Annotated in this window: 45 protein-coding genes and 6 tRNA genes (1 of these 51 running past the window's edge); 47 read left to right on the top strand and 4 right to left on the bottom strand. The window is 58.3% G+C overall.

Annotation, left to right across the window (positions count from 1 at the left end; translation table 11 throughout):
* Positions 1-253 precede the first annotated feature (253 nt).
* The 3 genes from coaE to uvrB are packed head-to-tail and all read left to right on the top strand — an operon-like array spanning position 254 to position 3,761.
* Positions 254-895 (top strand): dephospho-CoA kinase, encoded by a 642-nt coding sequence (gene coaE / locus AAAX36_RS00005; protein WP_117770493.1) that lies wholly within the window; start codon positions 254-256, stop codon positions 893-895.
* Positions 888-1,469, top strand: coding sequence for a lytic transglycosylase domain-containing protein (locus AAAX36_RS00010; protein WP_022093787.1), 582 nt, complete (start codon positions 888-890; stop codon positions 1,467-1,469). Before coaE ends, AAAX36_RS00010 begins: the two co-directional genes overlap by 8 nt.
* A gap of 51 nt (positions 1,470-1,520) precedes the next feature.
* Positions 1,521-3,761, top strand: a complete 2,241-nt coding sequence (gene uvrB / locus AAAX36_RS00015; RefSeq protein ID WP_349073629.1) for an excinuclease ABC subunit UvrB — start codon at positions 1,521-1,523, stop codon at positions 3,759-3,761.
* 65 nt (positions 3,762-3,826) lie between these two features.
* Here uvrB and AAAX36_RS00020 read toward each other — a convergent pair whose 3' ends face one another.
* The 4 genes from AAAX36_RS00020 to AAAX36_RS00035 all read right to left on the bottom strand — a co-directional run bounded on the left by AAAX36_RS00020 (position 3,827) and on the right by AAAX36_RS00035 (position 9,949).
* Positions 3,827-5,467, bottom strand: coding sequence for an FAD-dependent protein (locus AAAX36_RS00020; RefSeq protein ID WP_215674620.1), 1,641 nt, complete (start codon positions 5,465-5,467; stop codon positions 3,827-3,829).
* 80 nt (positions 5,468-5,547) lie between these two features.
* On the bottom strand, positions 5,548-6,819 hold the full coding sequence (locus AAAX36_RS00025; protein ID WP_215674618.1) for an NAD(P)/FAD-dependent oxidoreductase: 1,272 nt from the start codon (positions 6,817-6,819) through the stop codon (positions 5,548-5,550).
* Positions 6,820-7,650 (bottom strand): Mrp/NBP35 family ATP-binding protein, encoded by an 831-nt coding sequence (locus AAAX36_RS00030; protein ID WP_271730892.1) that lies wholly within the window; start codon positions 7,648-7,650, stop codon positions 6,820-6,822.
* A gap of 145 nt (positions 7,651-7,795) precedes the next feature.
* A complete protein-coding gene (locus AAAX36_RS00035) occupies positions 7,796-9,949 on the bottom strand; it encodes an LTA synthase family protein (RefSeq protein WP_349073630.1) in 2,154 nt (717 codons plus the stop codon).
* A 193-nt stretch (positions 9,950-10,142) separates the two neighbouring features.
* Here AAAX36_RS00035 and uvrA point away from each other — a divergent pair, with 193 nt between their 5' ends.
* The 44 genes from uvrA to folE form a co-directional block, all read left to right on the top strand.
* On the top strand, positions 10,143-13,022 hold the full coding sequence (uvrA, locus tag AAAX36_RS00040) for an excinuclease ABC subunit UvrA (protein WP_349073631.1): 2,880 nt from the start codon (positions 10,143-10,145) through the stop codon (positions 13,020-13,022).
* Between the two features lie 132 nt (positions 13,023-13,154).
* Positions 13,155-13,655, top strand: a complete 501-nt coding sequence (gene ybaK, locus AAAX36_RS00045; RefSeq protein ID WP_349073632.1) for a Cys-tRNA(Pro) deacylase — start codon at positions 13,155-13,157, stop codon at positions 13,653-13,655.
* A gap of 105 nt (positions 13,656-13,760) precedes the next feature.
* Positions 13,761-15,341, top strand: coding sequence for a murein biosynthesis integral membrane protein MurJ (gene murJ, locus AAAX36_RS00050; protein WP_117759563.1), 1,581 nt, complete (start codon positions 13,761-13,763; stop codon positions 15,339-15,341).
* Positions 15,342-15,347: 6 nt separating this feature from the next.
* Positions 15,348-17,288 carry an excinuclease ABC subunit UvrC gene (gene uvrC / locus AAAX36_RS00055; RefSeq protein WP_349073633.1) on the top strand — a complete coding sequence of 647 codons (1,941 nt, stop codon included), beginning with the start codon at positions 15,348-15,350 and terminating at the stop codon, positions 17,286-17,288.
* Between the two features lie 364 nt (positions 17,289-17,652).
* The gene (locus AAAX36_RS00060; RefSeq protein WP_117564876.1) at positions 17,653-19,266 is read left to right on the top strand and encodes an ABC transporter substrate-binding protein; all 1,614 of its coding nucleotides are present in this window, start codon (positions 17,653-17,655) and stop codon (positions 19,264-19,266) included.
* A 157-nt stretch (positions 19,267-19,423) separates the two neighbouring features.
* Positions 19,424-20,380 carry an ABC transporter permease gene (locus tag AAAX36_RS00065; RefSeq protein WP_035138896.1) on the top strand — a complete coding sequence of 319 codons (957 nt, stop codon included), beginning with the start codon at positions 19,424-19,426 and terminating at the stop codon, positions 20,378-20,380.
* A gap of 3 nt (positions 20,381-20,383) precedes the next feature.
* Positions 20,384-22,399 carry a dipeptide/oligopeptide/nickel ABC transporter permease/ATP-binding protein gene (locus tag AAAX36_RS00070; RefSeq protein ID WP_035138893.1) on the top strand — a complete coding sequence of 672 codons (2,016 nt, stop codon included), beginning with the start codon at positions 20,384-20,386 and terminating at the stop codon, positions 22,397-22,399.
* On the top strand, positions 22,400-23,227 hold the full coding sequence (locus AAAX36_RS00075) for an ABC transporter ATP-binding protein (protein ID WP_006236159.1): 828 nt from the start codon (positions 22,400-22,402) through the stop codon (positions 23,225-23,227).
* Positions 23,228-23,307: 80 nt separating this feature from the next.
* A complete protein-coding gene (locus AAAX36_RS00080) occupies positions 23,308-24,285 on the top strand; it encodes an acetylxylan esterase (RefSeq protein WP_195520700.1) in 978 nt (325 codons plus the stop codon).
* Positions 24,278-25,129: an acetylxylan esterase gene (locus tag AAAX36_RS00085; protein WP_195622264.1), complete on the top strand. Its 852-nt coding sequence runs from the start codon at positions 24,278-24,280 to the stop codon at positions 25,127-25,129. The genes AAAX36_RS00080 and AAAX36_RS00085 overlap by 8 nt, the downstream gene beginning before the upstream one ends.
* A 68-nt stretch (positions 25,130-25,197) precedes the next feature.
* Entirely contained in the window at positions 25,198-26,118 is a 921-nt protein-coding gene (locus tag AAAX36_RS00090) for a dihydrodipicolinate synthase family protein (RefSeq protein WP_195520698.1), read from the top strand.
* Between the two features lie 96 nt (positions 26,119-26,214).
* Positions 26,215-27,180, top strand: coding sequence for an ROK family protein (locus AAAX36_RS00095; RefSeq protein ID WP_022094876.1), 966 nt, complete (start codon positions 26,215-26,217; stop codon positions 27,178-27,180).
* A gap of 141 nt (positions 27,181-27,321) precedes the next feature.
* Positions 27,322-28,008 (top strand): N-acetylmannosamine-6-phosphate 2-epimerase, encoded by a 687-nt coding sequence (locus AAAX36_RS00100; RefSeq protein ID WP_349073634.1) that lies wholly within the window; start codon positions 27,322-27,324, stop codon positions 28,006-28,008.
* Positions 28,009-28,109: 101 nt separating this feature from the next.
* Positions 28,110-29,030: an RNase adapter RapZ gene (gene rapZ, locus AAAX36_RS00105; protein WP_349073635.1), complete on the top strand. Its 921-nt coding sequence runs from the start codon at positions 28,110-28,112 to the stop codon at positions 29,028-29,030.
* Between the two features lie 6 nt (positions 29,031-29,036).
* The gene (gene whiA / locus AAAX36_RS00110; protein WP_195503714.1) at positions 29,037-29,966 is read left to right on the top strand and encodes a DNA-binding protein WhiA; all 930 of its coding nucleotides are present in this window, start codon (positions 29,037-29,039) and stop codon (positions 29,964-29,966) included.
* 193 nt (positions 29,967-30,159) lie between these two features.
* Positions 30,160-31,185, top strand: a complete 1,026-nt coding sequence (gap, locus tag AAAX36_RS00115; RefSeq protein ID WP_055286941.1) for a type I glyceraldehyde-3-phosphate dehydrogenase — start codon at positions 30,160-30,162, stop codon at positions 31,183-31,185.
* Positions 31,186-31,325: 140 nt separating this feature from the next.
* Entirely contained in the window at positions 31,326-32,516 is a 1,191-nt protein-coding gene (locus AAAX36_RS00120) for a phosphoglycerate kinase (RefSeq protein WP_349073636.1), read from the top strand.
* The gene (tpiA, locus tag AAAX36_RS00125) at positions 32,509-33,276 is read left to right on the top strand and encodes a triose-phosphate isomerase (protein WP_035138884.1); all 768 of its coding nucleotides are present in this window, start codon (positions 32,509-32,511) and stop codon (positions 33,274-33,276) included. Before AAAX36_RS00120 ends, tpiA begins: the two co-directional genes overlap by 8 nt.
* Before the next feature lie 5 nt (positions 33,277-33,281).
* Positions 33,282-34,835, top strand: a complete 1,554-nt coding sequence (gene gpmI, locus AAAX36_RS00130; RefSeq protein WP_035138883.1) for a 2,3-bisphosphoglycerate-independent phosphoglycerate mutase — start codon at positions 33,282-33,284, stop codon at positions 34,833-34,835.
* Positions 34,836-34,999: 164 nt separating this feature from the next.
* The gene (gene secG, locus AAAX36_RS00135) at positions 35,000-35,254 is read left to right on the top strand and encodes a preprotein translocase subunit SecG (protein ID WP_006236144.1); all 255 of its coding nucleotides are present in this window, start codon (positions 35,000-35,002) and stop codon (positions 35,252-35,254) included.
* Between the two features lie 291 nt (positions 35,255-35,545).
* Positions 35,546-37,222 carry an ABC transporter substrate-binding protein gene (locus AAAX36_RS00140; RefSeq protein ID WP_035138882.1) on the top strand — a complete coding sequence of 559 codons (1,677 nt, stop codon included), beginning with the start codon at positions 35,546-35,548 and terminating at the stop codon, positions 37,220-37,222.
* Between the two features lie 156 nt (positions 37,223-37,378).
* Positions 37,379-38,416 (top strand): ABC transporter permease, encoded by a 1,038-nt coding sequence (locus tag AAAX36_RS00145; protein WP_117877270.1) that lies wholly within the window; start codon positions 37,379-37,381, stop codon positions 38,414-38,416.
* A 14-nt stretch (positions 38,417-38,430) separates the two neighbouring features.
* Positions 38,431-39,366, top strand: coding sequence for an ABC transporter permease (locus AAAX36_RS00150; protein WP_022094886.1), 936 nt, complete (start codon positions 38,431-38,433; stop codon positions 39,364-39,366).
* A gap of 2 nt (positions 39,367-39,368) precedes the next feature.
* On the top strand, positions 39,369-40,460 hold the full coding sequence (locus tag AAAX36_RS00155) for an ABC transporter ATP-binding protein (RefSeq protein ID WP_022094887.1): 1,092 nt from the start codon (positions 39,369-39,371) through the stop codon (positions 40,458-40,460).
* Positions 40,460-41,488: a dipeptide ABC transporter ATP-binding protein gene (locus AAAX36_RS00160; protein WP_349073637.1), complete on the top strand. Its 1,029-nt coding sequence runs from the start codon at positions 40,460-40,462 to the stop codon at positions 41,486-41,488. The genes AAAX36_RS00155 and AAAX36_RS00160 overlap by 1 nt, the downstream gene beginning before the upstream one ends.
* 591 nt (positions 41,489-42,079) lie before the next feature.
* Positions 42,080-42,169: transfer RNA gene (locus AAAX36_RS00165), tRNA-Leu, on the top strand.
* 59 nt (positions 42,170-42,228) lie between these two features.
* Positions 42,229-44,574, top strand: a complete 2,346-nt coding sequence (locus tag AAAX36_RS00170) for a SpoIIE family protein phosphatase (RefSeq protein ID WP_349073638.1) — start codon at positions 42,229-42,231, stop codon at positions 44,572-44,574.
* A gap of 81 nt (positions 44,575-44,655) precedes the next feature.
* A complete protein-coding gene (locus tag AAAX36_RS00175; RefSeq protein WP_349073639.1) occupies positions 44,656-45,402 on the top strand; it encodes an anti-sigma factor antagonist in 747 nt (248 codons plus the stop codon).
* 105 nt (positions 45,403-45,507) lie between these two features.
* Positions 45,508-45,583, top strand: a tRNA-Gly gene (locus tag AAAX36_RS00180).
* A 35-nt stretch (positions 45,584-45,618) separates the two neighbouring features.
* A tRNA-Cys gene (locus AAAX36_RS00185) sits at positions 45,619-45,692 on the top strand.
* Between the two features lie 42 nt (positions 45,693-45,734).
* Positions 45,735-45,810 (top strand) — tRNA-Gly (locus tag AAAX36_RS00190).
* 130 nt (positions 45,811-45,940) lie between these two features.
* Positions 45,941-46,016, top strand: a tRNA-Gly gene (locus AAAX36_RS00195).
* A gap of 3 nt (positions 46,017-46,019) precedes the next feature.
* A tRNA-Val gene (locus tag AAAX36_RS00200) sits at positions 46,020-46,094 on the top strand.
* 147 nt (positions 46,095-46,241) lie between these two features.
* On the top strand, positions 46,242-46,880 hold the full coding sequence (locus tag AAAX36_RS00205; protein ID WP_349073640.1) for a 4'-phosphopantetheinyl transferase superfamily protein: 639 nt from the start codon (positions 46,242-46,244) through the stop codon (positions 46,878-46,880).
* A 28-nt stretch (positions 46,881-46,908) separates the two neighbouring features.
* Positions 46,909-47,526, top strand: a complete 618-nt coding sequence (locus AAAX36_RS00210) for a TetR-like C-terminal domain-containing protein (protein WP_349073641.1) — start codon at positions 46,909-46,911, stop codon at positions 47,524-47,526.
* Positions 47,527-47,847: 321 nt separating this feature from the next.
* Positions 47,848-49,134, top strand: a complete 1,287-nt coding sequence (locus AAAX36_RS00215; RefSeq protein WP_349073642.1) for a thiolase family protein — start codon at positions 47,848-47,850, stop codon at positions 49,132-49,134.
* A gap of 38 nt (positions 49,135-49,172) precedes the next feature.
* A complete protein-coding gene (locus tag AAAX36_RS00220; protein WP_117583871.1) occupies positions 49,173-49,595 on the top strand; it encodes a hypothetical protein in 423 nt (140 codons plus the stop codon).
* Between the two features lie 103 nt (positions 49,596-49,698).
* The gene (locus tag AAAX36_RS00225) at positions 49,699-49,932 is read left to right on the top strand and encodes an acyl carrier protein (RefSeq protein WP_055251381.1); all 234 of its coding nucleotides are present in this window, start codon (positions 49,699-49,701) and stop codon (positions 49,930-49,932) included.
* A gap of 5 nt (positions 49,933-49,937) precedes the next feature.
* Positions 49,938-50,945: a phosphate acyltransferase gene (locus AAAX36_RS00230; RefSeq protein ID WP_349073643.1), complete on the top strand. Its 1,008-nt coding sequence runs from the start codon at positions 49,938-49,940 to the stop codon at positions 50,943-50,945.
* A gap of 3 nt (positions 50,946-50,948) precedes the next feature.
* Positions 50,949-52,061 carry a butyrate kinase gene (gene buk / locus AAAX36_RS00235; RefSeq protein ID WP_349073644.1) on the top strand — a complete coding sequence of 371 codons (1,113 nt, stop codon included), beginning with the start codon at positions 50,949-50,951 and terminating at the stop codon, positions 52,059-52,061.
* A 73-nt stretch (positions 52,062-52,134) separates the two neighbouring features.
* Positions 52,135-53,334, top strand: coding sequence for an MFS transporter (locus AAAX36_RS00240; protein ID WP_349073645.1), 1,200 nt, complete (start codon positions 52,135-52,137; stop codon positions 53,332-53,334).
* Positions 53,335-54,008: 674 nt separating this feature from the next.
* Positions 54,009-56,231 carry an anaerobic ribonucleoside-triphosphate reductase gene (gene nrdD / locus AAAX36_RS00245; protein WP_195239173.1) on the top strand — a complete coding sequence of 741 codons (2,223 nt, stop codon included), beginning with the start codon at positions 54,009-54,011 and terminating at the stop codon, positions 56,229-56,231.
* Positions 56,232-56,658: 427 nt separating this feature from the next.
* The gene (nrdG, locus tag AAAX36_RS00250) at positions 56,659-57,240 is read left to right on the top strand and encodes an anaerobic ribonucleoside-triphosphate reductase activating protein (RefSeq protein WP_349073646.1); all 582 of its coding nucleotides are present in this window, start codon (positions 56,659-56,661) and stop codon (positions 57,238-57,240) included.
* 66 nt (positions 57,241-57,306) lie between these two features.
* On the top strand, positions 57,307-57,671 hold the 5' portion of the coding sequence (gene folE / locus AAAX36_RS00255; protein ID WP_349073647.1) for a GTP cyclohydrolase I FolE. The gene runs 193 nt beyond the window's last position; the window shows 365 of its 558 coding nt (coding positions 1-365); its start codon is at positions 57,307-57,309; the stop codon falls past the right edge of the window.

The raw sequence follows: 57,671 nt of genomic DNA on the forward strand, positions 1-57,671 counted from the left end.
CTAAGCCCCATCGCGCCGAGAGTACTGCGGGGTCAGCCCGTGGGAGGCCAGGGCGCCGCTGACCGGTGGACGGCACCGAGCCGTCATCGAACTTGGAAGGGGGAGGCCTCGCGGCCTCCCCCTTTTTGCGTTGTATACACGTTGTACTTTGGGACCTAGCTCCCCCGTATGTGCTCTTACTGTTTGGCTGTATTTTGAGTCCATCTAGTGTATTTGAGCGATAATTACTCGCATTGGCGTTAGGGAGGGCTTGATGTTTACCGTATTTGTCTTGGGCAATATTGCTTCGGGTAAGTCGACTGCCTGCCGCTATTTCGAATCTCGTGGCGCTATGCTTATCGATCTGGATGAGCTTGCAAAATCGCTGTATGTGCCGGGCTCTGATATCGTCAATACACTCGCGGATGAATTCGGTTGGGACATTTTGGATGAGGAAGGCGGCATTCGCCGCGGCATCCTCGCTTCTCGAGCTTTCGCTTCTCCTGATTCGGTCGCACGGCTCAATGACATCGTGCATCCCATTCTGATTGAACAGCTTTCGCTTAGGATTCTCGATCCGGTTTGTTGTACTGTTTCATCTCCCCGTTATCCTTTTGCGGTGGTCGAGGTTTCTGCTCCGACTGGTTTTGAGGATGCATTTGGCTTGGCTGATGAAATTTTGGTCATCAGCGCCCCTTTGTCAGTTCGTCGCGAGCGCGCTATTCAACGTGGCATGGAGCCATCTGATTTCGATGCCCGTTCTGCTTGCCAGCCCGAAGAGTCTGTGCTGTGCAATCTCGCTACAACTGTGATTGACAATGCGGCAGACGATAACTCGCTCTTTGAACAACTGGACGCATGGCTTTCGCGCCATGGGTTCGGGGATGTAGTGGATAAGGAGGAGGCCGATGCCTAAGACACGTTTCCTTACGTGGTATCGCCTTATACCGCTGGCTGCCGTTTTTGCCTTCGGCCTTATCTCATTCGTTTACTCGTATGCTCCTGCCGCTTTCTTTAAGCCGCTGTATCCGATTGACTACGAGGCGTATGTAAAGCAATCCAGTATTTCGCATAATCTGGATCCGTATCTGGTGTGCGCTGTCATTAAGTCTGAATCGAATTGGGATCCCGAGGCCGAGTCGAATCAGGGTGCTCAGGGATTGATGCAGCTGATGCCCGAGACTGCCCAGGATATGATCGCCAAGGGCCTTGTCGACGGTGGCGAGTATTCGGCCGACAACCTTAACGATCCGGCTACGAATATCGAGTTTGGCTGTGCGTATCTCTCGTATCTTCTAGCGTATTTTAACGGGTCGACTGACAGTGCCATTGCCGCCTATAACGCCGGCATGGGCAATGTCGACGGATGGGCGCAGCAGAGTACGTCGCTTCATAATGCAATCACCTTTCCCGAGACGCAGGCGTATCTGATTCGTGTCAATAATGCCTGGGTTCGCTACAAGACCCTCTATCCCGATCGGTTCGTATAGGACTATGCCTGCCGCCTGCGTATACTGCAGATATATGAGTTAGGAGTATCCATGGCGGAATTTGAAGTAGAACGCGTTGGTGGTGAACTTAAGCGCTTTGGCGTTGAAGGCTCTGACGTGCCGTTTAAGGTCGTGTCTCCCTATGAGCCTGCCGGTTCCCAGCCTAAGGCCATTGAGTCGCTTGTGCAGGGCGTGAGGGACGGAGACCGCCATCAGGTTTTGCTGGGCGTGACTGGTTCGGGCAAGACCTTCACGATGGCAAAGACTATTGAGGCCCTGGGAAAGCCGACGCTGGTCATGGCTCCGAATAAAACGCTCGCCGCTCAGCTTGCGAGCGAGCTCAAAGAGTTCTTTCCCAACAACGCTGTGGTCTACTTCGTCTCGTACTACGACTACTATCAGCCCGAGGCGTATGTGCCGCAAAGCGATACATATATCGAGAAAGACTCCTCGATTAACGAAGAGGTTGAGATGCTGCGACATCAGGCGACCGCATCGCTACTCTCTCGACGTGATGTGATCGTTGTCGCATCGGTCTCGTGTATCTATGGCATTGGCTCTCCTGAGGACTATGCGGGTCTGGCTCCAAACGTCGACAAGAAGGTGCCGCTCGAGCGCGATGACTTTATCCATGCACTTATCGACATTCAATATGATCGCAATGACTATGACCTGGCACGCGGCACGTTCCGCGTGCGCGGCGATGTTGTCGACGTGTATCCGCCTTATGCCGAGCATCCGTTGCGGTTTGAGTTCTTTGGCGACGAGGTCGAGCTGATTGCCGAGATCGATGAGGTCACCGGTGAGATGCTTCGTGAGTACGAGGCCATCCCCGTATGGCCGGCATCGCACTACGTGACCGAGAAGCCGAAGGTCAAGGCGGCTCTGAAATCGATCAGCGAAGAGTGCGAGAAGCGCGTGGCGGAGCTCAAGGCGACCGACAAGTTGCTCGAGGCGCAGCGTCTGCAGCAGCGCACCGATTATGATCTTGAGATGCTCGAGACGATGGGCTTTTGCAACGGCATCGAGAACTACTCGCGTCATCTGGACGGTCGCAAGCCGGGTGAGCCGCCGTTTACCCTAATCGATTACTTTCCCAAGGATATGCTCTGCATCATCGATGAGAGCCATGTGACGGTGCCGCAGATTCGCGGCATGCACGAAGGTGACCGCTCGCGTAAGGTGACGCTGGTGGAACACGGTTTTCGCCTGCCCTCGGCGCTCGATAACCGCCCGCTTCGTTTCGATGAGTTTGAGGCAAGGATACCCCAGTTTATCTATGTTTCGGCCACGCCGGGCGATTACGAGCTGCGGGTGAGCCAAAACGACGTGGAGCAGATTATTCGTCCGACCGGTCTGCTCGATCCCAAGATCGATGTGCGTCCGGTTCGCGGTCAGATTGACGATCTTGAGGACGAGATTCGCGAGCGCGTTGCCCGCAAGGAGCGCGTGCTGGTGACCACGTTGACCAAGCGCATGGCCGAGGACCTGACCGACCATCTGCTTGATGCGGGCATTAAGGTCAATTACATGCATTCTGATACGGCGACAATGGACCGTGTCGAGATCCTGCGAACGCTGCGCGAGGGCAAGATCGATGTTCTCGTTGGCATCAACCTGCTTCGCGAGGGCTTGGATCTTCCCGAGGTCTCACTGGTGGCAATTCTCGATGCCGATAAGGAAGGCTTCTTGCGCAACCGCCGTTCGCTGATTCAGACGATTGGCCGCGCGGCCCGTAACGCCGATGGCGAAGTCATCATGTATGCGGACGTTGTGACCGATTCGATGAAAGAGGCCATCGAGGAGACGCAGCGCCGTCGCGAGATTCAGATGGCATATAACGAAGGGCATGGCATTGTGCCCAAGACAGTGCGCAAGGCCATCAACGACATCTCAAGTTTTATTGCCGAGGCCGAAAAAACCGTGGGTTCCAAGGGGCGCTCGAAGGGCGATTCTCTTGGTCATGGCGCATTCTATACGCCCGATGAGTCGGGCGAGGGCGGCGTGCCGGAAACGGTGGCGCCCGAGCAGACACTTGCGGAGCAGTTGGAAGAACTGCCGCATGACGAGCTTGTGCGGATCGTCGAAACCATGGAAGAGGATATGCGCAACGCTTCTGCCGCCATGGACTTTGAGGAGGCGGCGCGCCTGCGCGATGCCGTCGTTCAGATTCGGGCGATGCTCGAGGGCGCGTCTGAGGACGAGACGATCGAGCGCTTACGTTCGCAGGCCCGCAAGGGTTCCACGTTCGCATCGGGCAGAAAACGCCAGGGTGCACGGTTTAAGAAATAGCGAACAGGCCCCGAGTTCCCTGTGGAGCTCGGGGCCTGTGTCTTTTGCGCGCTGGAATTCGTGCGTTAGAGGTCCGCGATCAGGGCTTCGGCACAACGGATGCCGTCGGTGGCCGCGCTCATGATGCCGCCAGCATATCCAGCTCCCTCACCACAAGGGTAGAGGCCCGGGGTCGACACGGCATGGCACGTTCGGTCTCGGGTGACAGTGACAGGTGAGCTCGAACGAGTCTCCACGCCGGTAAGAACGGCATCGGGACGGTCGTAGCCTCGTAGCTTTTTTCCGAGTAGGGGAAGTCCCAGGCGGAGCGACTCGACGATATGCTGCGGCAGGGCTTCGTCAATTGCCGTCCAGGTCACACCGAGCGGATAGGTGGGCTTTACCTTTCCGGGCGCCTTGCTGGCGCGTCCTGCGAGGAAATCTCCGACGAGTTGTGCCGGTGCGTTCCAGTTGGAACCGCCCAGGCGATAGGCGGCCGCCTCGCAGGCACGCTGGAGCTCGATGCCGGCGAGCGGGTCATCGTTGGGAAGGTCCTCAGGCGTGACGTTAACGAGCAAGGCGGCATTTGCGTTGCGTCCGTCGCGGGCATTGAGGCTAGCGCCGTTGACGCACAGGTGGCCCTGCTCGGAAGAGGCGGCGACAACCTGTCCGCCGGGGCACATGCAAAACGAGAACACGCTGCGGCCGTTGGGAAGATGGGCGACGAGCTTGTAGGGGGCTGCTCCGAGGGCAGGATGTCCCGCCAAGGCTCCATATTGGGCTCGGTCGATGTCGCGCTGCGGATGCTCGATGCGAACGCCCATGGCAAAGGTCTTTTGTGCGAGGGCCACGTTGTGGTCCTTAAGGAGCTCAAAAATATCGCGAGCAGAATGCCCGCAGGCGAGGATGAGGTGCTTTGTCTCAATTGGCTCGTAAGCGGCGTCTTGGGACGATTGGACATCGATACCGGTGATGGCACCAGACGCGTCGATGCGAATGTCGACGAGCTTTGTTCGATAACGGACGACACCTCCGAGCTGCTCGATGCGCTGGGATATAGCGGTGACAACCGTGGGAAGGATGTCGGAGCCAATGTGCGGCTTGGCATCCCACAGAATATCGCGGGGCGCGCCCGCCTCGACGAAGGTTTCGAGGATAAGGCGATGGGCGGGATTTTTGGTTCCCGTATTGAGCTTGCCGTCCGAGAAGGTCCCCGCGCCGCCTAGGCCAAACTGGATATTGCTCTCGGGGTCGAGGATGCGCTCCTTTAGAAAGAGATCGATCGCATGCGAGCGGCGAAATGCTGGGTCGCCGCGCTCGATGAGCAAGGGCTTAAGACCCGCTTCGGCAAGGGTGAGTGCAGCGAAAAGGCCAGCGCATCCGGCGCCGACAACGACAGGGCGTTCTTGAGGTGCGTCGGAGACGGGGGAGGGGAATGAGGGCCCATCGTCCTCTATCGCGCGTACGCGCGAGCGGTCACGCTCGGCGACGCTGTCGACCGCTTCTCGCTCGAGGTGGGGACTAGTCAGCTCAACACGAAAGCTCAGGATAAAATGGACGTCTCGTTTTTTGCGAGCGTCGATTGACTTGCGGTGGAGCTCGATGGACTTGATCTCGGAGTCCTTGCAACGTAGGACGCGCTTGGCGACTCGCTTGCCAACAATGAGGCAGGCATTTTCATCGCCGGCTTCATCGAGCGACGCGTTGACTTGGGTGATTTCGATCATCGAGGTCTCCTTAGAGGCAAGAAAGAGGCCGTCCGGTATCCCAGACGGCCCGAATGCGTTTTTGATTATAGACTGCGCGGCTACAGGCTGCTTGCAGCGCGAATGCCCGAGAGCCAGGCCCACGCAAGGTTAAAGCCTCCGCAATCGGCGTCGATGTCGAGCGCTTCGCCGCAGACGTAAAGCGGGGCGTCGACAGCGCTGCGCGCGCGTAGACTGGGTATTGAGATGCTCTCGACAGATACGCCACCACGCGTGACCTGCGCCGAGCGCTCCTCGGCTGTTCCCTCGACGAGCAACTTAAAGTGTTTGAGGATTGAGACCAGGTGGATGACATCGTTGGAGCCTGGATGGCACTGCTCGAACGTCGTGCAGACGACGCGGGAGAGTTGCGGGGCAAGCATGCCGTCGAGCCAACGGGGATCGCGGGGCGAAAAGCCGCCGAGTAGCTCAACGCGCCGGTTGAGCATATCGAGCAGCTCGTCTTTGGAGAGGTCGGGGAAAACGTCGAGCAGGATCGTATCGCCGCGCTGGATACGACGGGAGAGGTTGAAGACAGCGACGCCCGAGATACCGAAGGTTCGAAACAGGACTTCACCGTCTTCGTGCCAGAGCTCATTATGATTGCGGGCGAGCGTCAAGCGGGCGCGGACGCGCAGGCCATCCAACGTCTTGAGTGCCGCCCGATCGCCGACGACCGTTGCCGATACGGGGCAGAGGATGGGGCGCAGCGAAGTGAGGGGGAGGCGAAACGTATCGGCGATACCGGTGGGGTTGCCGCCCGTGGCGATAATTACGGCATGTGCCTGCAGGGCCTCGTTCTTGCGAGGGACATCGGCGAGCGCTTTCCGAAGCGAGCGGAGCTCCGATTTTCGGTCGTCGTGCTTTTTTGCCTTGAGTGCCCGCGCTGGACGGTCTATTTGGAGTGCCCAACCTTCGGAAGCTTTGTGCGCCGAGGCAACGTTGGCTCCGCAGATTAAGGTGATACCCAGGCGATCGCAGACGTTGAGAAGCGCGTCACGCACCGATTCGGCACGAAGGGAGCGTGGGTACAGCCGGCCGTCCTCAGAGGTTGTCGTGATGCCCAGCGAGGAGAAGAAACCCATAAGCTCTTGTTCGGGCTGGGGGCCCATAACGGATTCAACGAATGCGGGGTGGTTATACCGCTGTGGATCAATCGATTCGTTGGAGAGGTTGCAGCGGCCGTTGCCGGTCGCAAGGAGTTTAAGGCCGCAGGCGACATCGCGCTCAACGATGCAGACGCTTTTGCCAGCGCGTGCGGCCGTAATGGCGGCGGCGAGGCCTGAAGCCCCGCCGCCGATTACCAGGACGTCATAGAAGGCGCTCGTGTTCACTTAGGCCTCGTCGGTCTCGTGCGGGGTAATAATCTCGACGGCAGAGACGGCCTTGGGCAGCATGCCATCGGGCAGCGCGGTCTCGACCTCGCCCTTATCGCAGGCCTCGGCGAGTGACGGATTGATGGGAAGCTGGCCCAAGATTTCGAGGTTGTAGCGCTCGGCGACTTCGGGGAGCTTGCTCTTACCAAAGACCTCGATCTTCTTGCCGCAGTCGGGGCACTCGATATAGCTCATGTTCTCGACGATGCCCAGAATGGGGACGTTCATCTTCTCGGCCATGTTGACCGCCTTGGCGACGATCATCGAGACCAGATCCTGCGGGCTCGTGACGATGACGATGCCGTCGACGGGCAGCGACTGGAAGACGGTGAGCGCGACGTCGCCTGTTCCCGGAGGCATGTCGACCAGCAGGTAGTCGATGGGGCCCCACGAGGTCTCGCTCCAGAACTGCCTAATGGCGCCTGCGATGACCGGACCGCGCCAAAGGACGGGGTCGGTCTCGTTTTGGAGCAGAAGGTTGGAGCTCATGACCTTGACGCCGTGCTCGGAGATTTCGGGCAGCATAAGGTTGCCAAGGGCATGGACGTGGCGTCCGCTCATACCGAACATCTTGGGGATAGAGGGACCGGTGATGTCGGCATCGAGGACGCCGACCTTGTGGCCGTGACGGGCAAGCTCGGTGGCGATGGCACCGGTGACAAACGACTTGCCGACACCGCCCTTGCCGGAAAGCACGGCGATGACGCGTTTGACCTCGGACAGCGTGTTCTCCTCAAATTGCGACGGCGACGTTTGTCCGCCGGCGGCCTGTGCGTGCTCGCAACCCATGTATGACTCCTTTGTATATGTTGGGGCCGGGGCCCCGTGATGTGACACGAGCGTCATTGTACCCTCGTTTGCGAGCGGGAGTCATTTGCGATGCATTTGGGCCGAGCGTGCTTGCAATACGATGGGTCCAAGCGAATGGGCGGGCTTACTGAACTTTGCTGGCGAACTCGAGATATTGTATGCGCTGCAGCTTGTCGATCGTCGAGGCGTATGGGCTGTCTTCAGATTCCAAGTCGTAGCGCAGCCCGTCGGCACCAAGGTAGCCGGAGACATTGATAGTGGGCACATCTGACCTTGTTGCAAGCAGAGCCTTTTGATAGTCGGTGAGCGGGGCGCCGATCTTATTAAGGGTAATGGCTGCAATCTCGTTTGCCCCGACGGTGTCGTAGACGTTGAGCTCGGTATTGCCGGCGATTTCATAGTTAGCCCAGACAAAATATGTCGACTGATAGATACGGAAAGCGTGGCTTGCCGTATCTTCCTGAGGGTACAGCTCGTCGTTGAGAGCCGTTGCGGCGCTCGGCTGATGGTCGCCAAAAAAGACAAGGACAACCGGTCTGCCGATATTGCGGAGCTCGTTGATAAAGTACTCGAGGTCCCGGTCGGATGCGTTGATGCAGGTAAGATAGGTGTTGAGTGCGCTATTGGCGCCCTCGCTGGCTCCCTCGACCCAATAGTTTGTCAGCTCCTCGGCGGGAACGGTGCCATAGTCGTAGCCGCCGTGATTTTGCATCGTGACGTCAAAGATGAACTGCGGGGCTTCGTCGGTTCTAAGCAGGTCGAGTATCTTGTCGTAGGTGGCGTAGTCGCATACGCCGGAATGGTAACAGGGCGCACCTTCGAAATCGCCGATTGAAAGAAAGTCTCCAAAGCCCAGCTGCTGATAGATTTTATCTCGATGGTAGTTGACGGGGTTTTGCGGGTGCATAGCGGTAGCGGTATACCCAAGCTCCTTAAGGTCCTTTGCCAGGCTGTTGACGCCATTCATCTGATACAGCTGATAGGGGATTTTGCCTAATCCGACAAAGGCCGTTGTCGCTCCGGTCAAAAATTCGAATTCGGAGTTCGCCGTTCCGCCACCGGCGACCGAAGCGAGCATGGTGCCGCGAACAAGTGTGTCGGGAAGCGAGTTGTAGAATGCGGGGCCGGTGTACCCGGCCGCCTGGAGCTGCTCAAAGCACGAAAGATCGCTAAAACTCTCGTTCATGACGGCAACAATCGTCGGCTTGATTTCATTGAACTGGGCAACGGCCGCCGCGCGCTGCTCGCTCGAGCCATACGTGTTGTCGTAGGCGGCGGCGAGCTCCTGCTCGATGCTCTGCGCCTCATCGGGCGTATAGTCTTCGGGCCTCTCAATAGGCAACTCGTTGACCATTTCGGTGAACGAAGTGATAAAACCCTGAGACGCATACGTGGTGATGGGCTGCCAACGGTCAAATCCAAAATCCAGCGCCTGCTCCAAGTCGATGCTGGAAAAGCCCGAGAGCCCCACAACGGTCACTAGCAGAAAAGCGCAGAGGTTAGCGGCGATTGCGGGGAAGACATGGGTGGGCGTACGGAGCTTTCGCGGTCGGATAAGCGAAAGAAGCCCCAGGGAAATCTCCAGCAGGGCGAGAGAGGTTACGATTCCGGCGGTAAAGGTAAACTCGTATCCCTCGCTCACTTCCATTGCAGTGCCAAGGGCCAAGATATCGCTTGGCAGGATGGCTTCGCCTTTAAACGTTATGACGAAGTGCTCGGCAATGCCAAGGATGCAACAGACGACGGGCACGAGGGCCATGACGCCCCCATGACGCTGTCCCAGCAGATAAAGGGAGAGCAGAACCGTCGCGAGCAGCCCGACGGAAAACCCGAATGAGTTGGCGGGAATGTGATAGAACGTTTCGTTGCAGGCAATTTCGAGTGAAACGAACGAGAGCGCTGAAACAGCGGCGATGACAAGGATGTCACGGCAAATACAGGCAACCGTTCCCGTCTCAAGATCGGTTTGGTCAATAAGTCCCGAAACCAAGGGCTCGACAAGAAGTATGACGGCGGCAGCACCGAGCGCCGAATAAGAAAGGACCCATAGGGAACTGTCCTCATTTACGAGCAATTGATTCGTAATCCATGCAGCTACCACGCCGAGCGGGATGAGGAGCGTCGCGCACCAAAAGACGCGGGCAATGGGCGGCTTTTCATTGTGTTTGATTGAAAAATACACGCGCACGACGACGGTGGCCACGATAAGGACGGCGATGAATATGGGCAGATTGGCCATGTCGCTCGAAGTGATTTCAAGGGGGATATCTTCGGTCATGGACGTTCCTCTGTTACAGCAAATTAAGTTTAGTAGTAGATTACTGTAACCTTTCCACGGCATTTCGAGAAACAAAGCACCCGATACGCAAAGCTAAAGGTCTGCGAATCTTGTATTACGAACATCTGTGCGCGTCGAGTGCGCTAAACTCATCGACAGTATGATTCGATGCAATAGGAGGCAAGGAGCTTCCATGTCTGATTCTTCTATCGTTATTCGCGGCGCTCGTGAGCACAACCTCCGTGATATCGATGTTTCCATTCCGCGTGACCAACTCGTGGTCATTACCGGTCTTTCTGGCTCGGGCAAGAGTTCGCTGGCATTTGACACTATCTATGCCGAGGGCCAGCGTCGATACGTCGAGAGTCTTTCGAGCTATGCGCGCCAGTTCTTGGGCCAGATGGACAAACCCGACTTGGATTCAATCGACGGCCTTTCGCCGGCGGTGTCGATCGACCAAAAGACGACGTCTAAAAACCCTCGCTCGACGGTTGGCACCGTAACCGAGATTTATGACTATCTGCGCCTGCTGTTCGCCCGTGTAGGCACCCCGCACTGTCCCGAATGCGGCCGCGTCATTGAGCGCCAGACGACCGACCAGGTTGCCGACAAGGTCTTGGCGGCGGGGGAGGGCCGCCGCGCGTTTGTGCTGGCACCGGTGGTGCGCGGGCGAAAAGGCGAGTACACCAAACTGTTTGAGGACCTTCGCGCCGAGGGCTTTAGCCGCGTGCGTGTCGACGGTGAAGTGCGCTCGCTCGACGATCCGATCGATTTGGATAAGAAATTCAAGCACGATATCGAGGTCGTGGTCGATCGCATCGTGATCCGTGAGAATTCTCTGGGCCGTATCGCCGAGTCTGTTGAGCAGGCGACCGCGCTGGCTCACGGCAATGTAAACGTGTACATGCTGCCCGATCGTGATGCTCCCGAGGGGACCGAGGGCGAGCTGCTGGAGTATTCGTTGGCCTTGGCGTGCCCGGAGCATGGACACTCCATTGACGATCTTCAGCCGCGTGATTTTTCGTTTAACGCTCCCTATGGCGCATGTCCTGAGTGCGACGGCCTGGGCTTTAAGAAAACCGTTGATGCCGAGGCGCTGATCGAGGACCCCTCGAAGTCCATTGCCGACGGAGTCTTTGGTAGCCTGTTTGGCAATTCGAACTACTATCCGCAGATTTTTGCTGCGGTCTGCAAACACTTTAAGGTGAGCGCCGATACGCCGTGGGAGGACTTGCCCCCTCGCGTGCGTCGTGCATTCTTGGATGGCCTGGGCGATACGAAGATCTCGGTCGACTACCAAAAGCTCGACGGACGTCGCAGCCAGTGGGATACCAAGTTTTCGGGCGTTCGCAACATCCTGTACGAACGCTATACCGAGACGACGAACGAGAACACCAAGGCGCGCCTGGAGAAGTACATTCGCGAGGAGCCGTGCTCGACCTGCCACGGCGCTCGTTTGCGCTCCGAGATGCTCGCCGTCACCGTGGGCGGCAAGTCCATTTACGAGGTTTGTTGCCTGTCGTGCCGTGAATCGCTCGAGTTTTTTGAGGGCCTGGAACTCACCGAGCGCCAACAGTTTATCGGCGGTCGTATCGTCAAGGAAATTCTGGAGCGCTTGCGTTTTCTGGTCGATGTTGGACTCGACTATCTGACGCTCGATCGTGCCTCGGCGACGCTTTCCGGTGGCGAGGCACAGCGTATTCGCTTGGCAACGCAGATCGGCGCGGGTCTCATGGGCGTGCTCTATATTCTGGATGAGCCCTCGATCGGTCTTCATCAGCGTGACAACGAGCGCCTGATCAAGACGCTCGAGCGCCTGCGCGATATCGGCAATACCGTTATCGTCGTCGAACACGACGAGGATACAATCCGTGCCGCCGATTACGTGATCGACATGGGGCCCGGCGCCGGCGTCAACGGCGGACACGTAGTCGCGGCGGGAACGCCTGCCGATATCATGGCGTGTCCTGAGTCGATGACGGGCGCTTATCTGACCGGCAAACGAATGATCCGGGTGCCTGATGAACGGCGCAAGCCCGGTCGCGGCTGCCTTAAAATTACGGGCGCTCGAGCCAACAACCTCAAAAACGTTACTGCCAAGATCGAGTTTGGTACGCTTACGGTTGTTACCGGCGTGTCGGGATCGGGCAAGAGCTCCCTGGTTACCGATACCATTGCGCCTGCCCTTACGAATGCCATTCACCGTTCGACGCGCCCTGTGGGTCCATATAAGAAAATCGAGGGCATCGAGTGCATCGATAAGGTTATCGATATCGACCAGTCGCCGATTGGCCGCACGCCGCGTTCCAACCCTGCTACCTATATCGGCCTGTGGGATGATCTTCGCGCGCTGTTTGCGAGTACGCCGGAGTCGAAGGCGCGCGGCTACTCGCCGGGTCGTTTCTCCTTTAATGTGAGTGGCGGGCGCTGTGAGGCGTGCAAGGGCGACGGACAGATCAAGATCGAGATGCACTTCCTTCCCGATATCTACGTTCCCTGCGATGTTTGCGGCGGTAAACGCTACAACCGCGAGACACTCGAGGTCACTTACCGTGGCAAGACCATCTCGGACGTACTTGACATGAGCGTGGCCGAGGCACTGGCCTTCTTTGGGAATATCCCGCAGATTAAGCGCAAACTTCAGACGCTGTACGATGTAGGCTTGGGCTACGTGAGCCTGGGCCAGCCCGCCACGACGCTTTCGGGCGGCGAGGCGCAGCGTGTGAAACTCGCCAAGGAGCTTCATCGACGCCAGACGGGCAAGACGTTCTATATTTTGGACGAGCCGACGACCGGCCTTCATTTTGAGGACGTCCGCCAGCTGCTCGATGTGCTGCAGCGCTTGGTCGATGCGGGCAACACGGTGCTGGTGATTGAACACAACCTTGATGTCATCAAGGTTGCCGACCGCCTGATCGATATGGGTCCCGAGGGCGGTAACGGCGGCGGAACCGTTGTGGTTTCGGGCACACCGGAGCAGGTTGCGGACTGTCCGCAGAGTTATACGGGCAAGTTTTTGGCGCCGTTGCTCAGGCGCGACCGGGAGCGTCAGGCTCAACTTGATGCTCAATAAATAGGCGATTCAGTTTATGGGCGCCATCGACTCCTTGTGATTCGATGGCGCTTGCTGTGTCGAAGTGACGTATGCAGCCGAATTGGACATATACTTAATCCTCGCGTCCGAATGCGAGGGAAAGGATATGTCATGGCAAAGGCTGTAAAGACGCCAAAAACCAATGCGATGCGCGAGCTGGAAAGTGCCGGCATTTCCTATGTTCTACATACGTACGAAGACGATGGTGATGAGTCGGTGGGCCTGGGGGCCGCGATTTCGGAGCAGCTTGGCGAGGAGCCCGGTCAAGGATTTAAGACTTTGGTCTGTGTGACACCGTCCAACGACCATGTCGTGTGCTGCATCCCTGTTGCCGACGAGCTCGATTTAAAGTCCGCCGCGCGTGCCGCGGGGGAAAAGTCCTTGGCCATGATGCATGTGAAGGATTTGCTTGCGGCGACTGGCTACGTTCGCGGCGGCTGCAGCCCGGTCGGTATGAAAAAACGCTACCGGACGCTCATTGATGAGACGTGTGTCCTTTGGGATACCATTTTTATTTCGGGAGGCAAGCGTGGTTATCAGCTCGAGCTTGCACCCGATGATTTAATTGCATTTTGCGGGGCGACGGTTGCCGCGATTACGAGAGAGGACTGAGCGATGCCGCAGGAAGAATTGAAGCGCGGAGCTCATTTTGCAAAAGAATCTGCGCCTCAGACACCCTCATCCGAAGCTCCTTCGTCGCGAGATGACACTGACGACATGGGCTCGTCGGACTACTCCACGGTTGGTCGTTCCGCTGGGCTTATGACCATCCTGACCATCGTGTCTCGCGTTACCGGTTTTATCCGCACGTGGGCAATGGCGGCCGCTATCGGCATGTCGCTACTCTCGTCCTCCTATCAGGTCGCCAACAACCTGCCCAATATGCTCTACGAACTCGTGATGGGTGGCATGCTCGTGACGGCGTTTTTGCCCGTGTACATGGGCGTGAGGCGTGAGCAGGGTCGCGAGGCCTCGAACGAGTACGTGGGCAACCTGCTCGGCATTCTGCTTTTGGTGCTGGGTGGCATTTCGTTGCTGGGGACCGTGTTCGCCCCGGGCTTTATCTGGACGCAATCGTTCCTTTCGGGTGACGGCGGCAGCATGGATACCGCTGCGTTCATGTTCCGTTTCTTTGCCATCCAGATTCTGTTCTATGGTTTGGGCTCGGTGTTTTCGGGCGTTCTCAACGCACACCGCGACTACTTCTGGTCGACGTTTGCCCCGGTCCTCAACAATGTGATCGTCATTGCGAGCTTTATGGGTTTTGCGCCCGTGTCCGCACAGTTTGGCGAACGTGCCGGCATCATCTTAATTGCGGCCGGTACGACCCTCGGTGTCTTTGTTCAGATGGCATGTCAGATCCCCGCGCTTGGCAAGCACGGCGTGCATCCCCATATCCATATCGACTTTAAGGACCCCGCGCTGCGCCAGACGATTGCGCTCGGTATCCCGACGCTGCTCGCCACGGTGTGCATGTTTGTCTCGACTTCTATCACCAACGCTGCCGCGCTGGTGGTCCAGCCCGAGACTGGTCCTTCCGTCATCGCCTATGCGCGCCTGTGGTACACGCTGCCCTACGCGCTGATTGCCGCCTCGCTTTCGACGGCGCTCTATACCGAGCTCTCTCACGACGCACAGGAGAAGGATTACGACAGCGTTCGCACGGGCATTTCGCGTGGCGTCGCCCAGATGCTGTTCTTCCTGATTCCGTTCGCGCTGTACCTGATTGTCTTCGCGCGTCCGCTCAACATGATTTACTGTGCCGGCAAGTTTGATGAGTCCGGCGTGGCGCTGGTGTCCGAGTTCCTTGTCTACCTGGCGTTCTCGCTGCCGCTCTACGGCGTGGTCGTGTTGATGCAGAAGAGCTTCTCTGCCTTGCTCGACATGAAGCCCTATAGCCGCTATTGCCTGTATTCCGCCATCGGCCAGGCCGGCTCGGTTCTGCTGTTTGGCGTTGTGCTGGGCTTCGGTATGCCGGCAATCGCGCTTTCGTATGTCGTCGACTACGTGATCTTGGTCGGTTGTTCGCTGTGGTGGCTGCGTCGTCGTCTGCGTGGTCTTCAGGTCAAATCTATCCTGCATGGCGGTTTCTTTGGCCTTTTGCTCGGTGGCCTGGGTGCTGCCGCAGGCGCCGGCGTCATGTGGGCGCTTGAGCACTTTGTCGGCGCACTTGGCGGCTCGATTCTGATTACTCTTGGCTACGTTTGCGTTGCCGGTGTCGTCTCGCTTGCTGTTACCTTTGGCCTTGCCGTCGTCCTTAAGATGCCCGAGGTCTCGGCGCTGCTTCGTCGCAAGTAGGTGCGTGTGGCCGGTCACGACAACATTCCAACACTCGCCGAGCAGGTTTCGCGCGTTCCCACGCAGCCCGGATGCTACCTTTGGAAGGATGCCAAGGGCGATGTCATCTACGTTGGCAAGGCGAAAAACCTGCGTTCCCGTATGCGCCAGTACGTGACGCTGCAGGATGAGCGTCAAAAGATCCCGCTGATGATGCAGCTGGTGGCGAGCTTTGACTACATCGTTGTCGAAACCGAGCATGAGGCGCTTGTACTCGAGCGCAACCTGATCGGCCAGTACCATCCGTACTTTAACGTCGACCTCAAGGATGACAAGAGCTACCCCTTTATCGCCATTACAAAGGGCGACCTGTATCCCGCTATCAAATACACGCGTGAGCGTCATAAGCCGGGAACGCGCTATTTTGGACCCTATACCGATAGCCGTGCGGCACGTGAGACGATAGATACGCTGCGCAAGGTTATCCCCATCTGCTCTGCATCCTGTGCGGAGTGGCGTCGTTGTCGCCGTATCATCGAGTCCCACAAGGGCGAGGAAGACATCGTCAATATGATTTGCGCACAAAACGGGCGTCCCTGCTTCGACTACCATGTCGGGCGCGGGCCGGGTACGTGTGTCGGCGCGATTTCCCCGGCAGACTATGCCAAGAACGTCAAGCGTGTCGAGCGCTTTTTGTCGGGCCATCGCAAGGATGTCGTCGACGAGCTGACTTCCGAGATGGCGGATGCCGCCGAGGCACTCGATTTTGAGCGCGCGGCACGCGTCAAGCGTCGTTTGGAGGTCATCAGGGGTCTGGACGACCGTCAGCAAGTCGTTTTTCCCTCCAGTGTCGATATCGATGTCATCGGTTTCTATCGCGAGGAGACCATCTCTGCCGCTTGCGTCTTTGTCGTGCGTGAGGGCCGAACAGTTCGCACCTGCGAGTTCATTCTTGACAAGGGTCTTGATGTTGACGAGGAAGAGCTCCAGTCGGGCTTTCTTAAGCGCTATTACGACGAGACGGCTGATATTCCAGCTGAGATAAACCTCTCTGTCGAGCTTGAGGATGCGGAGGCGCTGGGGGAGTGGCTTGCAGGCAAGCGCGAGCGTTCCTGCCATCTCCATAGGCCGCAGCGTGGCGAAAAGCACCGTTTGCTCGATATGGCATCCAAAAATGCGCGCCATGCCCTCATGCGCTACATGATGCGAACGGGGTACGCTGACGACCGCACCAATCAAGCGCTCCTGGAGCTCGAAAGCGCGCTGGCGCTGCCGGCGCCGCCGATGCGTATCGAGTGCTTCGATATCTCGACGCTGCATGGAACCTTTACCGTCGCCTCGATGGTGGTGTTTACCAACGGACGCGCCGACAAGAGCCAGTACCGTCGTTTTAAAATTCAGGCCGAATTGGACGAGGCAAACGACTTCGTGTCGATGTCCGAGGTTTTGGGACGACGCTATGCTCCCGAGCGCATGGCCGACGAGCGCTTTGGCTCGCGCCCCGATTTGCTCGTTGTCGATGGCGGTAAGCCGCAATTGACCGCTGCGATCAAGCAACTTGAGGCTCTTGGGCTCGATATACCAGTTTGTGGCTTGGCAAAGGCCGATGAGGAGGTTTTCGTGCCTTGGGACGAGACTCCCGTCGTGCTGCCGACCGGGTCTGCTTCGCTCTATCTAATTAAACAGGTGCGCGATGAATCGCACCGTTTTGCAATCACATTCCATCGTGAGTTGCGTGATAAAGCCATGACAGTTTCGGTACTCGATGACGTTCCAGGCGTGGGACCCACCAGAAAACGTGCCCTTATGCGCCATTTTGGCTCGATGAAGCGTTTGCGCGCGGCGAGCGAGCAAGAGATCGCGGAAGTTCGCGGCATACCTGCCGATGTTGCCAAGGCGGTCCACGAGGCGCTCGTTGCGTGGAATGCCGAGCGCGCCGAGGCGGCGGCTGGCCATTCCGATAGCTAAACACGAGCCTAAACAACTGATATACATGATTGCGCGATTTTCAACCATTTATTTCGCCATGATTGCCTGCTGGTTTCGGGTTTTATTAACGCTAAAACGTTTGACTAACCCATGCGAAAACCCTGCTATCCTGCGGGTTGACGAAGACTGATATCTCACCTCGCCGATACATACTGTCTGGCGAATCGTTTGTCAACGAATTCGGTGAACGGTAGTAAATACCGTTCAAGCGTATGTATGTATCGGTCGCCGAGCGCGGCACCTCAGTTGGGTTCGTCGGTAGGTAAGGTATATATCGTCCGCAAGTTGCGCGGGGGCAAGTCTAGATGCTCCCGAGTAAGATTCTCTATTGATAGGAGAAGACATGGCCATCATCAACAAGGGTATGTCCAGGCGTTCGTTCCTCGGCCTCACCGGCAGCGTCGCTGCTGTCGCAGGGCTTGGTCTCACCGGCTGCGGTGGCAGCTCTAACGACGAGGGTTCCGCTTCCGGTTCCACCGATTCCGCTAACCGTGGCGGCGGCGTGATCACCGCTGGTTCCGCTTACGCTCCGTCCAGCTTCGATCCCGCCAGCACCGGCTCCGCTGTGGGCCTGGGTGCTAACTGGCACGTCGTCGAGGGCCTCTACGGCATCGATTACCACGACTACAGCACCTTCAACGAACTCGCCACCGACGATCCTAAGTCCGTGGACGACACCACTTTCGAGGTCACCATCCGCAAGGGCGCCAAGTTCTCCGATGGCACCGAGGTCACCGCTGACGATGTCGTTGCCTCCTACACCGCTTGCGCCGCTTCCGCTACCTATGCTCCGTTCTTCCAGCCCTTCGAGTCCATCGAGGCCAAGGACGCCAGCACCGTGACGGTCAAGACCAAGGTCCCCAACTTCTCCCTGCTCAAGGATCGTCTGGCCATCGTCCGCGTTACCCCGGCCACTCAGACCGAGGAGGATCGCGCCAAGCAGCCGATCGGCTCCGGCCCCTGGATGTACGACTCTATCTCCGATACCGAGATTACCCTGGTTCCCAATCCTGAGTACAACGGTGAGTATGCTGCCGAGGATAAGAAGATCCAGTACAGCATCCTGACCGACCCCACCGCTCGCGTTACCGCTCAGCAGGAGGGCTCCACGCTCGTTATGGAGCTCGTTACCGCTGACGCCGTCGACCAGCTTGAGAGCGCCGGCTGCAAGATCGATAACGTTCAGGGTTTCGGCACCCGCTTCATCATGTTCAACGTCGCCAAGGAGCCTTGGAACAACGTCAAGGTCCGTCAGGCTGTCATGTATGCGCTCGACACCGAGAAGATGGTCAGCAACACCTTCGCCGGCCTTGCCACCGCTGCCAGCTGCTACCTGCCCAAGAGCTTCACCAACTATCATGAGGCTTCCACGGTGTACAAGACCGACGCCAAGAAGGCTAAGAAGCTCATCGAGGAGTCTGGCATCACCCCGGGTGCCATCACCCTGCGCACCACCGACAACGAGCAGATTAAGGGCATGGCCGCCCAGGTCAAGAACGACCTCGACGCTCTCGGCTTCGATGTGACCATCCAGACCGATACCTCGCCGGCCACCTACGCTGCCATCGACGGCGGCGAGGCCTACGATATCCTCCTTGCCCCTGGCGATCCTTCCTGCTTCGGCGCCGACCCCGACCTGCTGCTCAACTGGTGGTACGGCGACAACGTCTGGATGCAGACCCGTTGCCCGTGGAAGGAGTCCGCTGAGTGGCAGAAGCTCCACAGTCTCATGGACGAGGCTCTTGCCGCCGAGGGCGACGAGCAGCAGAAGAAGTGGAACGAGTGCTTCGACATCATTGCCGACAACGCCGTTCTGTACCCCGTTGTCCACGTCAAGACCGTCTCCGCTTCCTGGGACGATCCGTCCACTGCGCCCAACGGCGAGGCCCTCGATGGCTTCAAGGGCATCGGCACGACGAGCATGTCCTTCAGGGGCGTTGCGACCGTCAAGGCGTAAGACTCGCTTGAGTCTGTATGCAGGATGTCGGTCATTGGGGCCGTATCCTCATAGTTGAAACAAAGACCCGGGCGGCAACGATGTCGCTCGGGTCTTGTAATGAGTACCCGTACTCATATACCAGTTGGTCCTACCGACAAAAGAAAGGGGAGAGAACGTGAACAACTTGCTACGTTTGATTGGAAGGCGTCTTGTGGCGCTGCCGATCATGGCATTGGGCGTCACCGTCCTGGTGTTCTTCCTTATGTCGTTCTCCAAGACCGACCCCGCCTACACGGCGTTGGGTGACGGTGCCTCGCCCGAGGCGGTTGCCGAGTACCATGAGAAGTATGGTCTGGACGACCCCTGGCCCGTGCGCTACGTGCGCTATATGGGCGATTTGATCCATGGCGACATGGGCACCTATGGTGCTGCTCGCAACTCCGTTGCCAAGCGCATCTCCACGGCCCTGCCCGTCACGATGCAGCTGACCTTTATCGGTCTTGCCATCGGTGCGGTCGTTTCGTTTTTGCTCGGCGTCATCGCGGCACTGTATCGCGACAAATGGCCGGACCAAGTGATCCGCGTCTTTTCCATCGCCGGCTTGGCAACCCCGTCGTTCTGGCTTGCCGTTCTGTTGATCCTGCTGTTCTCTTCCTACCTTAAGGTGCTCCCGGCATCGGGTGCTCTGCCTCACTTCACCACGAATCCGGTTGGCTATCTGGGACGTATGATCATGCCCGCTATCGCCTTGGCATTTCCGCTGACGGGCCAGATGACTCGTATCGTGCGTACCGCCATGGTCGAGGAGCTCGACAAGGATTATGTCCGTATGGCTCGCGGCGCCGGCGTTCCCGAGAAGGTCGTCGTCGGCATCAACGTTCTTCGCAATGCGCTGATCACCCCGGTCACCACCCTCGGTCTTAAGATCGGTTACCTCATGGGCGGCGCCGTCGTCATCGAGGTTATCTTCAACCTCCCCGGCATGGGCACTGCGATTCTGCAGGGCGTTCAGGGCAACGAGGCGAACCTGGTTCAGGGCGTCGTTATCGTCGTTGCTCTCGCCTTCATCATCATCAACATCGTGGTTGACATGCTCTACCTGCTCATCAACCCGCGCATCAGGACGGTGTAGATTATGGTAAAGATTCGAGAGAAGCAAACCGAGCAGCTCGAGAAGGCTGCCTCCAAGGGGCTCAAGCTCGGTGGCTGGAAGAAGATGACGTTGTCTTCTAAGATTGCCGCCGTCGTGCTGGTGCTGGTCGCCCTGACTGCGATTCTGGCGCCCCTTCTTGCCCCCTATAGCCCGGTCGAGATCTTTACGGCTCGCCAGGCTCCCGGCAACGGATTTATCTTCGGTACCGACGATAAGGGTCGCGACATTCTGTCGCGTATGCTCTACGGTGGTCGTTACTCGCTGATTATCGGCTTTGGCGCCACCGCCATGGCTCTGGTCTGCGGCTCGGTCGTGGGCGCCCTTGCAGCGGTTTCGCGCAAGGCCGTCTCCGAGACGATCATGCGTATCCTGGACATCATCATGTCCATCCCGGGCATCGCCCTCGCGGCCGTCTTTGTCTCCATCCTGGGCAACTCCGTGCCGTCGATTATCTTCGCCATCGGCTTTATGTACACTCCGCAGATTGCCCGTATCGTGCGCGCCAACATCGTGTCCGAGTACGGCGAGGACTATGTCCGCGCGGTCATCGTTTCCGGCGCCAAGGCTCCGTGGATTTTGATCAAGCATGTTCTGCGTAACTGCATCGCCCCGATCATGGTCTTCACCGTTACCCTGGTCGCCGACGCCATCATCTTCGAGGCCTCGCTGACCTTCATCGGCGCTGGTATCCAGGAGCCCACCGCTACCTGGGGCAACATCCTCGCCGACGCCCGCGGCGGCGTGCTCGCCGGCCGTTGGTGGCAGGCACTGTTCCCGGGCCTGGCCATCATGATCACCTGCCTGGCGCTCAACATCCTCTCCGAGGGCATTACCGACGCCATGGCCGCTGCTCCCTCCGCCGCCCTGGATCCCACCGATTCCTCCAAGCGTCGCGAGGCCGACCTGCTGGTCTCCGACCCCGTTCGAGCCTACAAGGAGCAGGCCCAGTCCCTCTCCGCTCGCCTTGGCGCCCTGCGCGATGTCGAGCTCAAGCGTGACGATCGCCATGTGCCCGACGAGTCTGTTGAACCGATTCTCTCGGTCCGTGACTTCTGCATCCAGTTTGAGCATCACGGTGATATCAACGTCGTCGACCATGTCAACTTTGACGTCCGTCCTGGTCAGACCATGGGCCTGGTGGGCGAGTCCGGTTGCGGTAAGTCCATCACCACGCTGGCCATCATGGGCCTGACCGACGATGACGAGCACCTTTCCGGCGAGGTCCTCTGGGAGGGCCGTGACCTGCTCAAGATGAGCAAGAAGGAGTGGTTCGGCCTGCGCGGTACCGATATCGCTATGGTCTATCAGGACGCCCTGTCCTCGCTCAACCCCTCCATGCTCATCTCTGCCCAGATGAAGCAGCTCACCAAGCGCGGCGGAACCCGCAGCGCCGAGGAGCTCCTGGAGCTCGTCGGCCTCGATCCCAAGCGCACGCTCGAGAGCTATCCGCACGAGCTTTCCGGCGGCCAGCGTCAGCGTGTCCTGATCGCTATGGCCCTTACCCGCGACCCCAAGCTGGTCATCTGCGACGAACCCACGACCGCTCTGGACGTTACCGTCCAGAAGCAGGTCATCAAGCTGCTCAACGATCTTCAGGCCAAGCTCGGCTTTGCCATGATCTTCGTTTCGCACGACCTGGCGCTGGTCGCCGAGGTCGCCCACAACATCACGGTTATGTACGCTGGCCAGGTTATCGAGCAGGCACCCACCAAGGAGCTGCTCACTAACCCGATCCACGAGTACACCCGCGGTCTTCTGGGTTCCGTTCTGTCCATCGAGAGCGGTTCGGGCCGCCTGCACCAGGTGCCCGGCGCCGTTCCGAGTCCGCGCGATTTCCCCAAGGGCGATCGCTTCGCGCCCCGCTCGAGCCATCCGCGTATTGGCCTGGACACCCGTCCGGTCTTCAAGCGCGTGCCCGGCACCGAGCACTTCTATTCCGAGCTCCCCGACGAGGTGCTCAAGGCAAATGGTTTGACCCCTCACGCGGAGGTGATGTAGATGAGCGAGACCGCAGTCAACGGCGTCGAGCCGATCATCTTCCTTGATGACGTCCACGTCACCTTTAGGACCCGTACCGGCTCGATTCTGCACCCCAACCTGGTTCACGCCGTCCAGGGTGTAACGATTAAGCTCATGCCCGGACAGACCATCGGCATCGTCGGCGAGTCCGGTTGCGGTAAGTCCACCACCGCCAACGTCATGTGCGGCCTGCAGGCCCCCACGAGCGGCAAGGTCTACTTTAAGGGCAAGGACGTTACCAAACGTACCGCCGAGGACCGTCGCCACATGGGTCGCGTCATCTCGGTCGTGTTTCAAAACCCGGCCACGGCGCTCAACCCCCGCATGGTCGTTCGCGAGCAACTGCTCGACCCCATGCGCGTCCACAACCTGGGTACCGAGGCCGAGCAGGAGAAGCGCGTCAAAGAGCTCCTGGAGCTCACCGGTCTGCCCAGCTCCGCCGCCGAGGTTCTTCCCGGTCAGCTTTCGGGCGGCCAGCGCCAGCGCGTCGCAATTGCCCGTGCCCTGTCGCTGAACCCCGATGCCATCATCGCCGACGAGCCCACCTCGGCTCTGGACGTTTCGGTCCGCGCGCAGATTCTGAACCTGCTGACCGACCTTAAGAAGGAGCTCGGCCTGGCCATGGTGTTCATCAGCCATGACATCCAGACGGTCCGCTATATCTCTGACGACATCATCGTTATGAATGGCGGCAAGATCGTCGAGCAGGGCGAGGCCAAGCAGGTCTTCCAGCATCCCCAGGACCCCTACACCAAGATGCTGCTCGGCGCTGCGCCGTCGCTGCTGCACCCCAAGCTCGGCGAATAGCCTCGCTTTCCCTCCCGTGCGCCCGGTTCCCTTGCCGGGCGCACCTCCGTTGCGATTTCGAAAGGTTGGGTTCACGAGCCATGCCAAGTGCTCAGGAGCTACAACATCAATTTGGTGAATATCGAGGCGCCATGCCCCGTCCATCAGATTTCGATCTCTTTTGGAAGGATCGCATGGCCGAGGCCGACGCCGTCGGGCTTGACTATGCGATCGACACGGCATCGGTCACCGATGCCGCGACCTGCCAACTTTTCGACCTCTGGTATACCGGCATGTGTGGCGCTCGCCTGCATGCCAAGTACCTTAAACCCGTCTCGGACGAGCCCGTGCCATTGGTGCTTCAGTTCCATGGGTATCCGGGTGCAAGCCGCAGCTGGTTTGAGCAGGCGTCGTTTGCGGGCATGGGCATGGCACTCATCGCCCTCGACTGCCCCGGCCAAGGAGGTCCCTCCGAGGACATTGGTGGATTTGAGGGCACAACGGTTGCCGGGCATATCGTCGCCGGCATCGACGGCGACCCGGCCAACCTCTACTATGTCCGCTTGCACCAAGATATTCGCATCCTGTGCCGTATTGTTCGCGAGCTCGAGGGCATCGATCTTTCCCGTGTGTTTGTGAACGGCGCGTCGCAGGGTGGTGGTTTGGGCATTGCGACCTGTGCGCTTAACAGCGAGCTTATCAATCGTGCCGCCATCCTCTATCCCTTCCTGTCAGATTTCCGCCTAGTCTGGGATTTGGATGCAGACGACATTGCCTACGAGGGCCTGCGCTATTGGTCTCGCTGGTTTGACGAGGACTCGACTCGTATTGACGAAGCCTATGCCAAGCTGGCGTACTTCGATTCCAAGAACTTTGCCCCTATGGTCAAATGCCCCGTGCTGTTTGGCACCGGCACAGCCGATATCGTCTGCCCGCCAGCGACGCAGTTTGCGGTCTATAACAACCTGACCTGCGAAAAGCGTCATGAGTTCTTTGAAGGCTTTGGCCACGAGGAGATTCAGGATTTTGACGATCTGATCATTCCGTTTTTCTGCAAGGGAGGGGAGGCTCATGTCTAAGTGCGAGAGCAATGTTAATGAGCTGATTGTCCCCGGGCTCGTGGGAATTCCTGGAACGGTTTCGTCAAGGCTCGCAGAATATCGGGACTGGCGCGGTGATGTCCAAGCAGATGTTTCTGATTTAGAGACATGCGCTTCGAATCTTGAGATTCAAGGCCTGGCCATTACGGCGATTGACTTTGTTAACCCCTGCGCCCGTTACTCGGAGGTCTCCTTTGAGCTCGGTGACGATGCGATTCACGCTCGTTTGATCGAGCCTGTCGGTCGTGCCCGAGTGTCTGAGCGCGTGCCGCTGTGCCTGATGTTCCACGATATCGATCGGCCTGTGCGCGGCTGGCATCACATGACGAGATTTGCCGCCATGGGGTATGCCGTCCTCGCGCTGGATGACGATGTTGCTGGTGCGGACGACCTGCAGCGGGGGATTTCTTCGCCCGCTTTTGTCGAGCGCGTCCGTTGGGGTTGCGCGCTGGCGAAGGTGGCGCGCAATCTTGATGGCATGGACCCCGACCGCATCTTTGCATGGGGCGAGGGTCTAGGCGGCGGAGTCGCGCTGGCGGTTTCTGCTCTGGACGAGCGGGGTCTCGCCTGCACGGCGGTTGCCAATCCGCTTCCTGGCGGCCTCGAGGCGCTGTCGTCTCGGGTGCGCGGATCGGTGCTCATGGGCACATCGCTCATGGATACCGTGAGCGATCCCAAGGATCAGTTTGCCGTATTCAACGGTCTTGAGTGTGACCGGAGACATATCATCTATGCCAAATACGCTCACGAGCGCATCAATGCGTTCGAAAACGAAGTCGTCGACTTTTTTAACCAAACGTTCTACTCGTGTTCTTTGGCCTAGACGGCCTGGACACTGCCAACAAGAGTGGGCGGCATAGGGCTGCCCACCAGACAACTAAGGAGATTCTTGTGGCAACTCAGAAATTCACCGGCGTTATCCCTCCCGTCGTTGTTCCCGATACCGAAGACCACCAGCTCGATGTTGCCTCCTTTGAGCGCAGCATCAACCGCATGATCGATGCCGGCGTCGATGGCTTGTTCTTCCTGGGCTCCTCGGGCGAGGTCGTCTTCTCCACCGACGAGCGTCGCCGTCAGATCATCTCCGAGGCCGTCCGTATCGTCGACCACCGCGTTCCCGTTCTGGTCGGCATCATCGACACCGAGACCGAGCGCATGATCGAGCACGGTAAGGTCGCTCAGGAGCTGGGCGCCGATGCGCTTGTCGCCACCTGCCCGTTCTATGCCCTGCAGGGCATGACCGAGGTCGAGGAGCACTTCCGCATCCTGCATGAGGAACTCGACCTGCCCATCTTCGCCTATGACATCCCCGTGTGTGTCCACACCAAGCTCCCGTGGAAGCTCCTTGCCAAGCTCGGTGCCGAGGGCGTTCTGGCCGGCGTCAAGGATTCCTCGGGTGATGACATCTCGTTCCGCTACCTCGTTCAGGAGAACGAGAAGAACGGCCATCCGATGAGCATCCTCACCGGTCACGAGGTTGTTGTCGACGGCGCCTACCTCGGTGGCGCCGACGGTTCCGTTCCGGGTCTCGCCAACGTTGAGCCCGAGGGCTACGTGCGTCAGTGGAAGGCCGCTCAGGCTGGTGACTGGGCTACCGTCAAGGCCGAGCAGGATCGCCTCAATGAGATTTCGCACATCTGGGATGTCACCTCGGGCGTCCAGGGTTATGCCGGTGGCGTCGGCGCCTTCAAGACCGCTATGAACCTCATGGGTATCTTCGACAGCCCGACCATGCCGCGCCCGGTGAAGGCTATGACCGGCGAGAACGTCGAGGCGATCAAGAAGGTCCTCCAGGACAACGGTCTCCTGTAAAGCTTCCCCGGGCACCTGGAAACCTTTTCCGCGCTGTGACGGCTAGCCTGACGGCGCATTTCCTGTAGTTGTTTTTTATCTCCTAAGGAGAGCGACATGGAGAACAAGTACGTCTGCTCTGTCGATATCGGCGGAACTAAGATCGCGACTGCCATCATGGAGTACCCGGCTGACGGTAGTGTGCCCCATCCTGTTTTTGAGGCCGAGGTTCCCACCGAGGCCCAAGAGGGCGGCGAGGCCGTCTTCCAACGTATCGAGGCGTCCATCAAGGCTGCTCTCGAGGCGAATCCCGATGTCGAGGTCCTTGGCGTCGGTATCGGTGCCGCCGGCGTCGTCGATCCCAAGACGGGCGCCATCGCGTATGCCAACGAGATCATGCCCGGCTGGTCCGGTGTTCAGTTGGGGCCGCGCCTGCGCGAGGACCTCGGTCTTCCCGTTGCCGTTGTAGGCGACGTGCAGGCTCATGCTCTGGGCGAGGCCCACTGGGGCGTCGGCAAGGGCAAGTTCTCCGTCTTGTGTCTTGGCATCGGTACGGGCATCGGTGGCGCATATGTCGAGAACGGCCGCGTGATGCAGGGCTTCCATGGTGCTGCTGGCCATATGGGCCACATCGAGTGCTCGGCTGCCGCCGGTATTCCCTGCGCCTGCGGGCGTTCCGGCCATCTGGAGTCGGTTGCTTCGGGCACTTCCATTGGTCGTATGTACGATGAGCGCTTTGGTCGCGTCGACCCCAGCCGTCCTTCGGTCGGTCGCGATGTGAACGACCTGTGCCGTGCGGGCGACGCAAAGGCGACCGAGGTCATCCATGACGCCGGCTTTGCGCTGGGTGCCAGCTTGGGCTCGCTCGCTAACATCCTGGACCCTGAGGTCATCGTGCTTTCGGGTGGCGTGATTCACCAAGGTCCCGATTGGCGTTCACAGACGTGGAAGGATTCGGTACACGAGGGCTATGCCAGCCAGGCGCTCGATCCGCTTCAGGACACGCCGATCCTCATCGGTTCTCTGGAGGGCGATGCTCCGCTCATCGGTGCCGCCGAACACCTTCTTGCGTCGTTGAAATAAACATAGCTACCAAGTGCGCCTTCTGAGGTGCCGCAGATTGACGTGAAAGAGGAGCGAAGCGTACTTCGGTACGCGAGCGACGGTTTGAACGTCAAGGTGCGGTGTCTCAGAAGGCTGTTTTTGAGAAAGGTTGAGTCGAACATGACCGTTGATCCTTTGATCCAGTCCCTGAAGGGCAAGCTCGTCGTGAGCGTTCAGGCGTATATGGGCGAGCCGCTTCGTACGCCTGAGACCATGGCTCAAATGTCTCGCGCTTGCGAGCTCGGCGGCGCCGCCGCCATTCGCTGCCAGGGCCTTGCCGACATTGCCGCCATTAAGGGTCGCTGTGAGGTTCCTGTTATCGGCCTGTGGAAGGATGGGCACGAGGGCGTTTACATCACGCCGACGCTGCGCCACGCTCGCGCCTGCGTTGTTGCGGGTGCCGATATCGTGGCGATCGACGCCACCGATCGTCCGCGTCCCGATGGCAAGACCGTCGAAGATACTTTCCGTCCGCTGCACGAGGAGGGCGTGCTCCTGATGGCCGACTGTGCCACCATCGAGGATATTCGTCGTGCTGTCGACATGGGCTTCGACCTGGTGTCCACCACGCTGTCTCATGGTGTTGCCGCCATCGACTGCACCATGGCCGATGGCCCCGATCTGCCGCTCCTGCGTCAGGCGACCGAGGAATTCCCCGGCCTTCCCATCATTTGCGAGGGTCGCGTGCATACGCCCGAGGAGGCTCGCGCCGCGATCGATGCTGGCGCCTGGGCCGTTGTCGTCGGCACCGCCATCACGCACCCCACGAGTATTACGAGTTGGTTCAAGGCTGCGCTTGAGGCGTAAGACAGGCCTCGTATCCGCTCGGGGCGGTATACTCAATATAGGCAATTGACCGCGCGGGATCCGGGTTGCTGGGTCCCGCGCTTGTTTTCGGGAGGCAACACATGCAAAAGGGAGATGCCATGGATGCGGCGGAGCGCTCGGAGCGCATCCCCGATATCGTCATCATCACCGGAATGTCCGGATCAGGCCGCACACAGGCCATGCACGTGTTCGAGGACATGGGCTATTTTTGCATCGATAACCTGCCTCCGCGTCTCATCGCCCAGCTTGCCGAGCTCGTCGGCATCAATACGGGCGTGGGCAGGCATCTCGCCGTCACCTGCGATTTGCGTAGCCAGGGACTGTTTGACGAGTTGCTCGATGCGGTCGCCGCTCTCGAAGAGCGCGAGATGAGCTGCGACATCGTGTTCCTGGAGGCTTCTGACGAGGTGCTGATTCGTCGCTACAGCGAAAATCGCCGCCGTCATCCCATTGCCAAGCCGGGGGAGACTACGGCCGATGCCATTCAGCGCGAGCGCCTTCAGCTGCAGGGCGTGCGCGACCGAGCCGATATGATTATCGACACGAGCCGTCTGCGCACCCCTGCGCTGCGCAACAAGCTGCGTATGGCATTTTCCGAGCTGTCCGACCAGCAGCTTATGGATGTCCACGTGTTCTCGTTTGGCTTTAAGCACGGCATGCCCGTCGAAGCGGATATTATGATCGACGTCCGCTTCCTGCCCAATCCGTTCTACGATCCCGAGATGCGCACGATGACCGGTCTCGATAAAAAGGTCTCCGATTTTGTTCTGGACCATCCCAAGACGCAGGAGTTTTGGAAGGCTTGGACACAGCTGCTCGATACGGTCATGCCCGGTTATATCGCGGAGGGTAAGCCGCAGCTTTCTATCGCCATCGGCTGCACGGGCGGCCAGCACCGCAGCGTTGCCATTGCCGAGGCCACGGCCCGTTACCTGGAAGGCGCTCAGTATCATGTGAGCATCTCCCACCGCGACCTGTCGCGCGCCAACACGAAGGCATAGGCCTGCATGTCGTTTACCGCTGAGGTGCGCGACGAGCTTGCGCGCTGCGAACCCGAATGTGAATACTGCGACTTGTCGACGCTTGCCGCCCTCACGCGCGTGAGCGGTACGCTCTCGCTTACCGGCTCTGGGCGGTATCGTTTGACGGTTGCGACTGAGACGGGAGCCGTCGCGCGCACGATGATCACGCTGACGCATCGTATCCTTAAGCTCAAAACGGAGTTCACCGTCCGTAAATCTGTATTGCATAAGGTTCGAAACTACCTCATCACCTTGCCTGATCAGCCAGACCTGGATAAGGCCTTGGTTCTGCTGGGTATCCTCGAACGTAGGGGAGGACTTGTCGCCGGCGTACCCCGACATATCGTTGCCCGTCCTTGCTGTAGACTTGCCTATATCCGCGGCGCGCTCATCGCGGGCGGCTTCGTGGCCGATCCACGCGGCGATTTTCATTTGGAGATTGCTGTGCAGGGCGAGCAATATGCCAAGGGGCTTTGCGATCTGTTGGAGCAGATTGGGGTCCATGCTCGTGTTAATGCACGGCGGGGGTCATATGCCGTGTACATTAAGAGCGCCGAGGAAATCGAGCATCTATTAAAGCTGATTGGCGCCAAGCGCAGCGTTGCCGAGATTGAGGAGGCGCGCGCGGTCAAGTTGGTTAAGAACGATGTGAACCGTCGCGTGAACGCCGAGCTCGCCAACCAGACCAGAAGCGCCGGTGCCGCCCAACATCAGCTTGCGCTTATCGATGAGCTCGAGCAGCGTGGCCTTCGTGATGCGCTTCCGGATGCCTTGGCGGTCTTTTGCGACCTGCGCGAGCGCTATCCCGATCTGTCGCTGCGTGATTTGGGGGAGATGGCTGACCCTCCCTTGTCGAAGTCAGCCCTCTACCATCGTGTTTTACGGCTTGAAAAGCTCATTGAAGCAAACAGGTAGTTTGAAGTAACGACTTATATATGGGTTTAGCTGCTATTTTAGTATTTAAAACGTTTTAACGTAAATTTGATTTTCAATTTCGAGCATTCTCGTGAAATTCAAGTCAAAAAAAAGGTATATTAGGCGAGTGGTTAGTTTGTGGGCCTCAACGGCGGGCGCTGTAGCTCGCGGGGGCCTTACGAAAGGAGACACAATGGCAGTAAAGGTTGCTATTAACGGCTTCGGTCGCATCGGTCGTCTGGCTTTCCGTCAGATGTTCGGTCATGAGGGCTCCGAGATCGTCGCTATCAACGACCTCACCTCTCCCGATATGCTCGCTTACCTGCTGAAGTACGACTCCACGCAGGGCAACTACGCTCGCGATCACGAGGTCGTTGCTGGCGAGGATTCCATCACCGTTGACGGCAAGGAGATCAAGATCTACAAGGAGGCCGACGCTAACAACCTGCCTTGGGGCGACCTTGACGTCGACGTCGTTCTCGAGTGCACCGGCTTCTACACCAGCAAGGCTAAGGCCCAGGCCCACATCAACGCTGGCGCCAAGAAGGTCGTCATCTCCGCTCCGGCCGGCAGCGATCTGCCCACCATCGTGTACAACGTCAACCATGAGACGCTGACCGCTGAGGACAACATCATCTCCGCTGCTTCCTGCACCACCAACTGCCTCGCCCCGATGGCCAAGGGTCTGAACGACTTCGCTCCCATCGTGTCCGGCATCATGACCACCATCCACGCCTTCACCGGCGACCAGATGCCGCTCGACGGCCCGCAGCGCAAGGGCAACTTCCGTCGCTCCCGCGCCTGCTCCGAGAACATCGTCCCGAACACCACGGGCGCTGCCAAGGCCATCGGCCTGGTTCTCCCCGAGCTCAACGGCAAGCTCATCGGTGCCGCCCAGCGCGTCCCGACGCCGACCGGCTCGCTGACCAACCTCTACGCCGTCGTTGACAAGAAGGTCACCGTCGACGAGGTCAACGCTGCCATGAAGGCCTACGCTGAGACCATCCCCGAGACCTTCGCCTACAACGAGGACCAGATTGTCTCCCGCGACATCGTCGGCGAGACCCACGGCTCCATCTTCGACGCCACTCAGACCATGTGCTCTGACCTCGGCAACGGCCAGACCCTCGTTCAGGTCACCTCTTGGTACGACAACGAGAACTCCTACACCTCTCAGATGGTCCGCACCATCAAGTACTTCGAGAAGTTCGTTGCTTAATTTAGCTTTTAGCGAATAGCTCGTTGAGCGTCTAAAGAAGGGCGCGGCCTTATAGGGCTTACACCCTAGGGTCGCGCCCTTTTTATAAGAAATCGTCTGCCGTAATGGGAGGCAGACACGTACGAAAGGTAGAAGCAAACATGGCCTTTACCAAGAAGACCGTCCGCGACATCGATGTCGACGGAAAGCGCGTTCTCGTCCGCGTTGACTTTAACGTGCCTATCAAGGATGGCGTCGTTGGCGACACCACCCGTATCAAGGCTGCCCTGCCCACCATCAACTACCTCGTTGAGCACAACGCTCGCGTCATCCTCATGAGCCACCTCGGCCGTCCCGAGGGCACCGGCTTCCAGCCCGAGCTGTCCCTCGAGCCCGTCGCCAAGAAGCTCGCTGAGTTCTCTGGTCTCGACGTTGCCTTTGTCGCTGACACCTACGGCGAGAAGGCTGCTGAGGCTGTCGCCGCCGTCGAGCCGGGTAAGGTCCTCGTTCTCGAGAACGTCCGTTTTGACAAGCGTGAGAAGAAGAACGATCCCGAGATCGCCAAGAAGCTCGCTTCCTATGGTGACGTCTTCGTTCTCGATGCCTTCGGCACCGCTCACCGCGCCCAGGGTTCCGTCGTGGGCCCCGCCGCTTACCTGCCTGCCGTCGCCGGCTTCTTGCTCGAGAAGGAGGTCGACACGCTGACCGGCATCTTCGCCGAGCCCGAGCGCCCCTTCGTCGCCATCGTCGGCGGTTCCAAGGTTTCCTCCAAGATCGGCGTTCTCGATCACCTCATCGACTCCGCTGACACCCTGATCATCGGTGGCGGCATGGCCTACACCTTCTTCCTGGCTCAGGGCCTGTCCGTTGGTCAGTCCCTCAAGGAAGAGGACTGGGTCGAGCGCGCCGGCGAGATGCTCAAGAAGGCCGAGGAGAAGGGTGTCAAGATCCTACTCCCCATCGACAACCGTGTTGCCGATCACTTTGGCGAGGACGCTGTCCCCGAGGTTGTTGCTTCCGACGCTATCCCCGACGATCGTGAGGGTATGGACATCGGTCCCAAGACCGAGGAGCTCTATGCCGAGGCTGTCAAGGGCGCCAAGACCGTGTTCTGGAACGGCCCCATGGGCGTCTTCGAGTTTGACAACTTTGCTCACGGCACCCAGGCTATCGCCGAGGCTCTCGCCGAGGCTGACTGCACCTCGATCATCGGCGGTGGTGACTCTGTCGCAGCTGTCAACAAGTTCAACCTGGCCGACAAGATGAGCTGGATCTCCACCGGTGGTGGCGCTTCCATGGAGCTCGTCGAGGGTAAGGCCCTGCCCGGAGTGGAGGCGCTTCTCGATGCCTAATCGCACCCTTCTTATCGCTGGTAACTGGAAGATGAACAACGACGTCGCCGAGGCCGCCAAGCTCGCCGACGAGCTGGCTCAGGCTCTGCCCGAGGTTCCGGCTGGCGTCGAGGTGCTCGTCTGCCCTCCGACCATCGACATCACCACGGTTCATGACCGCATTCAGGCTGCCCCCATCGCCCTCGGTGCACAGAACGTGTACTGGGAGGCCAAGGGTGCCTTCACCGGTGAGTCTTCTTGCGACATGCTCAAGTCCGCTGGCTGCACCTACTGCATCATCGGTCACTCCGAGCGTCGCGACTACTTCCACGAGACCGACGAGGATCAGAACAAGAAGGCTAAGGCTCTCGTTTCCGCCGGTCTTGTTCCCGTCTTCTGCTGCGGCGAGTCCCTCGAGGTCCGCGAGGCTGGCACCTATGTCGAGCACGTCGTGAACCAGGTCAAGGCTGGCCTTGCTGGCCTTGAGATCACCTGCCCCAAGCAGGTCGTCGTCGCCTACGAGCCCATCTGGGCCATCGGCACAGGCAAGACCGCTACCGCCGAGGACGCTCAGGAGGTCTGCGGCGCTATCCGTGAGACCCTCAAGGAGATGTTCGGCGAGGAGCTCGCCAACGGCATCCGCGTGCTGTATGGCGGTTCCGCCAAGCCCGGCAACATCGCCGAGCTCGTCGCCAAGCCCGACGTTGACGGCGCCCTCGTGGGCGGCGCTTCGCTCAAGGCTGCCGACTTCGCCTCTATGGTCGTCAAGGCAGGCGAGTAGGACATATGGCACAACGTCATCTTCCTGCACTCCTGATCATCATGGATGGTTGCGGCCTTGCTCCGGCCGATGGCGAGAACGCCGTCGCCGCTGCCAAGACGCCCTTCCTTGATAGCCTGTACGAGAAGTACCCCCACACCACGCTCGGCGCTTCGGGCGAGGACGTGGGCCTTCCCGACGGCCAGATGGGCAACTCCGAGGTGGGTCACCTCAACATCGGTGCCGGCCGCATCGTGTTCCAGGAGCTTTCGCGCATCAACAATGCCATCAAGGACGGCTCCATCGCCAAGAACGAGGTTTTTGTCAAGGCTATGGACGATGTCAAGGCTGACGGCAAGACTCTCCACCTCATGGGCCTTATGAGCCCTGGCGGTGTTCATTCTCATATGAACCACGTTGAGGCTCTGGTCAAGATGGCTGCCGAGCATGGCGTCAAGACCGTTCGTGTCCACGCCTTCATGGATGGCCGCGACGTCGACCCGCAGTCCGGTGCTGGCTACATGAGCGAGTTCTGCGCCTTCCTGGCCAAGATTTCCGAGGAGACCGGTTGCGACGCTCGCGTTGCCACCGTCTCGGGTCGTTATTGGGCGATGGACCGCGACAACCGTTGGGAGCGCATCCAGCGTGCCTACGACGTCATGGTCAATGCGTCCGATGCCGATACCGACCCCGTTGCCGGCATCAAGGCCTACTACGAGAAGGATCCGCGCGGCGACGAGTTCGTCGAGCCCTTCGCTGCCCACAATGAGGGCATCCACGAGGGCGACGCGGCCATCTTCTTCAACTTCCGTCCCGACCGCGCCCGTCAGATGACCCGCGTGTTCACGGACAAGGAGTTCGACGGCTTTGAGCGCGAGCAGATCAAGCTCTCGCACTTTGTGACGATGACTGAGTACGATCCGACGTTTGACGTCGAGGTCGCCTTCCCCAAGACGTTCCCCGAGAACGTCCTGGCCGACGTTATCGCCGCCAATGGCCTGAAGCAGCTGCACACTGCCGAGACCGAGAAGTACGCCCACGTGACGTTCTTCCTCAACGGCGGCATCGAGGAGCCCAAGGAGGGCGAGGAGCGCGTGCTCGTCGCTTCCCCCAAGGTTGCTACCTACGATCTGCAGCCCGAGATGAGCGCTCCCGAGGTTACCGAGAAGCTCGTCGCCGCCATCAACGAGGATCGCGCTGATTTCTACATCGTGAACTTCGCGAACTGCGACATGGTTGGCCACACCGGTGTCTTCGACGCTGCCGTTAAGGCTGTCGAGGCTGTTGACGATGCCCTGTCCAAGGTTGTCCCGGCGATTCTCGCCAAGGGCGGCTTTGCGCTGATTACCGCCGACCACGGCAACGCCGATCACATGTTTGACGTTGCTTCCGACGGTTCCAAGCATCCGTTTACGGCTCACACCACCAACCGCGTGCCGTTCATCATCGTTGATGAGAAGGCACAGCTCACCGGTATCGAGGACGGTCGTCTTTCCGATATCGCCCCGACTATGCTCACCATGGCTGGTCTGGAGCCTTCCGCCGAGATGACGGGCCGCGTGCTCGCCACCGAGGCCTAAGAGAAAACTCCAAGCGTTTTCATGCAAGGGGGTTGCCCATATTCGGGCAACCCCCATTTTGGTATTTCTGCCATTTCTACCCCGTCCCCGAGTGGCAGGTAGGGGAGAGCGGGGGATTGTGGTACAGTACTGGAGTTTGAATTGTTCTATTAAGGAGCTTATCTATGGGTCCGTTCCAGATTCTTCTGTTTGTCGTTTGGGCTGTCTCTGCCGTGGCGCTGACGATTCTCGTCCTGATGCATTCCGGTAAGGGTACCGGCGTTTCGGATATGATTGCCAGCTCGCTGTATAACTCCAGCTCAGCCACAGGCGTTATGGAGCAGAACCTTGACCGCCTGACCGTCATTATGGCTGTCGTGTTTGCCGTGTGCGTCGTGCTGTGCATGTTCTTCTTCCCGCAGGGCATCGTGGGCTACTAAGCTCGAACCACATAAATATTTGAAAAGGGTTCCGCAAGTGCTGAACCCTTTTTGTTTACATATTTGTAACAGAGTCAAAATATCCTCATATACTTCGCCCAACTAAAGAAAATCTCGACCGTTAACCGGAATTAGCCCCAAATCGTGCATAAAATGCGCTACTGTATTGCAATACGTTGGCCCGCTTTGTATAACCAGCCAAAACGGCGGACCGCGTTTGAATGGTTCGATTGGGCTGTCTTGACGTTGCCCGACCGAACTTACTTTGTCCTATCTCATAAGGAGGATGGCATGGCTGATTCTATGTTCCACCAGCCCGTTATGGGTCGTCGCGCCTTTGTCGGCGGCACCCTTGCTGCGAGCTCTATGGCTTTTCTTGCCGCATGCGGCAAGAAGGGCGGCGACACTTCCGGTTCTGAGTCCGGTTCGACGCTGAACTTCTACATCAACAACCCGGTCTGCATCGACCCCTACAATGTTCAGGAAGATCAGGGTACTCAGGTCGAGTACCAGCTCTTTGACGCTTTGACCTCTTACGACGCCGAGAAGGGCGAGATCGTTCCGCTGGCTTGCGAGTCCTTCGAGGCCAACGACGACGCCACCGAGTTTACCTTCAAGATCAAGAAGGCCAAGTTCCACAACGGTGACGACGTTACCTCCAAGTCCTTCAAGCTCGGTTGGGAGCGTCTGGTCAACACCAAGTCGGCCATCGCTACCGAGTACGGCCCTTCCGAGGTCTCCTATCACCTTTCTATGGTCGAGGGCTATGACGACCTGCTTGCCGGTAACGCTACCGAGCTCAGCGGTGTTACTTGCCCCGACGATGAGACCCTCGTCGTCAAGCTGTCTTCCGCTTACGCCGACTTCCCCTTCGTCGCCTCTCACCCGGCTCTGGCCCCGGTTCCCGAGTGCGCCGAGTCCGATGTCAAGAGCTTCTACCTTGCACCGGTCGGTAACGGCCCGTTCATGATGGACGGCAAGTGGGAGGATGGTCAGGAGATCAACCTCAAGAAGTTCGACGATTACTATGGCGACAAGGCCAAGATCGATAGCATCCACTTCCAGGTCATCAAGGACATGGAGACTGCTTACAAGGAGTTCCAGGCCGGTAACCTCGATGTCTGCGACGTTCCCGTTGCTCAGATCGATGCCGCCAAGAAGGATCGCGGCGTGTCCAAGGACGGCTACACCATGGGTGACGGCGAGCGCATGCTGCTCGGCGCCGAGCCTTCCACGTACTATCTGACCTGCAACACCACGGCCGAGCCGTTCAACAACGCCGACCTGCGTAGGGGCATCTCCCTGGCCATCAACCGTGAGGCCATCTGCAAGACCATCTTCAAGGGTACCCGTACCCCTGCCGACGGCATTGTTCCTCCGGGCATCGATGGCTACAAGGAGGGCGCATGGGAGTTCTGCGCCTACGATGTCGACAAGGCTAACGAGTACCTCGACAAGGTTGCTCCCGCTGGCGCTAACGGGGATCGTGGCATTAGCGTGACCCTTTCCTACAACCAGGACGGCGGTCACAAGGAGATCATGGAGTCCATCATCGGCGACCTCGCCAAGGTTGGCGTTACCGCTGTCTCCGATACCCCTGAGTGGTCTGCCCTGCTCGAGCAGTATCAGAACTTTAACTATCAGTTCGGTCGTCTGGGTTGGATTGCCGACTACCCGATCATGGACAACTTCCTGTATCCGCTGTTCCATTCCGACTCCCTCGGTGGCGACAACCGCTCTGGTTACAGCAACCCCGAGTTCGACGCCAAGGTCGACGAGGCTCGTGCTATTGTTGACGACAAGGAGCGCGTCGCTAAGATGCAGGAGGCCGACGCAATGGTCGCTGCCGACTGCCCGGTCATCCCTGTGATGTTCTACACGCACACCATCGTCGGTTCCGATCGCATCAAGCACCTCTATGTCGATCCGCAGAAGCATGCCGAGCTGGGTACCGCTGAGCTCGCCTAAGAGTTTGCAGCTTCCGTGAGGGTCAAGTATTTACGTAGACCTCATGGGAAACATACAGTTCTCCCTAACCTGGGGTAAACTGGCTGATGGTAATTTTGGGATGCCGGTCTGGCGATCGGCATCCCATTTAGGTTAATCCCTAGATAGGGGAGTGGTATGGGTAAGTACATCGTTAAACGTGTGCTTCAGTTCATCCCGGTGTTTTTGGGCGTTACGCTGATTCTGTTCGCCCTCCAGAATATCGTGCCGGGAGATCCGATCAAGCTGATCGGTGGAGACAAGGCTCTGTCCCCCGAGGTGGAGCTTCAGCTTCGCGTCCGCTATCACCTAGTCCAGTCGGACGAGGACGGCAACGCGATTCTTGACGAGAACGGCGATCCCGTTCAAACGTCGCTCGTGGACCGTTACTTGTATTACATGAACGGCCTGCTTCATGGCGATCTGGGCAATTCGTATCAGCGCAAGCTGCCGGTTACGGAAATCTTTGCCCAGAAGTATCCGTATACGGTCAAACTTGCCGCGTGCGCCATCGTGCTCGAGGCAATTATGGGTATCGGTGCGGGTATCATTTCGGCGGTAAAGCGGTATTCCTTCTGGGATATTTTGGTAACGCTTACCACGTCGATCCTCGTTGCGGTCCCGGCCTTCTGGCTCGGTATGTTGCTGCAGCTGTTCTTTGGCGTCATTCTCAAGGACGCCACGGGCGGTGCATTCTCCATGCCGATCTCGGGTGCCGGCGGTTCCAGCTCTCAGTATCAGGATTGGATGCACTATGTGCTTCCGACCATTACGCTGGCTTCGGTTTCGACCGCTTATGCCGCCCGCATTATGCGCTCGCAGCTGCTTGACGTCATGAACCAGGATTACATCCGTACGGCAAAGGCCAAGGGTCTCTCCAATCGCGCGATCATCATCAAGCATGCGCTTAAGAATGCACTCATCCCCGTCGTTACCTATATTGGTGTCGACTTTGGCGGCATGCTTTCGGGCGCCATCCTGACCGAGACGGTCTTTAACTGGCCCGGTATCGGCTATGAGGTCTATCGCGCCATTAGCATGCGTGACTGGCCCATCGTTATGGGCGGCGTTACGCTCATCGTCGTCGTCGTCATGGTGATCAACCTGCTCGTCGACATTAGCTATGCATTCCTCGACCCGCGCATCCGCCTTGGCGGTCCGTCGGATAAGGCCTAAGGGAGGTACGTCTCATGCAGGAAACTGATTCTCAGTCTCAGGAGCAGGCTACCGCCACCAAGGCCGCATCTGCTCCCGCCAAGTCCCGCACGCTGTGGGGCGACGCTTTTAAGCGTCTTCGTAAGAACAAGCTCGCCGTTATCGGTGTCTGCTGGATCATCATCGTCGTTGTGGTTGCCCTGACCGCAGATCTGTGGGCTAAGCCCTGGCTCGGTTCGCCGACGGCTTCCGACTCGACCACCATGGCTCAGACGTCGCTGCTGGCTCCGTGTGCCGAGCACCCGTTTGGCACCGACGCCCTAGGTCGTGACATTCTCGTCCGCGTTATCTACGGTGCACGTGTTTCGCTGTCCGTCGGCATTATGGCCACCGCGATCTCCACGCTGATCGGTCTGGTCATGGGTGCTCTGGCGGGTTTCTACGGCGGCATCTGGGATACGATCATCATGCGCTGTGCGGACATCTTCCTGGCGTTCCCGTACGTGCTGTTCGTTGTCGCCATGATCGCCGTTATCGGTCGTGGTCTTCAGAACGTCTTTATCGCCATCGGTATTCTCGGCTGGCCTTCGATTGCGCGCGTCTTCCGCTCTGCAATCTTGACGGTCAAGGAAAACGACTATGTTGACGCTGCGCGCGCGATGGGTGCATCCGATGCTCGTATCGTCGTGCGTCACATCTTCCCGAACTCCGTCGCCTCTATCGTGGTCTACGCAACCATGAACATTGGTGGCGCCATTCTGACCGAGTCCGCTCTGTCCTTCCTCGGCATGGGCGTTATTCCGCCTACGCCTTCGTGGGGCTCCATGATTCAGGACGGTCAGCAGTATCTTCTGACCGCTCCCTGGATGATGATCATGCCCGGTCTGGCAATTCTCTCGACGGTGCTCGCCTTCACCCTGCTGGGTGACGGTCTGCGCGACGCCCTCGACGTCAAGATGAAGGACGCATAAGGATGAAGAAGAACAAGAACTATGTGGACCTGAAGGACCAGCCGGTTCCCGAGGGCCAGCATCTGCTCGAGGTCGATGACCTTAAGATGTATTTCCACACCGAGGATGGCGTCGTTCGTGCTGTCGACGGTGTCTCCTACACGCTCGATCGCGGCGAGACCCTGGGCGTCGTCGGTGAATCCGGCTCCGGTAAGTCCGTGACCGCCATGACCATCATGGGCCTTATCTCGATGCCTCCGGGAAAGATCGAGGGCGGTGACGTTCGCTATCGCGGCCGCTCCATCCTCGAGATGACCGAGGAAGAGATGCAGCACATTCGCGGCAACGATATCGCGATGATCTTCCAGGATCCTATGACCTCCTTGAACCCGGTTTATAAGATCGGCAAGCAGGTGGGCGAGGGCCTTCGTCTGCACCGTGGCTACTCCAAGCAGGAGGCGCTCAAGCGTGCCACCGAGCTTTTGGACCTCGTTGGTATTCCCGAGCCCGAGAAGCGCGTCAACGAGTATCCGCACCAGTTCTCTGGCGGTATGCGTCAGCGCGTCATGATTGCCATGGCTCTTGCCTGCGATCCCGATATTCTGATTGCCGACGAGCCCACGACGGCTCTGGACGTTACCATCCAGGCTCAGATTATTGAGCTTATGCAGGAAATGCAGGAGAAGAACGGCAACGCCATCATCATGATTACCCATGACCTGGGCGTCGTCGCCGACATGGCCGACAAGATCATGGTTATGTACGCCGGCCGTCCCGTCGAGTTCGGTACTGCTGAGGAAATCTTCTACGAGAGCCGCCACCCCTACACCTGGGGCCTTATCCGCTCCATCCCGGAGCAGGCCATCGAAGAGAAGAAGCCGCTTACGCCGATTCACGGCAACCCGCCTTCGCTCATGAACCTGCCCGAGGGCTGCGTGTTCTCGCCTCGTTGTCCCTATGCGACCGATAAGTGCCGCAAGCAGCGCCCCGAGCGCGTTGTCACCGAGTCTGGTCATTACTCTGCATGCCACTACTCCGGTGACCCCGAGTTTCTCAAGAACGCTCCTGAGACGTCCCGTACGCGCAAGGATTCCAAGAAGGGAGGCGAGGCGTAATGGCAGATACCAACGAGCGTACTCCGTTGCTGAAGGTCGAGCACCTCTCTAAGGAGTTCCCCGCTGAGTCCGGCATGTTCGCCAAGCGTTTTTCCAAGCGTGTCGTCTCTGCTGTAAATGACATCTCTTTTGAGATTTATCCTGGCGAGACCTTTGGTCTGGTTGGTGAGTCTGGTTGCGGTAAGTCCACGACGGGTCGCACCATCATGCGCTTGACCAAGCCGACCGCCGGTAAGGTGTTCTTCCAGGGCAAAGATGTTGCCGAGATGAGCAAACATGAGATCAAGGACATGCGTCGCGAGATGCAGTTTATCTTCCAGGATCCCTATGCTTCGCTCAACCCTCGTATGACCATCGGCGAGATCGTCTCCGAGCCCATGACCATTCACGGCGTGGGCACCAAGGAGGAGCGTATTGAGCGTGTCCGCGAGCTGCTGGACGTCGTCGGTCTGAACCCCGAGCACATCAACCGCTATCCGCACGAGTTCTCCGGCGGTCAGCGTCAGCGTGTCGGCATTGCCCGCGCGTTCGCTCTGAAGCCCAAGCTGATCATCTGCGACGAGCCTGTCTCTGCACTTGACGTTTCCATTCAGGCCCAGGTTTTGAACCTGCTGAAGGAGCTTCAGGATAAGTTCGGTACTGCTTATCTCTTCATTGCTCACGACCTCTCCGTCGTGCAGCACATCTCCGATCGCGTTGCCGTTATGTACCTGGGTAAGATGGTCGAGGTTTCGGACTGGAAGACGCTCTACAGCGAGCCTCACCATCCGTACACGCAGTCGCTGCTGTCTGCCGTGCCGGTGCCCGATCCTGATATCCAGAAGACCCGCAAGCGCATCATCCTCGCCGGCGATCCGCCGTCACCGCTGGATCCGCCGACCGGCTGCCGTTTCCACACGCGCTGCCCGATCGCTCAGGGTATCTGCTCCGAGAAGCTTCCTGATTTTAAGGAAGTTGCCCCGGGCCACTGCTGCGCCTGCCACTTTGCCGAGCCGTTCCCGATCAAGGAATCGCACATCGACCTGTAGTCGGTTGTTCTCGTCCGGGTCCGCCCTGTTGTTACTTTTCAGAACGTCCTCGGACATGTCGGAAGCCCTGCTGCGCGCTACGCGCTGCGGGGCTTCCTCCGTCCTGCGGGATGTTCTGAAAAGTAACAACAGGGCGGGCCCTGCGGTAACTCGGCAGGGGGAGTGCGACTCCCTGAGCGCTCACTTAAATTAATGAGAAATTAAGCGAGGCCGGAGCTTTAGCTCCGGCCTCCTTATATAGTGGCTCGGCAAAGCCGAGCCACTAAATTTGCATCAGCCCCCAGAACATGTTTGAGAACGGTGCCTGGAGAATGTGTTTGTAGGTCCCGAATCGGTGTTGCCTCCCGGCGCATTCCGCAGGGGGAGCGATATTTTGCAGCACGAAGTGCGCAGCAAAATATCGCTCATGCCCGAGGACGCGCCGGGAGGCAACACCGATTCGGGACCGGACATATAGATCTACCTGCTCATTTACAAATTCGTAAACTTTTTTCAAAAAAGTGCTTGCACAGTTCTCGAATCATAGGTTATTATCTTCCTCGTTGAACGCGCGGGTCCAACAAAACGAACTGCGAATCAACAACATAGCATGTCGGAGTGGCGGAATTGGCAGACGCGCTAGCTTGAGGTGCTAGTGACCGCTTTTTGGTCATGCGGGTTCAAGTCCCGCCTCCGACACCATCGCATTTGAGAAGCCTCTTCGGAGGCTTTTTTGTTACCGATAGACGGTGAGGTCCACGATGGAAACGCTTGAGCGCAACGAGTGGGCAGACGTTGCCCAACTGGTCGAGATCACGAGCGATGCTGTCATCATCTGTGAGCTCGACGGAACCATTCTGCATGTGAATAATCGTTTGCTCGACCTGATGTGCGAGGAACGCGCTGACGTCATCAGCGGTGATGTCAAAGACGTTCTGTACTCGTCTGCCTTTGAGCGCGCGACCGAACATCGTCTGCCGTTTGAGACCGATGGCTCCGAGAGCGAGCTGATGCTCAAGCTGAGCGACGGGTCTTTTATTCCCGTCTTGGTTCGCGCAGGTTCCGTTACGCCTCCGCGTATCTTTGGACGTCGTGCACCGCGTGTCCTGGTGGCGCTTCACAGCATCGAAGAGCAGTATTCCCACGATCGTCAGCTCAAACGTGCGCTATCGGAGCTTAGGGTGGCGAATAAACGCCTTTCGGGTACCCTTTCGGTCATTATGAGTACCGTGGACTCCGATGAGCTCCCCAGCTTGCTCGATACCGTTTTGAATCAGCTCGTTGGAACGCTCGATGCCTCCGGTGCGGCTATCTATTTTTCCGAGAGCGGCGGCTTTAAGCTCCGCGGTGTTTCTAAGGAGCTTGAGGACAGCTATCTGCCCGAATTTCTGCCGTACGGCGCGGGCATTCCGACCTACGTGCTTCGCGAGTCGCGTGCCTGTCGCCTGTCGATTCAGCAGGACCTTGAGGGCGACCGGGTTGCTTCGGGTATGTTCATGGATTTGGACAATCGTTCCAAGCACTTGCTGCGCGTGCAGGATATGCCCCCGTATCGCAGCGAGATCTGTCTTCCCGTGTTTTACGGCACGCAGGTCCTTGGCGTGTTGGAAGTTGGCTGGAAACGCCCCCAGGCGCCACTTGCCTATGACGTTAACGTGCTCGAGGTCATTTGCGATTACCTGTCTATTCAGCTGGTCGGCATGGCGTCGAGCTTACGTTCGCGCCGCACGGCGGAGCTCGGTCGCTCACTCAATTTGCTGCGCGACGAACTGTTTACCTATCTCGATGATCCTGTTGCCGCTTCGCGAGCGGTGTCGACGGAAATCTGCGCGGTGCTCAATTGTCATTTCTGCCCCGTGGAATATGACGCGAGTCTTGACGCCTATGTCATCGATTTTGAGGGCGGCAGTCGTGTGGCGTTGCCGGGCGATCCGGAGTCGCTCTTCTTTTCCACCACCGCACCGGCTGCGCGTTTGGGGGTCGCTTCCGATGGTTTTGAGCCGTCGGTGCTGGGCGGTGCGAGTGCTGATGATCTTAAGCATGTGCGCTTGACCCGCGTCGACGAATCCATGCCTATGGGCGGATGGTTGAGGGCTCATGGCCTGCCGTGCCAGGGCCTCTATGTCGATTCCGGCTTCGAGGCGGGACGCGTTCGTTCGGAGGGCGGCGGTCGGCGGAACAACGATGCAATCGTTCCCGCCGACGTTGCCAAGGGACCGACGACGCGCGCATTGCTGCTCCGCGATGGCAGCCAAGAACCAATTGACGACCTTGAATACGACTACCTGGTGCATCTGGCGCATGACTTTGAGCTGATCTATGAAGGCGAGTCTCAAAAGCGCGAAGAGCGTCATATCGCTCAGACGCTTCAGATTGGCATGAGAAATTCGCTTGGTGACGTTCCGGGCATTGCAACCGATTCGGTATATCTATCGGCAACGAATTCTGCGTTGGTCGGCGGTGACTTCTATACGCTTGTCCGACTTCCCGACGATTGCGCCGTTATGATTTTGGGCGATGTATCCGGCAAGGGAATCGAGGCGGCGTCGATGTCGGCGCTCGTCAAGACAGCGCTGACGGCCTATGCCTGGGAGGGTGCGGGGCCTGCCCGTATGGCACGCTCGCTCAATAGCATGCTCATGGGCTTTTCGAGGGCCGAGACGTTTGTGACGGCGTTTATCGCCAAGATCGATCTTAAAGCGGGTCGCGCAACCTATTGCTCTGCGGGGCATCCTCCCACTATGGTCATTAGGCCGTCGTCGACGCCGCTTGGTGGCGGTGAAGCCCGAGGCGGAGAAGTGGAGCTCCTTGGGTGCCAATCGGGCGTGATCGGTGCCTTTGAGAGCATGGTGTACGAGACGGGCGTGTTTACGTTCGCTCCTGGTGACATGCTATTTATGTATACCGACGGAACAATCGAAGCACGTGATCGCTCGGGTGCTTTCTTTGGCGAGCAGCGCCTTCGTGACCTTCTGCTCTCTGTCTCGGGTGAGGGCGTATCGGGAATCTGCGGCAAGGTCTTGGGCGAGCTTGACCGCTTTACCGAGTCGGCGCTGAACGATGACATCGCGCTGGTTTCCCTTGAGTTTTTACGGGGTCGATCGTAGGTCACGACGCCTGACGGGCGAAATCTGCGCGGTTGCAGATACGTGTGCATCGAGCGAGCTCTTTTGGGGAACCATGGTCGTATGAATGAGTGGAATGACATAGCGGTTTTGACGCCACCGGGCGATATCGACATCGCCTCGGTGCCCGCACTGCGCCGACGGTTGGATAATTTGATCGACCGGGGCGTGCGACGTGTTGTCATCAATTGCCAGACCGTGGGTTTTATCGACTCGACGGGTTTGGCGTTTTTGCTTACACGTGCTAGAGAGCTTATGAGGCATGAGGGACTGCTTTCGCTCGTTAACGCCTCCGATGAGGTCGTTCGCTTTTTGGAAATTGCCCGACTTGTCGACATCCTTCATGTTGCGGGCCCGGCGCGTGAGTCGATTCCCGCCATTCCGGTGGGGGAGTTGCCGCGATGGAGCAAGAGCGTCGAAGTGCGGCGAGGCATCGAGAATCTCCCGTATTATCGGCACCGTGTGGTCGAGCTCCTCGAATCACTTCCCCTGAGGCGTGATGAACGCTATGACGTCGCATTGGCGTTGGGGGAGGCATTGGGTAACGCATATGACCATGCGGGCGGTGTTGGCTGCATCCTGACGGTTCAGGCCTATGGGGACCGTGTTGTGCTCGAGGTGCTTGATCGTGGCGTAGGCTATTCTATCGATGGGGCGAGCGAGCCGGTGGCATCCGAGGAACGCGGACGCGGTATCAAGCTTATGCGTATGCTCGTCGATAATGTGGAAGTTGCCCGTCGTACGGATGGCGCCGGCACACGTGTTCGGATGGTGAAGCTGTATAGCTCGGCATTGGAATCGTGCGCTTAGGGTCTTGGCTTGGCATTATTTACCTGCATGAACTTGCTTCGAGCAACTTTTTTGAAAAAAGTACTTGCGTCTTTAGGACAACTCGCGTAAATTAATAACCCGCAAGCGGACATGGCTCAGTTGGTAGAGCACAACCTTGCCAAGGTTGGGGTCGCGGGTTCGAGCCCCGTTGTCCGCTCCATTGCATTTCCGGACCGTCTCAAGCGGTCCTTTTTCGGCGAAGTGGCCAAGTGGTAAGGCAGAGGCCTGCAAAGCCTTTACCCCCGGTTCGAATCCGGGCTTCGCCTCCAGGCAACATCCGGGCGCTCCGGCGCCCGTTTTGTTTTACATATGCGGACATGGCTCAGTTGGTAGAGCACAACCTTGCCAAGGTTGGGGTCGCGGGTTCGAGCCCCGTTGTCCGCTCCAAGCGCAACAGCCCGGCTACTACGGTAGCCGGGCTTTTTCGTACCCATCGCCTGGGCTCGAACTTTTTTCAAATTATTCGAAAATAGTTCTTGCATTAGGGTGGATCATCCCGTATATTAAATCCTTGCAGGCGGACATGGCTCAGTTGGTAGAGCACAACCTTGCCAAGGTTGGGGTCGCGGGTTCGAGCCCCGTTGTCCGCTCCATTTGGGCGTTTAGCTCAGGGGGAGAGCGCTTCCCTGACACGGAAGAGGTCAGAAGTTCAAATCTTCTAACGCCCACCAAATGTTCGCAGCTCAGAGGCTTAGTCTCTGAGCTGTTTTTGTTTTGGTCACCAAATGAGTCGCCAAATCGCCGGCAAAAGGTATCTCAATTCATGAAAGAGTGGTTCTGAGCGTCTGTTTAGCCTTGTCATCTCAATCGAGTGGGGGTTGACCATTTTGAACATAACCGTGCATCTCGTTGACGTTTCAGCGATCGATCCCGGCGAGACCGTTGATATGGCATCAATCGCGGGACGCTATGCCTTACGTGCCTCCAATGGGGATTTCCCAATTGCGTCTCGGAGAGAAGCTGCAGGCGTGGGTCTGCTTCTTCGCGACGCCCTGGGTGTCTTCGACGACACCCAGCTTGCGTGTTCTGCTTTCGGCAAGATCGAGCTTGCGGATGGGGAGGCCCCCTCTATTTCCATTTCACATGGCGGAAGCGTGGCCGTCCTCGCTGTTTCCGATGTTGCTCGGTCGGTCGGAGGACCTATTGGCGTGGATATCGAGGCGATCGATGAGATTGCCCCCGTTGCGGTTGGGCGTATGGCAAACGACGACGAGCGCGTGTGGATTAACGCTGCCCCCAATTTGCAAGAACGCAATCTTCGCCTGAGTCAGACGTGGACGCGTATCGAGGCCATCCTCAAGGCTGAAGGCGTCGGGTTTTCGATTGACCCTCGCAAAGATGGCATGCCCGGTGGATGGAATACTTCGTCGGTGACATACGGTCGCTGCGTCATCTCTTGTGCGGCGCGCTCTATGCCTCGTATCGTCCTCAGGGAGCATACCTTTCGGGTAGCATAGGAGCCAATCGCTAATAGGGGAGGCCGCTATGCCGCTGAACGCTCAAAACGATATCGCTTCACGGATCGAGGATGCCGTCTTTGAACTTATGGGGACGACGCCGGTGCAGGCGATCAAGGTGACCGATGTGCTGAGGCTCGCGCACACCTCGAAATCGACGTTTTACCGCTGCTATCGTTCTGTTGACGACGTTGTTAAGCGATTTGAGGACGATCTGCTCCACAACATGCAAGAGATTAACGACGTTGCCCTTGAGGCGCGCTTTGGTGACGCTCAGCTCGATCCGACGCCGACGATGATTAAGCGTATGGAGATCCTGCAGCGCAATCGTTCGAAGGTGCTCGCGCTCAACAGTGAAAACGGGGACCCCGTGTTCACGCATAAGGCTACGGTTTTTATGCATGAGTATTTTCGCGACCGTCTGCGCTCAACGTTTTCTGACGAGACCGATCTTGACCTGTATCTGGCTTTCGCTCTCGCGGGTCACCATAACCTTATCCAGTACTGGCTCGAGGTCCGTCCCGATTTGGAGGCGCGCACCGTTGCCGCCGCGCTCAATCGCATGTTCTATGCGCCGTTGTTTGTCGACGACGCCTCGCGCCGTTGGCACCTACGTATCCCCGATTTTGAAAAGCCGCTCGGGTGAACGGCTGATTTTTAGGGATGAACGGTTGCATAGGTTGCGGATTCAGAGTAATCCGGCCCTATGAATCGATTTAAGTATGGCCATTTATCTGCTATTTGGACCGCCTAGCCCCGATGTGTCCCATATGATGGGACACATCGGGGCTTTTTGTCTCACGCGTTTCGTTTAACCCCTCGTAAACTAAAGCTACGTTCAAAAGAACCACTGCAGTAGTTCAACGTGTGACGGCACAGAAAAGCCGCGAGCGTTCTCTCACCTTCGCTCGCGGCTGGACTGCGCCATCATTCCGTACACCTTCACATGATTAGGATGTGATATTCAGTGGTTACGCTCGGAAAGAACATGCGCAGCGTCTCGATTGTAGGCGTAGGCTGCACCCCGTTCAAGGATTTTGAGGAGCATCCCGAGACCCAGGGTATTGGCGAGGGCGAGGCGTTTGGCTATGCGGCTCTCGAGGCAATTGCCGATGCCGGTCTTGAGCCCCGCGATATCGACTTTTTCTATCACGGCAGCGCCAATCCGTATCTCGTTGGCGATTGCATTACCCCCAACATGCAGGTTGCCGATTGGTTTGGCGTTCGTGCCAAGGGCTCTGTCCATCATTCCGAGGCTTGCTGCACGGGCTACGTCGCCCTTGAGCAGGCCGTGATGGCAGTCGCCTCCGGTGCCTACGATGTTGTCCTTACGGGTGCCTGCGATTTGGCTTCGACTCTTCCCGTTGAGCACATGCCCTCCCATATTCGTCAGGACTTTACGCTCGACGTCATGATCCCCTCGCTCGATAAGATTTATGACCGCGCTTATGGTCGTCCGCTCGACGGCGCCTTTGGCGTGTCGTTCGACAACTGGATCAACGAGTATTCGATGCAGTACGACCTTACCGCCGATCAGATCGATGATGCCCTGAACGGCCTTACCAAGAGCCTTCGCCGCGGTGCCGTCCTGAATCCCCTTGCCTGGTACGAGACCACGGTCGAGGAGGACGCGAAGGCAGCTGGGTTCGATACCGCCGACGAGTATCTCAAGAGCATGTACAACCCGCGCGTTACGCAGTACCTGCGCGTTACTGGCTTTGAGAAGAAGTGCGACGGCGCCGCCGCTGTTGTCGTAATGCCCACGGAGAAGGCAAAGGCCATGGGCGTGCCGTATGCGCCTATTGAGGTTCTGGGTACGGGCGCCTCTGCTGTCGAGGCCGGTCTGTTCCACAACGAGCACTGGGCTACCGAGCTTGCCGCCAAGCAGGTCTATGACCTTACCGGCGTGAGCCCCGATGAGATTGACCTGTTCATGTGCAACGACTTCTTCCTGGCTTCCGAGATCGTCTCGGCCGAGGAGTGCGGCTATATTCCGCGCGGCGAGGCCTGGAAGTACGCGATCGATGGTCGCACCGCTTTTGACGGCGATAAGCCCATCAACCCGCACGGTGGCCGTTGCAACTTCGGTCACGCCCATGGCGCATCCGGCATCGCCGATATCGTCGAGGCCGTTAAGCAGATGCGTGGCGTCGCCGGTGCCACCCAGATGAAGAAGGTTCCCGAAACGGCTTTCCTGCGCGGTTTTGGCGGTTCTCAGAACGTGCGCTGCCAGATCCTTCGTACCGTCGCCTAAGCGACCGCGGTTTTCGATTTCCCATAAGGAGTATTCTCATGCAACTCAAAGATATGGAGCCCGTGGTCAAGAAGTTCTACACGGGTCTTGAAGAGGGCATCTATTGGGCGCGCCAGTGCCCCGAGTGCGGAGCCGTCGAGTTTCCGCCCCACCTTGCCTGCAATGCCTGCGGCTATCACAAGACCGATTGGGTCCAGGTTTCCGGTCACGGGCATCTGATCGATTTTACCCTGCCTGGTCCGCAGAACGACAAGCCCTATCTCAAGGAGTATGGCAAGTACGCCTACGGCGCCGTCGATATCGACGAGGGTTCTCAGTACACCTACGTTATCTACGGCATTACCAAGAAGAAGGCCCCCGAGATTCGCGCCAAGCTCATGGCGGGCGAGACCGTTGGCGTCCATGCCAAGGTTATCGACCGTCCAGGCTATAAAGAGCTTACGTTCGAGCTTGACGATTAGGTTTTCACCCCTGCAACAATTCGATTCCTCTCTTAGGCCACGGCGGGACCCATGTCTCCAGCCCGCCGTGGTCGCCCCTCTTTTTCGATTGAAAGGCACCATCATGAACGAAGAACTCACTCAACAGATCTGCGATTTTGCCAAGTCCGCCTACAACTATGACGGCGATGTGACCCCCGAGACGACGTTTGAGACCCTGGGCAAGGGCTCGATGAAGATGATCGCTCTGACCTCCATGATCGAGAACGAGCTCGATGCCGAGGTCCCCGTTCGCGAGGTCATGGTCATGAAGACCATCGGCGAGCTTATCGAGCGCACTGCCGAAGAGATGGAGTAACTGCCATGGACCTGATGCAGACCCTGCGCGAGCAGGCTGCCGCCAAGCCTATGCGCGTTGCTTTTCCCGAGGGCGAAAACGAGACCATGATGCAGGCGGTCGCAAAGATCGCCGCCGAGCATCTTGCCGAATGTGTGCTGGTCGGCGACGGCGGTAAGCTCAAGGAGCTTGCCGATGAGCGTGGCATCTCCCTTGAGGGCATCGAGATTGTCGATGTGACCGACGAGGAGGCGAACGCCGCTTGCTGCGAGCGCTACCTTTCTCATCCGGATTGCAAGTTTAAGCCCAAGGGCGCTGCGCGCCGTATGACGCGTCCGCTTGAGCGCGCCCTGATTTTGCAGGTGCTCGGCGATGTCGACGTTATGTTCGCCGGTATCGATAACGCCACGGGCGATATTATCCTGGCTGGTCAGACCATCGTCGGCCTTGCCGACGGGGTGGACACCGTGAGCTCGTGCGGTATCGCCGACATCCCCAACTGGAATGGCGGCGAAGGTGGCCTTTTGGCTTTTGGCGATTCTGCCGTGTGCGTTGACCCCACGAGCGAGGAGCTTGCCTCGATCGCGATTTCGTCGAGCGAAACGGTACGCTCGCTGACCGGATGGGATATCCGTTGCGCGCTGCTTTCGCATTCGACTGACGGTTCGATGGATAACGAACTCGTCGACAAGGTACGTCGTGCTCTCGAGATTGCCAACGATCGCCGTCCCGACCTTGCCATCGACGGCGAGTTCCAGTTTGATTCGGCGATTAACCCCAAGGTTGCGGCCAAGAAAGTTCATCGCGAATCCGCTGTTGCAGGCCAAGCTAACGTGGTCATCTGGCCCGATATCAACGTGGGCAATATCGGCGTCAAGATCATCCAGAATCTGACCGGCGCCAACGCTTACGGCCCCATGCTTCAGGGCTTCAAGAAGATCGTGTGCGATTGCTCGCGCTCTGCGCCCGTCGATGAGATCGTCGGCAACGTGGTGATGAGCTGCGTGCGCGCCCAGGCGCTTAAGGAGGCTTAAGGCATGTCCGATAAAAAGACTCCCTGGCGCGTCCTGGTAATCAACCCTGGTTCCACTTCCACGAAGGTGGGCGTTTTTGAGGGCGATGAGTGCAAGCTCAGTAAGAACGTTACGCACGATGCGAAGGACCTTGCCCAGTTCGACGGGGTTTCGGCTCAGATGCCGTATCGCTGCGATCTGATTCTTGGAGCGCTGGGGGAGGCGGGCCTAAAGCTCGAGGACTTTGATGCATTTGTCGGTCGCGGTGGTGGCTTGCTTTCGCTGCCCGGTGGTACGTATGCCATCAACGAGGTTATGCTCGAGCATGCCCGCATCGGTGCGAATGGCGTTCGGCACCCGGCGCAGCTGGGGCCCCAGATTGCCCACGAATTTGCCGTGAAATGTGGCAAGCCCGCCTTTGTGGTGAATCCTCCCGATACCGACGAGCTGTGCGACCTCGCACGCATGACGGGCATTAAGGGCGTGTATCGAAACGTGCACCTGCACGCCCTTAATCTCAAAGAGACCGCCATCCGCCATGCGGCAAAGCTCGGTCGCGCATACGACGAGTGCAACTTTATTGTCTGTCATATCGGCGGTGGCATTTCGATTTCTGCCCACCTTAAGGGCAAGATGGTCGACGGCAACGACATCGTTGGCGGCGAAGGCCCCATGGCGCCGACGCGCTGCGGATCGGTTCCCGCGATCGAGGTCGCAAAGTACACCGCGGAGCACGGTCTTGATGTCGCCCGCGCCCATTGCATGAAGACTGGCGGCTTCGTTGACCTTTTGGGTACCTCCGATGCCATCGAGGTGTGCGAACGTGCTGCAGCGGGAGATAAGGCCGCAGCTCGCGCCTGGGATGCAATGGTCTACCAAATCTGCAAGTGGATTGGCGAGATGGCATGTGTGCTGAAGGGCGATGTCGACGGTATCTTGCTCGGAGGCGGCATGGTCCACAGCAAGGAGCTCGTTGCCTCGATTGAGGAATGCTGCTCTTGGATCGCCCCCGTGTCGGCTTATCCCGGCGAGTTTGAGCTCGAGGCGATGGCGTCTGGCGCCTGCCGCGTGCTCGATGGTGTCGAGGAAGCGCTCGTGTACAGCGGAGAGCCCGTGTTCACTGGTTTTAACGACTGATAGTGCTGTGTTTGGGGCGGCCGATGGTGACGTCCGGCCGCTCCGACCCTTTTTCTAAGTGTAAGGATGGATCATGGATAAAACCAAGATCAAGTACCTGGTGGGCATTTATGCTGCCGCCATGTGCATTATGGGCATGTTGGTGCCCGTCCCCATCGTGGCCTCTGTTGCGGCGGCGTTTCCCAATGAGAACATCGCTGCCGTCCAGATGATCATCGGCATCATTCCGCTCATGATGGCTGTGTCCGCCATGCTCGTGTCTTCCCAGCTCGCCTCGCGTGTATCCAAGAAGAAGACGACGCTTGTCGGCCACGTTATCGTGATGCTCGCCGGCGCCTCGGTGCTGGTGTTCCACGATTCGCTTGCCCAGGTTCTTGCGGCCTCTGCCGTGATGGGTCTTGGCCTTGGCGCCGTGCAGAACTCGACCGACGCTCTGATCGCCGACTATTTCGGTGGCAAGCAGCGTTCGTTTGTCATGGGCATCTACTCAACCTTTGTTGCACTGGGTGGCATTATCTGGACGATGGTTTCCGGCATCTTGGGTTCTGCCGAGTGGTTCCACAGCTATGCGGCGTACTTCATCATGATCGTGTTTATCGTCATTGAGGCCGTCTGCCTGCCCGAGGGTCATCTTGAGCCCAGGCGTAAGGTCAACGTGTTTGCCAACATGCCCAAAGAGGTCGCAATTATCACGGTCATGAGCTTTGTGTTCGTACTCACGTTCCAGCTCTTTAGTTCCAATGTCTCGCTGCTTGTCGTGGGTCGCGGCTTTGGCGGCACTGTTGAGGCTGGCCTCGCTTCGACCGTCATGACGGTCGCCGGCATTGCGGCTGGCCTTTTAGTGGGCCCGCTGTTTGCCAAGTTCAAGAACCTGTCGATGCCGATCGCGTGGGGCGTGACGCTCGTTGGCCTGGGCCTGACGCTGGTTGCGCCCGCCTTTATGGTGCTGTGCGTTGCGGGCTTTGTCGTTGCGCTGGGCAAGGAGACCTACGTGCCGCTGGAGGGCAATTTTGCCGCCGGCAACTCTGCTCCCGAGGGACGTGCGTTTAACCTCGCCATTGGCATGGCGGGCATCAACTTTGGCATGGCACTGTCTCCCATTGTGTTTGAGGCCGTGACGTCGCCGTTTGGTGCAACGATTGACCAGAAGTTCATCGCCGGCATAATCGTCTGTGCGGCTTGTGTCGTCTTTGGCGCCATTAAGTATCGCAAGCTCACTCCGGCCCAGCTTGCCGAGGCCGAGAAGATGGCGGCCAGCGGCGAGGCGGAGTAACCGCTCGAGTAGTTGCTTTGCCGCCCATCATGTTTTATCGGGGCCGCCGACATATGCCGGCGGCCCTCTTTCTATCAATGGCTTGATAGCTCGCGAAGAGAAGTAATAGCTCCTCGCCTATCGAATGCCGGCGGACGGGGTGCCGGGGCTACAGTCTTCCGAGCGTTTGCAGTCCCGTCGCTCCGTCCGCCGGCATTCGACCGCAACATGTTGGTCAAGCATAATCTTTTGGATTCTTTTGGCGTGAGTGGCTTGGTTTTAGTAGGATTTGTCAGCGGCTTGACTAAGGGGGTTTTATAACTGCCATGCAGGTAGCCGTGTTGGTAACGTTTTACCGACTCGCCAAGAACCCCTCATTTATAATGCGTCTGCAAAATGACCAATTGCTTTGACCTGCTGAAACACTATATGTTGTGTTTGACCTAAAAAAAGAATACAGGATATAGATGCGTCTTTGTCGTATGATAGATGGCGGACAGAGAACGAGGACCTTATTCACCCCATTTGGACACGCCTTTGAGCCGCTTGATCGGCCGCGAGGAATGTCCGCATGAGGACCTATGGTTTATCGAGAACACAGATTGCGCGACGGCGCCGCAAGACAGGGGCAAGCCCTGCCGGGCATCGTTTGGCTCTGAAGCGCAATGAGGCTACGACGCGAAAGAGGCAAGAGGATGAAGATCATCAAGCGCAGCGGCACCGAGGTTGTCTTTGACATCGATAAGATCGTCAATGCGATTCGCGCCGCCAACTTGGAGGTCGAGGAGAGCTCTCGTCTAACCGACCGCCAGGTGGTTTACGCGGCACAAAACGTCGCCGAGGCATGCGAGAACGCGGGTCACACCGTGTCGGTCGAGGAGATCCAGGATCTGGTCGAGGACGAGATCATGCGTCTCGACTGCTACGAGGTCGCTCGCCATTACATCATCTATCGCTATGTTCAGAGCCTGAAGCGCCAGAAGAACACGACCGACGACAAGATTCTGTCGCTGATCGAGTGCAACAACGAAGAGGTCAAGCAGGAGAACTCCAACAAGAACCCGACCGTCAACTCCGTTCAGCGCGACTATATGGCCGGCGAGATCTCCAAGGACCTGACCCAGCGCGTGCTGCTGCCCCAGGAGATTGTGGATGCTCACAATGAGGGCCTGATTCACTTCCATGATTCGGACTACTTTGCCCAGCACATGCATAACTGCGACCTGGTGAACCTGGAGGATATGCTCCAGAACGGTACTGTTATCTCGGGCACGCTGATCGAGAAGCCGCACAGCTTCTCGACTGCCTGCAACATCGCGACGCAGATTATCGCCCAGGTTGCTTCCTCCCAGTACGGCGGCCAGTCTATCTCGCTGACCCATCTTGCCCCCTTTGTTGAGGTGAGCCGTCAGAAGATTCGCGGCGAGGTCGCCCGCGAGCTCGAGGAGCTCGGCGTTTCCGCATCTCCCGAAAAGGTTCGCGAGGTCGTTGAGGATCGCCTGCGTGACGAGATCCGTCGCGGCGTCCAGACGATTCAGTATCAGGTCGTGACTCTTATGACCACCAATGGCCAGGCGCCGTTCGTGACGGTCTTTATGTATCTTAACGAGGCCCGTACGCCTCAGGAGAAGCACGACCTTGCCATGATCGTGGAGGAGACGCTTCGCCAGCGCTACGAGGGCGTTAAGAACGAGGCCGGCGTGTGGATTACCCCGGCATTCCCCAAGCTTATCTATGTACTCGAGGACGATAACGTTCACGAGGATTCCCCGTACTTCTACCTGACCCAGCTGGCTGCCAAGTGCACCGCCAAGCGCATGGTGCCCGATTACATCTCCGAGAAGAAGATGCGCGAGCTCAAGCTGTCTAAGGGCGAGACCGCCGGCAACGGCGATTGCTACACCTGCATGGGTTGCCGCAGTTTCCTGACGCCCGACCGCTCGGGCAACGGTTTTAACAACGTTGCCAACGCGCTGAACTACGACCCGAACAAGCCCAAGTACTATGGTCGCTTTAACCAGGGCGTTGTGACCATCAACCTGCCTGATGTCGCACTGAGCTCGCACCAGGATATGGACAAGTTCTGGAAGATCTTCGATGAGCGCCTTGAGCTGTGCCACCGTGCCCTGCTGTGCCGTCATGAGCGCCTGATGGGTACACTTTCTGACGCCGCGCCGATTCTTTGGCAATACGGCGCCCTGGCGCGTCTGAAGAAGGGCGAGACGATCGACAAGCTGCTCGTGGGCGGATACTCTACGATCAGCCTGGGCTATGCCGGCCTGTATGAGTGCGTCAAGTACATGACGGGTCACAGCCACACCGAGAAGGAGGGCACGCCGTTTGCCATGGCCGTCATGCAGCACATGAACGACAAGTGCGCCGAGTGGAAGGCCGAAAGCGATATCGACTTCTCACTGTACGGCACCCCGCTTGAGTCGACGACCTACAAGTTTGCCAAGTGCCTGCAGCGCCGTTTTGGCATTATCCCGGGCGTGACGGACAAGGGCTACATTACCAACAGCTATCACGTCCATGTGTCCGAGGAGATCGACGCATTCGACAAGCTCAAGTTCGAGGGTATGTTCCAGCAGCTTTCGCCGGGCGGTGCCATCTCCTACGTCGAGGTTCCCAACATGCAGGACAACCTTAAGGCTGTCATTCGCGTGATGCAGTACATCTACGACAACATCATGTACGCCGAGCTCAACACCAAGAGCGACTACTGCCAGGTGTGCGGCTACGACGGTGAGATCAAGATTGTCGAGGACGATGGCAAGCTGGTGTGGGAGTGCCCCAACTGCGGCAACCGCGACCAGGAGAAGATGAATGTCGCTCGTCGTACGTGCGGCTACATCGGTACCCAGTTCTGGAACCAGGGTCGAACCGAGGAGATCCGCGACCGCGTGCTGCATCTCTAATACCGCTCCGGGGCTGAACCGAGAGGGCCGCTTGGGCTTTTGCTCGCTATTTCGGACAGTCCTGCGCAAGACGAAGGCCACATTAAGTGGCCTTCTTTGCGTGCGGAACTCATATCGAGCAAAAGCCCAAGCGGCCCTCTCGGTTCAGCCAAGATGACGTAGATGAGATGCAGCGCGCAGCCTGCTCACTCCTCGAAGTTCTTAGCGGAAATAATTTGAGCTGCAGCTGCGATTTACTTGCGATGGCGGTTGAGCTGCAACAAAGTTATTATTGGACCTCGAACCCTATGCTCGATGTTCGCTTCGTTCATTGAGTTACCCTTTGCATGAGGCCGGGACATATCGTCCCGCCCGCAGTTTCGCAGGCCGAAGGCCGAGAATGTTTGAGGACGGGATGATATGTCCCGGCCTCCCGGGAGAGTTACCTATGAACTACGCGAACATTAAGTATTTCGACATTGCTGATGGAGAAGGCGTTCGTACTTCTCTTTTTGTGAGCGGGTGCCGTCGTGGGTGCAAGAATTGCTTTAACTCTGTCGCGTGGGACTTTGCTGCGGGCGAGCCGTTCGATAGCGCCGTCGAGGACAAAATTATCGAGAGTCTCGATCATCCCTTTATCGATGGCCTGACGATTCTGGGTGGCGAGCCTATGGAGCCCGAGAATCAGGCGGGGCTTGTTGGCTTTATCGAACGCGTGCGTGCGGCCTATCCTGCGGGGTCGGGCAAGACCATTTGGTGCTTTACCGGTGATGTGCTCGAGGAGCTTATGCCGGGTGGCCGCCATCATACCGAAGCGACGGCCCGTATCCTGGCCTGTCTCGACATGTTGGTGGACGGTCCGTTCGTTCAGGATCTGTACGATATCTCGTTGCGCTTTAGGGGCTCGAGCAACCAGCGCGTGATCGATATGAACGCTACGCGCGCCCGTGCTGAGCGCGAGGGCGTTGCGCTTTGTGATGCGGTTGAACTTTGGCGTGATGATCCGGTCTATTCGACCCATACTATGTAGCTTGTGGCCGATGCCAAAGGGCGTGGTACCATAGCACGAACGCAAAATCGGAAAAGTGAGGCCCAGATGGTCGATCAGGAAAAAGTCGAGGCCGCCATTAGGCTATTGCTTGAGGGCATAGGCGAGGATCCAACTCGCGAGGGCCTGCTGGAGACCCCGGCGCGCGTTGCCCGTATGTATGGTGAGATCGCCGGCGGTATGGACCAGAGTGCCGAGGAACACCTGTCTAAAACCTTTGCCGTCGCTTCGGACGATTTGGTTATCGAGCGCGACATTACGTTTTACTCGCTGTGCGAGCATCATTTGCTGCCGTTTTACGGCAAGGCCGCCATTGGCTATATCCCCAACGGCCGTGTCGCAGGGCTTTCTAAGCTTGCTCGCACGGTTGAGGTCTATGCCCGTCGTCTGCAGCTGCAGGAGCAGCTGTGTGC

The sequence above is a fragment of the Collinsella sp. CLA-ER-H10 genome (genome assembly GCF_040092475.1).
GTDB lineage: Bacteria > Actinomycetota > Coriobacteriia > Coriobacteriales > Coriobacteriaceae > Collinsella.

What these genes read in the sequence shown, in the direction of transcription:
- coaE (WP_117770493.1), top strand. Translation starts at nt 254, where the DNA reads ATGTTTACCGTATTTGTCTTGGGCAATATTGCTTCGGGTAAGTCGACT.
- AAAX36_RS00010 (WP_022093787.1), top strand. Translation starts at nt 888, where the DNA reads ATGCCTAAGACACGTTTCCTTACGTGGTATCGCCTTATACCGCTGGCT.
- uvrB (WP_349073629.1), top strand. Translation starts at nt 1,521, where the DNA reads ATGGCGGAATTTGAAGTAGAACGCGTTGGTGGTGAACTTAAGCGCTTT.
- AAAX36_RS00020 (WP_215674620.1), bottom strand. Translation starts at nt 5,467, where the DNA reads ATGATCGAAATCACCCAAGTCAACGCGTCGCTCGATGAAGCCGGCGAT.
- AAAX36_RS00030 (WP_271730892.1), bottom strand. Translation starts at nt 7,650, where the DNA reads ATGGGTTGCGAGCACGCACAGGCCGCCGGCGGACAAACGTCGCCGTCG.
- AAAX36_RS00035 (WP_349073630.1), bottom strand. Translation starts at nt 9,949, where the DNA reads ATGACCGAAGATATCCCCCTTGAAATCACTTCGAGCGACATGGCCAAT.
- uvrA (WP_349073631.1), top strand. Translation starts at nt 10,143, where the DNA reads ATGTCTGATTCTTCTATCGTTATTCGCGGCGCTCGTGAGCACAACCTC.
- ybaK (WP_349073632.1), top strand. Translation starts at nt 13,155, where the DNA reads ATGGCAAAGGCTGTAAAGACGCCAAAAACCAATGCGATGCGCGAGCTG.
- murJ (WP_117759563.1), top strand. Translation starts at nt 13,761, where the DNA reads ATGGGCTCGTCGGACTACTCCACGGTTGGTCGTTCCGCTGGGCTTATG.
- AAAX36_RS00060 (WP_117564876.1), top strand. Translation starts at nt 17,653, where the DNA reads ATGGCCATCATCAACAAGGGTATGTCCAGGCGTTCGTTCCTCGGCCTC.
- AAAX36_RS00070 (WP_035138893.1), top strand. Translation starts at nt 20,384, where the DNA reads ATGGTAAAGATTCGAGAGAAGCAAACCGAGCAGCTCGAGAAGGCTGCC.
- AAAX36_RS00075 (WP_006236159.1), top strand. Translation starts at nt 22,400, where the DNA reads ATGAGCGAGACCGCAGTCAACGGCGTCGAGCCGATCATCTTCCTTGAT.
- AAAX36_RS00080 (WP_195520700.1), top strand. Translation starts at nt 23,308, where the DNA reads ATGCCAAGTGCTCAGGAGCTACAACATCAATTTGGTGAATATCGAGGC.
- AAAX36_RS00085 (WP_195622264.1), top strand. Translation starts at nt 24,278, where the DNA reads ATGTCTAAGTGCGAGAGCAATGTTAATGAGCTGATTGTCCCCGGGCTC.
- AAAX36_RS00095 (WP_022094876.1), top strand. Translation starts at nt 26,215, where the DNA reads ATGGAGAACAAGTACGTCTGCTCTGTCGATATCGGCGGAACTAAGATC.
- AAAX36_RS00100 (WP_349073634.1), top strand. Translation starts at nt 27,322, where the DNA reads ATGACCGTTGATCCTTTGATCCAGTCCCTGAAGGGCAAGCTCGTCGTG.
- rapZ (WP_349073635.1), top strand. Translation starts at nt 28,110, where the DNA reads ATGCAAAAGGGAGATGCCATGGATGCGGCGGAGCGCTCGGAGCGCATC.
- whiA (WP_195503714.1), top strand. Translation starts at nt 29,037, where the DNA reads ATGTCGTTTACCGCTGAGGTGCGCGACGAGCTTGCGCGCTGCGAACCC.
- gap (WP_055286941.1), top strand. Translation starts at nt 30,160, where the DNA reads ATGGCAGTAAAGGTTGCTATTAACGGCTTCGGTCGCATCGGTCGTCTG.
- AAAX36_RS00120 (WP_349073636.1), top strand. Translation starts at nt 31,326, where the DNA reads ATGGCCTTTACCAAGAAGACCGTCCGCGACATCGATGTCGACGGAAAG.
- tpiA (WP_035138884.1), top strand. Translation starts at nt 32,509, where the DNA reads ATGCCTAATCGCACCCTTCTTATCGCTGGTAACTGGAAGATGAACAAC.
- gpmI (WP_035138883.1), top strand. Translation starts at nt 33,282, where the DNA reads ATGGCACAACGTCATCTTCCTGCACTCCTGATCATCATGGATGGTTGC.
- secG (WP_006236144.1), top strand. Translation starts at nt 35,000, where the DNA reads ATGGGTCCGTTCCAGATTCTTCTGTTTGTCGTTTGGGCTGTCTCTGCC.
- AAAX36_RS00140 (WP_035138882.1), top strand. Translation starts at nt 35,546, where the DNA reads ATGGCTGATTCTATGTTCCACCAGCCCGTTATGGGTCGTCGCGCCTTT.
- AAAX36_RS00145 (WP_117877270.1), top strand. Translation starts at nt 37,379, where the DNA reads ATGGGTAAGTACATCGTTAAACGTGTGCTTCAGTTCATCCCGGTGTTT.
- AAAX36_RS00150 (WP_022094886.1), top strand. Translation starts at nt 38,431, where the DNA reads ATGCAGGAAACTGATTCTCAGTCTCAGGAGCAGGCTACCGCCACCAAG.
- AAAX36_RS00155 (WP_022094887.1), top strand. Translation starts at nt 39,369, where the DNA reads ATGAAGAAGAACAAGAACTATGTGGACCTGAAGGACCAGCCGGTTCCC.
- AAAX36_RS00160 (WP_349073637.1), top strand. Translation starts at nt 40,460, where the DNA reads ATGGCAGATACCAACGAGCGTACTCCGTTGCTGAAGGTCGAGCACCTC.
- AAAX36_RS00170 (WP_349073638.1), top strand. Translation starts at nt 42,229, where the DNA reads ATGGAAACGCTTGAGCGCAACGAGTGGGCAGACGTTGCCCAACTGGTC.
- AAAX36_RS00175 (WP_349073639.1), top strand. Translation starts at nt 44,656, where the DNA reads ATGAATGAGTGGAATGACATAGCGGTTTTGACGCCACCGGGCGATATC.
- AAAX36_RS00210 (WP_349073641.1), top strand. Translation starts at nt 46,909, where the DNA reads ATGCCGCTGAACGCTCAAAACGATATCGCTTCACGGATCGAGGATGCC.
- AAAX36_RS00220 (WP_117583871.1), top strand. Translation starts at nt 49,173, where the DNA reads ATGCAACTCAAAGATATGGAGCCCGTGGTCAAGAAGTTCTACACGGGT.
- AAAX36_RS00225 (WP_055251381.1), top strand. Translation starts at nt 49,699, where the DNA reads ATGAACGAAGAACTCACTCAACAGATCTGCGATTTTGCCAAGTCCGCC.
- AAAX36_RS00230 (WP_349073643.1), top strand. Translation starts at nt 49,938, where the DNA reads ATGGACCTGATGCAGACCCTGCGCGAGCAGGCTGCCGCCAAGCCTATG.
- buk (WP_349073644.1), top strand. Translation starts at nt 50,949, where the DNA reads ATGTCCGATAAAAAGACTCCCTGGCGCGTCCTGGTAATCAACCCTGGT.
- AAAX36_RS00240 (WP_349073645.1), top strand. Translation starts at nt 52,135, where the DNA reads ATGGATAAAACCAAGATCAAGTACCTGGTGGGCATTTATGCTGCCGCC.
- nrdD (WP_195239173.1), top strand. Translation starts at nt 54,009, where the DNA reads ATGAAGATCATCAAGCGCAGCGGCACCGAGGTTGTCTTTGACATCGAT.
- nrdG (WP_349073646.1), top strand. Translation starts at nt 56,659, where the DNA reads ATGAACTACGCGAACATTAAGTATTTCGACATTGCTGATGGAGAAGGC.